Raw genomic sequence first — 55,353 nt, forward strand, 5'->3', positions numbered from 1 at the left:
AAAAGGAACAAACACTCGATCTGGCATGGATACATATACTAAACTATCATCTAAAACATTCTTAATTTTGTATACAATTGAAAGCGCTAGGGCATACTGAAGCTATAAGTGGAGGTGTCACAATGAGCAAAAAAGAGCGAGAAGCAATTTGTTTGATTTGTGAAGAGAAAAAAACAAAGGGAATTTATTTATATCATCAGTTTTTATGCCGAGATTGTGAACGGAAGTTAATTTCTACATCAACCTCGGATCCTAGTTATGCTGATTATGTAAGAAAGCTTAAAAATCTTCATACGCCGCCTTTGTATTCATAGACCATTAGATGGTCTTTTTTTATGGGCAATCGGGGATTGGGCCTGTTTTTTGGAACTTAGTTTGGACATCAACCGTAATAAATAATAAGATAAACAGAGAGCCTGATTATTCATAGGAGTCGATGAACATGAAATCAATTTTTTACACATTTGTATGGGCCGTTCTCTCTACTCTTTTTTCGCTGGTGATTTTAACTGTCAGTATTGGTGTTTTCCATCATCATGTTGGATTGTCGATACTGTATGCGATGATTGGGTGGGGTGTGATGTTTGCAGGAAGCCGATGGGCTGCCTTCCAGTTGTTTTTGAAGAAACACGGACTGTCTCGCAGTGATTATGTATATATTAAGCAGCACTTAAAAGAAGCTGGGCAAAAGCTGGTTCGTTTGAAGAAAGCTTTATTTGCTGTGAAGAACGTACAGACGATCAAGCATAATTATGAAATTCTTCGGCTTGCACGACGTATCTATACGATAACAAAAAAGGAACCGAACCGGTTTTATGATGCACAGCGGTTTTATTTTGAGAGTTTGGATTCTGTTGTTGAATTAACTGAGAAATATGCACTGCTGTATAATCAGCCGAATCGTAGCCATGAGCTTGAAATGACATTAAGCCAAACTCGAGTCACGCTGACTGAACTGCAAAAGCAATTAACGAATGATTTACAGCAAGTTTTAGGAAGAGATATAGAAGCACTTCATATTGAACTTGAAGTGGCCGATAAAATGATTAAAAAATAGATATGAAAGGAGTCAAACTCGATGCAACCAGAAGATCCAGTCATACCACCAGCCCCATCTACTACAGATCTTCCGTTTCGGGTGTTTGATACCTTATCTGATGAGGAAAAGCAGGAGGCGCTACAGCGAGCTGAGAAGATCCCTGACCATCCACAAAAACTGCTTTTCTATGGCACACGTGTGCAGGAACAATTGTTAGAACAATCAAAACAAATGATGCAATATGTGGAGAAAAAAGATATTGACCAAATCGGAGACGTTCTAGAAGCTTTTTTACAGCAACTGCATTTAGTGGAGCCAGAGGATTTATTGCCAAAGAAGCGAGGCTTTTTTTTAAGGTTGTTTCAGCGAGAAAAGCGTTCAACTCAGGAGATCATATCTCGTTTTAAACAAGCAGAAGCACAGATAGAAAGATTGTCAGCAAGGCTTCGTTACGCAAGAGGCGTGCTAATTTCGGACCATAAGTTATTGGAGCGTTTATTTGAAAAAAATCAATCATACTTTCAAGAGATGACGTTACAGGTTGCAGCAGTTGAAGCAAAATTGACGCTGTTAGAGCAACATGCCCTAACAGAATCACAGTCACATGATCGGACATTAGAGGAACAATTGATGAATCGGGAAGTCGATGAAGAAGAATATATGGAGAGATTAAAAGAACGTAAGTATGATTTGTTGTTGAGCCGTCAAATCGCACTGCAATGTAATGCCCAAATTCGAATGATTCAGCAAACAAACCATACATTAGCCAATCATATTCAATCAACTGTTTCCGCATCAATTCCTTTATGGATCAACCAAATGTCGATTGCGTTCAATCATATTCAGCAGCGAGCCAATACAGCGCTTGAACAGCGTATCCAGCAAACATATGAACAGGTATCGAAGCAGCAAGGACAGCTGCTTGAAGATGCATCCTTAACGCCTATAGATACGTTGAAAAAGGTTCAGCGCCAATTGGCCGAAACATTGCAGGAAACGTTGCAGGTAAAAGAACATGGGAGCCAAGAACGAGCTCAATTAAAAAGTAGTATGTATGAGGCAGAGCAGAAGCTGGTGAATCATAAACCAATAAAGGAATGAGAATCCATCTTTCAGTTCACTTGTTTGAACGTTATAATAGATATAAGATATCGTTTAAGTGAAAAGGGTCGATTTGTTTGAAAACACCTTTATATACAGCATTATCACAACATGCGGAAAAGAAGCCCTATTCTTTTCACGTTCCGGGACATCACAATGGAGATGTCTTTTTTGATGAGGCACGGTCCTATTATGCATCCATTCTTCAGCTGGATGTGACAGAACTTGAAGGTCTAGATGATCTTCACCATCCGACTGGGGTGATTCAAGAGGCAGAGGATTTATTGGCAAAGCTATATGGAGCTAAACAAAGTTTTTTCCTTGTGAATGGCACAACTGTTGGCAATTTGGCAATGGTGATGTCTGCGTGTCAGGCTGGGGAGGGCATTTTCGTTCAGCGAAATTGTCATAAGTCTGTGTTCCATGCGATTGAGCTTGCGGGAGCGACGCCTATTATGTTAGAAACTGAGAGTGATCCGTACTTGCACGTCCCAACCCATGTGACGGAGGAAACAGTCAAACAAGCTATGGAGACACATCCTAACTGTCGGGCAATCGTTTTGACATATCCGAACTACTACGGACATGCAGCTGATTTATCAGGGCTCATTCAAATGTGTCATGAAGCTGGCATCATTGTATTAGTTGATGAGGCGCATGGTGCTCATTTTGTATTAGGCGGTGCCTTTCCTCCATCTGCCCTTTCCTATGGAGCAGACGTGGTGGTACAATCAGCACATAAAACCCTTCCGGCAATGACGATGGGGTCTTATCTCCATCTGCAAGGAGAACGAATGGATGTGAAGCGGATAAAGACGTTATTAACGATGCTTCAAAGCAGTTCACCTTCCTATCCAATTATGGCTTCGTTAGATGTGGCGAGAGCTTATGTGGAGGAGTTGAAGGGAAAAGGGTTAATGGACGAAATCATGAGAGACTTGGCAAAGCTGAAAGCACAGTTCAATATGATCTCCAATCTCGAAGTGGTTGAGTCTGACTCTTTACCTATGGATCCATTAAAATGTGTCATTCGTTCAACAAAAGGGCTGACAGGCTATGAACTCAAAAAGGTGCTTGAGTCGGTGGAGGTTCACCCAGAACTTGCGGATGAACATCAAGTCTTACTCGTTTTTGGTCTAGGACAGAAAAAGGACGTTCCTTTTACAGCTATAGAGCAGGCTCTTCAGCAAAGTGATTCATTGCTTGTAAAAAAAGAGCCTCAAACGGGAACGCTCTTCTTAGAGCACGATCAGCAGAAGCGAGATGTAGAAGCTGTTCCATTCGAAAAAGCAGCTGGCCGGATTAGTGCAGAATCGGTCATTCCCTATCCGCCTGGCATTCCTTTGATGATTAAAGGAGAACCGATTGAATCAGATCAAATTGCGACGTTAAGCCGTTTGCTTGGGCATCAAGTTCATGTGCAAGCAAGTCAGGTGATTCACCAGAGAAAATTATATGTTTATATAGAAGAGGAGACACTATGAGCGGTATGTTTATTACGTTTGAAGGGCCTGAGGGTGCTGGAAAAACGACAGTGATTCGAAAAGTGTACGAAGAAATGGAACGTCAAGGCTATGCAGTGATGGCGACACGTGAGCCCGGAGGCATTGACATTGCAGAGCAAATTCGTGAAGTGATTTTAAATGAAAAAAATACAAAAATGGACGCAAAAACAGAGGCACTGCTTTATGCAGCAGCTAGAAGGCAGCATTTGGCTGAAAAAGTAGAACCGGCATTGAAGCGGGGGGAAACTGTTTTATGTGATCGTTTTGTCGACAGCTCCCTTGCTTATCAGGGCTATGCGAGAGGGCTTGGGATTGAAGAAGTCAAATCCATTAATGATTTCGCCATTGATGGCACGATGCCACAAATGACCATTTACTTTTCCATTACACCAGAGGAAGGTCTAAAGCGAATTGATGCCAATCAAGGAAGAGAAAAAAATCGATTAGACATGGAAACACTGAATTTTCATCAAATGGTCAGAGAAGGATATGAGCTTCTGATTGCGCAATCACCAGAACGATTCCGTGTAGTAGATGCGTCTCAGCCTGTTCAGGATGTCTTTAATGAAGTGTTTCAGCTGATTCAGGACACATTAAAGAAAAATCAAATATGACCTCATTCCCAATCGTTGTTATAATATAGAGGAAGACATCGGCATGTCACCTGTGCCTAAAATGAAGGAGGCCATTCAAATGAAATTAATTGTTGCCGTTGTACAGGATCAAGATAGCAGCAAGTTATTGAAAATATTGACTGAACATCAATTCGGCGTGACAAAATTAGCTTCGACTGGTGGATTTCTAAAGTCTGGGAATACGACTTTTATCATTGGTTGCGATGATGTCCGAGTGGATAAAGCGTTACAGCTAATCAAGGAAAATTGCCGTAAACGTGATCAAATGATCGCGCCTGTATCACCAATGGGTGGAAATGCAGATTCATATGTACCATACCCTGTTGAGGTTGAAGTTGGTGGAGCTACCGTCTTTATTCTGCCAGTTGAACAATTTCATCAATTTTAAGGATGGGTTGCTGTGAAAATTAATCAAGATATGCGGCTGCTTTTAGAAAAGCGTGAACTTCAAGCGATGAAAGGAAGCCAAACTTCAGCATCGTTTAAATCATCGATGGAGACACAAAGCGGTAAAATGCGTTTAGAGCAGCTGACAGTCATGCTGAGCGATATCGAAGTCTTCGGCAAGAAACTGACAAAGTCACGAAACCTTAAAGATTTGGCTAGGTTTAAAGGACTTGTGAAACGCTTTGTAAAAGAAACAGTCGATAATGGATTAAATATAGAGACATCAAGGAGCTTTGACATTTATGGCAACACGCGAACACTCGCTTTAGTCAAAGCATTAGATGAAAAGCTGATTGAGTTAACAGAGGATATGATGAATCAAGAGAAACCCTCGATTGATTTGCTTGAACGTATTGGAGAAATAAAAGGTTTATTGATTAACCTTTACACATAGAGAGTGATAACATGGCAATTAGCTGGGATGACATGAATGAGTTGCAGCCGCGCGTCATGCGGCTGATTTTTAATAGTATTGATAAAGACCGACTGGCTCATGCTTATTTATTTGAAGGAAAAAAAGGGACAGGAAAGCTAGATGCTGCGATGCTTTTAGCGAAGAGCTTTTTTTGTTTGGAAGCAGGAGTGAAACCATGCGAGTCCTGTCAAAACTGCAAAAGAATCCAGTCTGGCAACCATCCAGATTTACATCTAGTGCAGCCTGACGGTCAATCAATTAAGAAAGCGCAAGTGCAGGCTTTGCAGGAGGAATTTACAAAAGCAGGCGTAGAATCGCATCGGAAAATGTATATCATTCTCCATGCGGACAAAATGACGGTCAATGCTGCGAACAGTTTATTAAAGTTCCTAGAGGAGCCCAACCGGGAAACGATGGCAGTTTTAATCACTGAACAATCGCATAAAATGCTGGATACGATTATTTCAAGATGTCAGATGCTTAGCTTTCAGCCGCTGCAGCCGCAATCTTTGGAGCAGCAGCTTTTACAAGAAGGCGTGTCTCAGGACCTCGCAAGGCTTTTGTCGAATTTAACCAATAATTTAGCAGAAGCACTCGAATTAAGTCGAAATGATCAGTTTGCAGAGTCTAGAGCGAAAGTGATAAAATTGTATGAAGTCTTACACCAGCGAAAAGAACATGCATTTTTTTATATACAAGATCAATGGATGCCTTTTTTCAAAGAGAAAGACCTTCAAGAAACTGGTCTTGATATGCTTTTATTTATATATCGTGATGTATTGTCGATTCAAATAGGAAATGAAGATAAAGTCATTTATCAAGACTTATTCCAGACAATGAAGCAGCACGCGCTGCATTCCACACAGCAGATGGTGACGAATCAGATCCTTGCTGTATTAGAAGCGAAAAAGAGACTTCAATCCAACGTGAATGCCCAAGGGCTAATGGAGCAATTGGTGTTGATGTTGCAGGAGGGATAAGCTTGTACAACGTAATTGGTGTTCGCTTTAAAAAAGCGGGCAAAATCTATTATTTCGATCCTAATGGATTTCATATAGAAAATGATAGTTGTGTCATTGTAGAAACAGTCAGAGGTGTTGAGTACGGGCAAGTGGTCATCGCCAATAAAAAAGTAGATGAACACGATGTGGTTCTCCCTTTGCGTAAGGTGATTCGCGTCGCAGACGAACGAGACCGGCTCATCGTTGAGGAGAACAAAGAAGCAGCGATGGCAGCCTTTGACACATGTCTTCAGAAAGTAAGTGAACACGGCCTGGAAATGAAGCTGGTCGATGTCGAATTTACATTCGACCGCAACAAGGTCATCTTCTATTTTACAGCGGATGGCAGAGTAGATTTTCGTGAGCTGGTCAAGGATCTTGCATCTATTTTTAAGACAAGAATTGAACTTCGTCAAATCGGTGTAAGAGACGAGGCAAAAATGCTAGGCGGCATTGGTCCGTGTGGACGTATGCTTTGCTGTTCAACTTTCTTAGGAGATTTTGAACCTGTGTCCATTAAAATGGCAAAAGATCAAAACCTCTCGTTAAACCCTACCAAAATTTCAGGGCTTTGCGGCCGTTTAATGTGCTGCTTGAAATATGAGAATGATGAGTACGAAACAGCAAAAGAACAATTACCGGACATCGGTGAAACGATTCAGACGTCTAATGGCTCTGCAAAGGTAGTAGGGCTTAATATTTTAGAACGAATTTTGCAAGTTGAATTAACCGGGCAAGAAAAAGTGATAGAATATACTTGGGAAGAATTATTACAAGAAGGCGTTGTATCTGCACAAACAACTGAGTAACGAGGTGTGCCACCTTGGATAAAAAGGAACTATTTGATACGGTGATTAATTTAGAAGAACAAATCGGTTCTCTTTATCGCCAGCTAGGTGATTTGAAAAATCATATTGGTGAAGTGATTGAAGAAAATCATCAGCTGCAGATGGAGAATCAGCACTTGCGTGAACGTCTGGATCAATCCGATCGAGATAAATCGTCTGAGGCAGAGCATGATTCTGCCCAGAAGCCAAGTCATTCTGATATAGGAGAAGGTCATGATAACCTCGCTCGTTTATATCAGGAGGGCTTCCATATTTGTAATGTACATTATGGGAGCATTCGGAAAGAGGGAGACTGTTTGTTCTGTCTGTCATTTTTAAATAAAAAATGAGAAAAGGCTTCCGCTGAATCGGGAGCCTTTTTCACAGGAAAAGAAAGGATACATCATGGTTTCGTTAAGAGAAGATGAACGTTTAGACTACTTGCTTGCAGAAGATATGAAAATTATTCAAAGTAAAACGGTGTTCGCCTTTTCATTGGATGCAGTGTTATTAGCAAAATTTGCGTATGTGCCGATTCAAAAAGGGGAGATTATTGATCTTTGTACGGGAAATGGCATCGTTCCATTGCTGCTTTCGACGAGATCTAAAGCCTCTATTACAGGGGTTGAAATTCAAGAACGCCTGTTTGATATGGCAAAGAGAAGTGTGGCGCATAATCAACTGGAGCAGCAGATTGAGCTCATCCATGGTGATTTAAATGATATGCCTAAACGGTACGGAAACCACAAAGTAGACGTGATTACTTGTAATCCGCCATATTTTAAGACTCCTTCTAAGGATGAAATCAATGAAAATGAGTATTTGGCGATCGCACGTCATGAGATTCACTGCACATTAGAAGATGTCATTCGTGTTTCTTCCACTTTGCTAAAGCAAGGAGGCAAACTGGCAATGGTTCACCGCCCTGGACGGCTGCTTGAGATAATTGAAATGATGAAGAAATACCGAATTGAGCCAAAACGAATTCAATTTGTATATCCGAAACAAGGAAAAGAAGCGAATACCATTTTAGTGGAAGGGATGAAAGATGGAAAGCCGGATTTGAAAATCCTCCCGCCGCTTTTTGTTTATGGAGAAGACCAAGAGTATACAAAAGAAATCAGGACGATACTGTATGGAGAAGCATAGTCATTATTTCTATGTATTGAAATGTGCAGATGGCAGTTTGTACGCAGGGTATACAAATGACTTACAAAAAAGGCTGACTGCCCATAATAGTGGGAAGGGTGCAAAGTATACGAGAGCTAGACGGCCAGTGGAACTCTATTACCACGAATGCTTTTTAACCAAAAGAGAAGCCATGCAACAGGAATATCGTTTCAAAACGTGGACACGTCGAAAAAAGGACATGTATATAGAAGAAAAGCGAATCAAAAAGGAGGCGGCACATGAAAAAGACACAGAAAAGCTTTGATGGTCAATCAGAAATGGGTATTCTTTATCTCGTACCAACCCCGATTGGAAACTTAGAAGATATGACATTTCGAGCGATACAAACGTTAAAAGATGTAGACTATATTGCCGCAGAAGATACGAGACAAACGAAAAAGCTTTGTCATGTCTATGAAATTGATACCCCATTAACGAGTTATCATGAACATAACAAAGATAGCAGTGGTCACAAGTTAATCGAATGGTTAAAAGAAGGAAAAAACATTGCACTCGTGAGCGATGCCGGTTTACCGACGATCTCTGATCCAGGAGCCGAAGTGGTTCGAGACTTTACGAACATCGGAGGCTATGTCATTCCGTTACCTGGTGCAAACGCAGCACTTACGGCGCTCATTGCGTCAGGAATTGCACCACAGCCATTTTTCTTTTACGGTTTTCTTGATCGTCAAAAAAAGGAAAAGAAAAAACAGCTGGAAGCATTGAAGAAACGCCAAGAAACAATTATTTTCTATGAAGCGCCCCATCGGTTAAAGGAAACGCTGACTGTGATGAAAGAAGTGTGGGGGAACCGGAATATTGCCATTACGAGAGAACTGACAAAGAAATTTGAAGAGTTTATTCGTGGAGATTTAGAATACGCGCTGACTTGGGTGACAGAACAACAAATCCGTGGTGAGTTCTGTCTCGTCGTACAAGGAAATGATCAGGATGAAGAAGAACTGAATGAAGAAGCTTGGTGGAATTCTTTATCTGAAAAAGAGCATGTGATCCATTACATAGAGGAAGGGTTAACGTCAAAAGAGGCTATTAAACGTACTGCGGTCGAACGTGGTGTGCCAAAGCGGACGATCTATGATGCGTATCATATTGAACAATAAAGAAAGGTTCTTGCAAACGGTGCAAGAACCTTTTTATATAAAACTTATTTTTGTGATTGAAGTTGGTTTTGGATTTCGTTAATGATTTGCTCTGCACCTTCACGGCTAAGAACTAATTTACCATTAGCAAGTTTAAGGTTATCGTCTGATACTTCACCTGTTACTTGGCAAGTCATGTTTGGTTTATATTTTTTTAGGATAATTTTTTCATCATCAACATAAATTTCCAAAGCGTCTTTTTCTGCGATTCCTAACGTACGGCGAAGCTCGATTGGAATCACCACGCGTCCTAATTCGTCAACTTTACGTACAATACCTGTAGATTTCATCTTCATTCTCCTCCCAAAAAGTTCTTATTCTTAATATAATATTATCTTCGTCATTATTCGACAAATTCCTTACATTCCTAGCATAACAAGGTTTCCATAAATCGTCAATCATTTTGTTTACTATTGTTTGTAAAATATGACTCTTAAAGTCAAAGGACCTTGAAACTACCGGTGTATAAGGATTTTTCAGAATTTATCTATAAAAATATGAAAAATGAAGATAACAGATTAACAAGACTTTTGCCCTAATTTAGACAATTGTAAATCTGGAAATAGATTTCATACGACAATATTCGACAAAATGTCGAGCGGTTTGTCGTTTTTTTCGAAAAACTCATCTTTTTCGTTCATTTCAATCTGTTCTATGTATATATGCTTGATCTTAAAGGCTAAGATGGTATCATAGAGAAAGCACAAGTGCAAAACATAATGAAATGATCTGACACATTTTAATGAAGTATGATGACCGCTCTCGTCCATTGGGCGGGAGTTTTTGACATTTACACACAAGCAGGAGGTTCCGACATGCCGGAAAAGAAAAAAACGTTTTATCTGACTACACCAATTTACTATCCGAGCGGAAAATTACATATTGGACATGCTTATACGACAGTGGCAGGGGATGCCATGGCTCGTTATAAACGTCTGCAAGGCTATGATGTGATGTATTTAACGGGTACTGATGAGCACGGACAAAAAATTCAGCAAAAAGCTGAAGAACAAAATATTACACCGATTGAGTATTTAGATCCGGTCGTTGCTGACATTAAATCATTATGGAAGAAACTCGACATTTCAAACGATGATTTCATTCGTACAACGGAAAAAAGACATACGAAAATCATTGAACAAGTCTTTCAAAAGCTGCTTGATCAAGGAGATATTTATTTAGATCAATATGAGGGCTGGTACAGTATTCCTGATGAAACATTCTATACGGAAACACAGCTTGTTGATGTTGAGCGAAATGAGAAAGGGGAAGTCATTGGAGGGAAAAGCCCAGACAGTGGACACCCTGTTGAATTGATTAAAGAGGAATCATATTTCTTCCGTATGAGTAAGTATGCTGATCGCTTACTAGACTATTACGAAAAGAACCCGTCGTTCATTCAGCCTGAATCAAGAAAGAATGAAATGATTAATAACTTCATTAAACCGGGGTTAGAGGATTTAGCTGTATCAAGAACAACCTTTGATTGGGGCATTAAAGTACCTAATAATCCGAAGCACGTCATCTATGTATGGATTGATGCGTTATTCAACTACTTAACAGCGATTGGCTACGGAACCGATCAAGATGAAAAATATAAAAAATATTGGCCTGCCAACGTACACCTAGTCGGGAAAGAAATTGTACGATTCCATACAATTTACTGGCCAATTATGCTGATGGCACTTGATCTGCCGTTGCCAAAACAAATTTTTGCACATGGCTGGCTGCTCATGAAAGATGGCAAAATGTCTAAATCAAAAGGGAACGTAGTAGATCCTGTTACGTTAATTGATCGCTATGGTCTTGATGCTCTTCGTTATTACCTGCTACGCGAAGTACCATTTGGTGCAGACGGTGTGTTTACACCAGAAGGATTCGTGGAACGTGTAAACTATGACCTTGCCAATGATTTAGGAAACTTGCTTAATCGTACAGTGGCGATGGTGCAAAAATACTTCGACGGTACATTAAGCAGCTATAAGGGACCAGTCAATGAGTTTGATGAAGAACTAAAAGCTGTAGCTGAACAAACGGTGAAAGCCTATGAAGAAGCGATGGAAAACCTCGAATTCTCGGTGGCTCTTTCGAATGTTTGGACATTAATCAGCAGAACGAATAAATATATTGATCAAACAGCTCCTTGGGTATTAGCGAAGGATGAAACAAAACGAAAAGAACTGCATTCTGTGATGTACCATTTAGCAGAATCACTTCGAATCACAGCTGTATTGTTAACACCATTCTTAACAAAAACACCTGAGAAAATCTTCTTCCAGCTTGGAATTGAAGAAGAGAAACTCAAAAGCTGGGAAAGCATTCTTTCTTTCGGTGCGATTCAAAAAGCGACGGTACAAAAAGGTGAGCCATTGTTCCCTCGTTTAGAGGTTGAAGAAGAAGTGGCATACATTAAAGAGAAGATGCAGGGAAGTGCGCCTAAGGTAGAAGAAGAGACAGTTGAAATAGAAGAAACTGAATTACCTGAGCTGGGTGCCGAAATCGCCTTCGATGATTTTTCGAAAGTTGACCTTCGTGTAGCACAAGTATTGGAAGCAGCACCAGTGAAAAAAGCTGACCGTCTCTTAAAGCTTCAGCTTGATTTTGGATTTGAAAAGAGACAAATTGTCTCAGGGATTGCCAAGCACTATCAACCAGAAGAATTGGTAGGGAAGAAGCTCGTCTGCGTAGCGAATCTCACACCAGTTAAACTAAGAGGGGAAATTTCCCAGGGAATGATTTTAACTGGAGAAACTAGTGGTAAATTGCAGGTTCTTGAAGTAGATCAATCTCTAGCAAATGGAACGAAAATTTTATAATTTAACAAAGGTGTTCCACGTGTAACATTTCGTCGAACACCTTTTGTTTTTCAGAAGAATTGTCGAAAGGAGCAATCAACCATGTTATTTGATACACATGCCCACTTAAATGCTGAACAATATAATGAAGACTTAGACCAGGTGATTGAAAGAGCCAAAAGTGAAAAGGTAGAGAAGATTGTGGTGGTCGGGTTTGATCGTCCAACCATTACGAGAGCGATGGAGCTAATTGAAGCATATGATTTTATGTATGCAGCCATCGGCTGGCATCCTGTTGATGCCATTGATATGACAGATGAAGATTTGGCTTGGATCAAAGAATTATCTCAGCATGAAAAGGTTGTTGCCATTGGAGAAATGGGTCTAGATTACTATTGGGACAAGTCGCCAAAAGATGTGCAAAAAGAAGTCTTTAGACGTCAAATTGCTCTTGCAAAAGAAGTGAATCTGCCAATCATCATTCATAACCGTGACGCTACGGAAGATGTAGTGACGATCTTAAAAGAAGAAGGAGCGGCAGAAGTCGGAGGAATTATGCACTGCTTTACTGGCAGCCTCGAAATTGCAAAAGCGTGTATGGAAATGAACTTTTATATCTCATTCGGTGGACCTGTGACATTTAAAAATGCGAAAAAACCGAAAGAAGTTGTAAAGGATATTCCAAGTGATCGTCTTCTGATTGAGACAGACTGCCCGTATTTAACTCCAGCGCCATTTAGAGGGAAACGAAATGAGCCGAGCTATGTGAAATATATCGCAGAACAAATTGCTGAATTGCGTGAAATGAGCTTTGAAGAGCTTGCTGCATTGACAACAGAAAATGCGAAAAAAGTTTTCCGTATAAACTGACAGTATATGATGTCAATCCTTGTTTAAGCTTGTCCAATTGTGAAACATAACGAAAAAGTTCTACACGTTTGCGCCTCCTCATAGGATAAGTTGTCGATAAGTCTTTCTTCCCTTCCTTCCAAAAATCTCCCATAATAGGTTTACAATCGAGCATTTTTGTACAGTGGGTGGAAGGGTTGACAGGTTTTGAGATACTCTATATAATCTCTCCGAGGAGAAGGAGGCGTTTTTCATCGTACAAAAAATGAAAAATCTGTTTTCTGTCAAGCTAGGAAAAGGCAAGGTTTTATTTCTAGTCGCTTGCTTGCTTTTAGCTGGAACTGGGACGGCTTACGGTGCGCATGAGCTCACCAAGCAGTCTATTACCATTTCAATCAATGGCAAAGAGAAGACAATTCGTACACATGAAGAGACAGTAGCACAGCTGCTTTCAGACCTTGGAATAAGGACCAGGGCGGAGGATCATATCTCTCCAAGTCTAAATACAAAGATTCAAGACAACATGAACATTGTGTATGATGCGGCTATACCGGTTCATCTCACCCTAGATGGGAAAGAGAAAACGATATGGACAACAGATCAGACGGTTGGAGCATTATTGAAGAATGAGAAGATAGATATTGGGAAGCACGATCAAGTAACTCCAGGAAAGAATGACAAGATTAAAAAGAATATGGATCTTGTGGTTCAGCAGGCCTTCCAGGTCAGCTTAAACGATGGAGGAAAGGATAAGAAAGTGTGGACCACTTCGACTACGGTCGCTGACTTTTTAAAGCAACAAGAGCTGAAGCTCAAGAAGCACGATAAGATCAAACCTGCGTTACATAGTCACCTTTCTAAAAAAAGCGCAGATGTGAAGATCACTCGGGTGGAAAAAGTCACCGATGTAGTGGAAGAGAAAATTGCTTTTGATACCAAACATAAAAAGGATCGATCTCTTGAAAAAGGAAAAGAGAAGGTGCTTGAAAAAGGTGAAGAAGGCAAATTGAAGAAGCACTATGCCATTGTGAAAGAAAACGGCAAAGTGGTGTCTAAAGAATTAATTAAAGAGGTCACTGCAAAAGACAGTAAGGATCGTTTAGTGGCCGTTGGTACACAAGTGTCCAAGAAAGAACCTAAAGCGTCCCCTGCGGTTTCAAGAAGTAATGAATCGTCAGGAAAAGAGTTCTATGTGACGTCCACAGCCTATACAGCGGGCTGTGCTGGATGTACGGGCAGAACGTCTACAGGATTTAATTTAAAAGCAAACCCGGGTGCAAAGGTCATAGCAGTTGATCCGAGTGTCATTCCGCTGGGCTCTAAAGTGTATGTGGAAGGCTATGGGTATGCCGTTGCATCAGACACTGGATCTGCTATAAAAGGGAATAAAATTGATGTGTTCGTCCCAAGTAAGTCGGCAGCTTATCAATGGGGAAATAAACGAGTGAAAATTAGAGTGCTCAAATAAACACATCAAATCATTTATATGAACAGAGGGCTTTGCGCACCCTCTGTTTTTTTGGTTATAATAGAAGCACTGTTTTCTAATTAATTAGACGCAAAAACAGCATGGAAGGTTTCATTTTTTGACAAAAAAATGTAGATTGTTTTTGCAAGCGGAGGAATACATGAAAATCAAAGAAATCATTGTGGTGGAGGGTCGTGACGACACTGCTAGAGTAAAGATGGCCGTTGATGCAGATACGATTGAAACGAATGGATCTGCCATTGGCGATACAGTCATTCAACAAGTGCGTCTTGCTCAGGAGACGAGGGGGGTTATCATTTTAACTGATCCTGATTTCCCTGGGGAAAAGATCCGTAAAACCATCGCAGAGGCTGTCCCTGGCTGTAAGCACGCCTTTTTACCAAAACACCTTGCGAAAGCGAAGCGGGACAAAGGAATTGGTGTCGAGCATGCTTCCTTGGATAGTATTCGAGAATGCCTTGCACATGTCCATGAGGAAATGGAAGAATCAGAAAGCGAGATTACGTTAGACGATTTATTTGACGCAGGCCTTATCGGAGGCGAAGCTTCAAAACGCCGCCGCGAACGATTAGGTGTGCTTTTAAATATAGGATATACAAATGCGAAGCAGCTGCAAAAGCGTCTTCACATGTTCCAAATAACGAAAGAGGATTTTATTGCGGCCTTAAAGACCGTTATGCAGGAGGAAGCCGATGAATAAAGATATTGCGACGCCCATCAGAACGAAGGAAATACTGAAGAAGTACGGTTTCTCTTTTAAAAAGAGCTTAGGGCAAAACTTTTTAATTGATACGAATATTTTAGATCGCATTGTCGATCATGCAGAGATTACGGATGAGACCGGTGTGATTGAAATTGGCCCTGGTATCGGTGCGTTGACTGAACAGCTCGCTAAACGGGCAAAGAAAGTCACGGCTTTTGAAATCGACCAGCGCCTATTGCCGATTTTAAACGATACGCTTTCTCCATATGATAATGTCACCATTATTCATCAAGACGTATTGAAGGCAGATGTAAGAAAGGTGATTGAAGAACAGTTTGCTGACTGTAAAGAAGTAATGGTCGTAGCAAACCTTCCTTACTATGTGACGACACCAATTATTATGAAATTGCTTGAAGAAAACCTTCCATTGAAAGGGATTGTCGTCATGCTTCAAAAAGAAGTAGCAGATCGCATGGCTGCTGTTCCTTCATCAAAAGAATACAACTCTTTGTCGATTGCAGTGCAATTTTATACAGAAGCGAAGACGGTCATGGTTGTGCCGAAAACGGTTTTCGTCCCACAACCAAATGTGGATTCAGCGGTAATCAAACTAACTGTTCGTGAAACGCCTGCGGTCTCAGTAGACAATGATACGTTTTTCTTTCAACTGATTCGTGCGAGTTTTGGCCAGCGCCGGAAGACATTGATGAATAATTTGATGAACAATCTGCCAGATGGCAAGAAACATAAAGCGATCATTGAAGAAGCCCTTGTAACAGCTGAGGTTGATGGGAAACGCCGTGGTGAATCATTATCAATCGATGAATTTGCCCGTTTGTCCAATGTTTTACACAAAGCCCTTTCATAAGGGCTTTTCAGCGTGTAGACAAACCCTCGCATTCGGTGTCAGTCCTGCGCGCTGGTACTCACGAATGTCAAATTCGCTCCGTGCCAATGCTCGTTCTTCCTAGACTGCAAAGGTTTTCTATCACGCTGAAAAGAAGAAAAAGCCCTTTCATAAGGGCTTTTTTCTTTTGGTTTTCACCACTTCACCTGTTCAGGCATAGGCTAGAAAGAACAACACACCTGAAAGAAGAACAAATGTAGCGTAAGACGATACCAACAGGATAAGAGCCTGATTGTGGAGTGAAAAGCATGCAATTTCAAATAGGAGATATGGTGACGAGGGCATCCTATCAGATGGATATTATGTTTCGTATCATTCGAATTGATGAGACAGACCAGCACGAAGCCACCGCCATTTTGCATGGGAATGAAGTGAGGCTGATCGCCGATGCGAAGATGTCAGATTTGGTCTTGATTCAAAAAGAGGAGCAACTGACAAGAGAGAAGGACGATGAACGGAAAATTAACGAATCGCTCGACTTACTCAGGCAAGATTATCAGCTGCTTCGTGAAAAACAAGAGTATTATACGTCTGGACAATATCAGCATCAGGAGCAGTATTTTCATATGCCCGGAAAGGTTCTGCATTTAGATGGAGATGCTTCATACTTAAAGAAATGCTTAGATGTATATGAAAGAATCGGTGTACCTGTGTATGGTGTGCATTGCCACGAGAAGAAAATGCCAAGCATGATTGATTCATTAATTGATCAATATCGGCCTGATATTTTGGTCATCACAGGACATGATGCGTATTCTAAACAAAAGGGCGGTGTACACGATATCGGTGCATATCGTCATTCTCGTCATTTCGTTGAAACGGTTCAAAAGGCAAGAAGGAAGGTTCCGCATTTAGATCAACTCGTAATCTTTGCAGGTGCCTGCCAATCTCATTTTGAATCATTAATTCAAGCAGGTGCTAATTTTGCAAGCTCACCCTCACGTGTCAACATTCATGCACTTGACCCCGTCTATATTGTTGCCAAGATCAGCTTCACTCCATTTGTAGATCGAATCAACGTGTGGGATGTGCTCCGAAATACACTGACGAGAGAAAAAGGTCTCGGAGGGATTGAAACAAGGGGTGTTTTAAGGGTAGGTATGCCATATAAAAGAGACCATGAATCGACATAACCCGACTGATTTCAGTCTGGTTTTTTTTATGCTCAAAAAGAAATTTCATATGAATACATAATTCACCGGAATTTGAGAAAAATAGGGAGGAGAAAAGGTAGAAGTTTGTCAAAATTATTTTGTTGACAATGGCTCGTGTTGGTTGATATAATTTAATTTTTATTTGACAAAAATGGGCCGTTGTTGTATAATTATCTCAGTGAGGTGGATGCAATGGCGAAGACTTTGTCCGACATCAAAAGATCGCTTGATGGTAACTTAGGTAAACGTTTGACGTTAAAGGCTAACGGAGGCCGCCGAAAAACAATTGAGCGTTCGGGCATTTTAGCTGAAACGTACCCTTCTGTTTTTGTGATTCAATTAGATCAAGATGAGAATTCGTTTGAAAGAGTTTCTTACAGTTATGCAGATATACTGACTGAGACGGTCGAATTAACGTTCGATGATACCGCTAGCTCAGTCGCCTATTAATGGGCAGTGAACTTTTTGTTTACTGCTTTTTGTTTTGCCTTTTTTTCTGTATGGGAGGCTGTCCATTATTTGAAAGGGGTAAAAGGCAGGAATCGATGCAAAATAAGAAAGCCACAAAGGAGTGGCGATGATTCGAATTCTCGACCAAAGGGGCTGTTTCGTTTGGGTAGACGCCGAGGCATTATGTCAGATGAGTTCAAATACGAGCTGGCGAAGGATCTTGGATTTTATGATACCGTCAAAAATGGAGGCTGGGGAGAGATTCGTGCGCGTGACGCAGGAAATATGGTCAAACGTGCCATTGAATTAGCTCAACAGCACATGGCTCAAGAAGAGAATCAACGATAAAGAAATGATCAGGGATACCTCGGGTGTCTCTGGTCTTTTTTGCTTGAAAAAGTGAGTGTGCTGGGGGCAAAAGCCAATATTCATCAGATCCATCAAATGTGATACAATATTGATACTTATGTTTAGATGGAGAAGTAGGTGAAATGTTTGCGTATTTTAGAAAAAGCACCGGCAAAAATTAATCTCTCACTTGATGTTCATGGAAAAAGACCGGATGGATATCACGAAGTGGAGATGGTGATGACAACAATAGATCTTGCAGATCGACTAGAGCTGACGGAGCTGGACAAAGACGAAATCCGTGTATCATCTCATAATCGTTTTGTGCCAGATGATCAACGGAATTTGGCTTATCAGGCAGCTAAATTATTAAAAACAAGATTCGGTATTCAAAAAGGCGTATCGATTGTCATCACAAAAGCAATTCCCGTCGCAGCAGGTTTAGCTGGAGGCAGCAGTGATGCCGCAGCAGCGCTTCGCGGCTTAAACCGTTTGTGGAAGTTAAATCTCACGTTAGATGAACTAGCTGAGCTTGGAGCGGAGATTGGCTCAGATGTCTCTTTTTGTGTACACGGAGGGACAGCGCTAGCGACAGGACGTGGAGAGAAACTAAAGCACATTGCGACACCGCCGCATTGCTGGGTGATTTTAGCGAAGCCGGTGATTGGGGTATCTACAGCTGAGGTCTACAGACAATATGACGCAAGCAAAGTAGAACACCCAAATGTACAGCGTATGATTGAAGCAATTGAAGCGAAAGATTATAAAGAGATGTGCGGCTCACTCGGTAACGTGTTGGAATCTGTGACATTAAAAATGTATCCGGAAGTCGATATGATTAAGAGACAGATGAAGCGTTTCGGAGCAGATGCTGTATTAATGAGCGGCAGCGGGCCAACTGTATTTGGCTTGATTCAATATGAATCTAAGGTACAAAGAATATATAACGGACTGAGAGGATTTTGTGATCAGGTTTACGCTGTCCGCATGATCGGCGAACAAAATACCCTTGATTAAATCCGTATATTAAGTTATATTATTCATAAATTATTCGGGTTCTGGGGGTAAGTTCATGAAGTTTCGTCGAAGCGGCAGATTGGTGGACTTAACAAATTATTTGTTAACCCACCCGCACGTACTAGTACCTTTAACTTTTTTTGCAGAGCGATATCAATCTGCAAAGTCCTCTATTAGTGAAGACTTAACGATTATCAAACAGACCTTCGAACAGCAGGGAATAGGAACTTTACTTACTGTACCTGGCGCTGCTGGCGGAGTGAAATATATTCCAAAGATTCATTTAAAAGAAGCAGATGAAGTGGTCAACGATATCGGAGAGGCATTATCAACTCCTGAACGTGTGCTTCCTGGCGGCTATTTATATTTAACTGATGTTTTAGGCAATCCATCGATTCTTGCGAAAATCGGTAAGCTTTTTGCGACCATTTTTTCGGATCGACCGATTGATGTTGTCATGACTGTTGCGACGAAAGGTATTCCGATTGCCTATTCTGTTGCAGGTTATTTAAATGTGCCTGTTGTGATCGTTAGAAAAGATAATAAGGTAACTGAAGGATCAACTGTGAGTATTAATTATGCATCAGGTTCTTCTAACCGAATTCAAACCATGTCACTTGCAAAGCGGAGCTTAGATAAAGGATCCAATGTGTTGATTATTGATGACTTTATGAAAGCAGGCGGAACCATTAATGGCATGATGAATCTTCTAGAGGAATTTAATGCAAATGTTGCAGGGATCGGTGTTTTATTAGAAGATGAAGGCGTAGATGAACGTCTTGTCGATGAATATGTATCACTTTTAAAGCTTTCAACCATTGATATGAAGCAGAAAATCATTGAGATTAATGAAGGTAATTTCCACGAGTTTTTTCATTCGAAAGCTTAAGCTTTGATCAAACATGTATTTGAATGGGAGAGATTGATATGACAAAAGTTGTTCAAACCAAAAACGCGCCAGCAGCCATTGGACCTTACTCTCAAGGGATTATCGTCAATAACATGTTTTACAGCTCAGGGCAGATTCCATTAACGCCAGCTGGAGATTTTGTGAATGGAGATATTAAAGAACAAACACATCAAGTGTTTCATAATCTTAAAGCCGTCCTTGAAGCAGCGGGTGCTTCCTTTGAAACAGTCGTGAAAGCAACGGTTTTCATTAAAGATATGGAACAATTCGCTGAAGTGAATGAAGTGTACGGTGAATACTTCCATACACATAAGCCAGCTCGTTCGTGTGTAGAAGTAGCCAGACTTCCAAAAGATGCACTTGTAGAAATTGAAGTTGTGGCATTAGTGAAATAAACAGGCCATCTCTTTGGAGGCCGTTTGGTTTCATTATATGTATGAAAAGGCATCGTCATGATGTCTTTTTTCACGCAACCGATGTAAGCGTCGTCATTAAAATGACAAAAAATGTATAAATATCCCGATATTTCAAAAAAGTTTAAAAAAAGAGCAGGAGAATCACCACAATCGTTGAATACCTAATTAATGCTTTTATATTGGGAAAAGGTGGTGAACTACTGTGGAAGTTACTGACGTAAGATTACGCCGCGTGAATACCGATGGTCGCATGAGGGCGATTGCATCCATCACGCTGGACCACGAATTTGTTGTTCATGATATTCGTGTGATTGATGGAAACAATGGCTTGTTTGTTGCAATGCCTAGCAAACGTACGCCTGATGGAGAGTTTCGCGACATTGCACATCCAATTAATTCAAGCACTAGGGGTAAAATCCAAGATGCTGTTTTAAATGAGTATCATCGCTTAGGCGAAGAGGAAGAGACAATTGAATATGAAGAAGCTGGAGCTTCTTAAAGATATGTGAACCTAAAAAGACAGCTTTAAGAGAAAATGAATGTTTTCTTTTAAATGCTGTCTTTTTTGCGTTTTTCCTCATGATTCTTTTAGGTTTCAACCATTAGAAAATTAATGTACTTCCTCTTGTATCCTTGAAATCAGTCCTTATTTAGGATATATTTTTCTATGGATAATAGGGATATTGGAGGCCAATCAATGGATAAGCGGTTCGCAGTGATTTTAGCAGCGGGAAAAGGAACAAGAATGAAGTCAAAGTTATACAAAGTACTTCATCCAGTTTGCGGAAAGCCAATGGTCGAGCATGTGGCAGATCAAGCGTTAAAGCTATCTTTAGCCAAGCTTGTTACGATTGTCGGTCATGGAGCAGAGGACGTCAAGAAGCAGCTTGGGGACAGAAGTGAATATGCACTTCAAGAAGAACAGCTGGGAACAGCACATGCCGTCAAACAAGCTAAATCGTTCCTCGCGCAGGAAAAGGGAACAACCATTGTCATTTGTGGAGATACACCATTATTGACAGCGGAAACAATGGAAGCCATGTTAAGTGAGCATCAAAAACAACAAGCGAAAGTGACGATTTTGACAGCACACGCGGATGATCCAACAGGTTATGGACGTATTCTTCGTGATGAAACAGGTGCTGTAGTAAAAATCGTCGAGCATAAAGATGCAAGTGTTGCTGAACGTCAAGTGAATGAAATTAATACTGGAACCTATTGCTTTTCAAATGAAGATCTCTTCCGTGTGATTGAGCAAGTGTCAAATGAAAATGCACAAGGTGAATACTATTTGCCAGATGTCATTGAAATTCTAAAGAATGAAGGACAGACGGTTGCAGCGTATCAAACACCGCATTTTGAAGAAACACTTGGAGTCAATGATCGTATCGCTCTATCACAAGCAGAGCAATTCATGAAGCGACGTATTAATCATCAGCATATGAAGAATGGTGTAACCTTGATTGATCCTGAGAACACGTATATCTCGCCAGATGCAGTCATTGGTGAAGATACAATGATTTATCCTGGGACGGTCATCAAAGGGAATGTAAAGATTGGTGCAGATGCCACAATCGGTCCGAACACTGAAATTGTTGATAGCGTAATTGGAAATCGGACAGTCATTAAGCAGTCTGTTGTCTGCGATAGTGAAGTTGGGGTAGATGTGACAATTGGACCGTTTGCTCATATTCGCCCGTTGTCGAAAATTGGCGATGAAGTGAAGATCGGAAATTTTGTCGAAATCAAGAAAACAGTTTTCGGTGACCGAAGCAAAGCATCTCATCTAAGCTATATTGGAGATGCAGAGGTCGGAACGGATGTAAACCTTGGTTGTGGATCCATTACAGTTAATTATGATGGGAAGAACAAATTCTTAACGAAGATTGAAGATGGCGCATTTATTGGCTGCAATTCAAATCTCGTTGCACCAGTCACTGTCGGAAAAGGGGCATATGTTGCAGCCGGTTCAACGGTTACAGAAGATGTACCGCAGGATGCATTGTCTATTGCTAGAGCAAGACAAGTCAATAAAGAAGATTATGTGAAAAATATTCATAAAAAATAATCCAAATACCCGGAGGTTTACCATGTCTAATCGTTATGCTGATGCGAATTTAAAGATATTCTCTTTGAATTCAAACCCTGAACTTGCCAAAGAAATTGCCGATCGTATCGGAGTTGATGTAGGAAAGAGCTCTGTTAAACGTTTTAGTGACGGTGAAGTCCAAATCAATATTGAAGAAAGTATCCGCGGCTGTGATTGTTATGTTATTCAATCTACTAGTGCGCCAGTCAATGAGCACATTATGGAGCTACTCATTATGGTAGATGCACTAAAACGCGCTTCTGCGAAAACGGTCAATATTGTCATCCCTTATTACGGATATGCACGTCAAGATCGTAAGGCAAAACCTCGTGAGCCAATCACGGCGAAGCTTTTTGCGAACTTACTTGAAACAGCAGGTGCTACACGTGTCATTGCACTTGACCTTCATGCGCCGCAAATCCAAGGTTTCTTTGATATTCCAATCGATAACTTAATGGCTGTGCCAATTTTAACAAACTATTTTGAACAGAAAAACTTGAATGATATCGTTGTTGTGTCTCCTGACCACGGTGGTGTTACGCGTGCGCGCAAAATGGCGGACCGCCTGAAAGCACCAATCGCCATTATCGACAAACGTCGTCCGAAGCCGAACGTGGCTGAAGTGATGAACATCATTGGGAACATTGAAGGCAAAACGGCGATTCTCATCGATGATATCATTGATACAGCTGGTACGATTACACTTGCTGCAAATGCACTTGTGGAAAATGGAGCGGCTGAAGTCTATGCTTGTTGTACTCACCCAGTATTGTCTGGACCAGCAGTAGAACGTATTACAAACTCTAAAATTAAAGAATTAGTTGTGACAAACAGTATTCACTTAACAGATGACAAGAAAGTTGGAAAATTCATTCCGCTTTCAGTTGGGCCTTTGCTTGCAGAAGCCATCATCCGTGTACATGAAGAAGAATCTGTGAGCTACCTTTTCAGCTAATTTTCTGATTGGAAAAGGCCCTAGGCATCAGCTTGGGGTCTTTTTGCTGTGATAAATGAAAGCCAAACATGTTTAAAATGATTCAGTTATGGGTATTTATGAAAGTAGTGACAAAAAAGAAATAGGATGGTGCTGAATATGGCAACTTTAAAAGCAAATAAAAGAACTGATTTCAAACGTTCCACACTGCAAAAAATCCGTCATTCAGGACACGTTCCTGGTGTCATATACGGAAAAAATACAGACAACCTTGCTGTTTCATTAGACAGTATTGATTTATTAAAGACATTACGTGATGAAGGAAAAAACACAATCATCACATTAGACGTTGGCGGTGAAACAAAATCTGTGATGGTGACAGAACTGCAAACAGATCCGTTGAAAAATGAGCTTGTCCACGCTGATTTCCAAGTGGTCGACTTACAGCGAGAAATTGACGCAGATGTACCTGTACAACTCATTGGCGAATCCAAAGGTGTAAAGGATGGCGGTGTGCTTCAGCAGCCACTATTTGAGCTATCCATTACAGCGAAACCAAAGGATATCCCGCAAAATATTGAAGCTGATATTACAAACTTAGAAGTAAATGACGTACTAACAGTTGGTGATCTGTCTGTTCAGTCTACGTATCAAATTAATAATGATCCAGAAGAAGTTGTTGCTTCGATCTTACCGCCTCAGCAATCAGAGGTTCCAGAGCCAGATAGTGAAGAGGAAACGCAAGAGCCTGAAGCCATTAAAGAAAAAGATGACAGCGAAGAATAACTGGTCAATTAGAGACGTAACCCTCCCGCGGTTACGTCTTTTGTGCTAGAATGAAAAGAATTCATACGTTTTGCATGAGGCAATCACATTGGCTCATTTTTTAGGCGTGTGCATGTGCGACAAAGGAGGTTATTGGTTTCATGATTGCGTTCGTTGGATTGGGTAATCCAGGAAAAGAATATGAAAAAACAAGACATAACGTCGGGTTTATGACAATAGATGAACTATCAAAAAAATGGGACATCCCATTAAATCAATCAAAATTCCATGGACAATATGGAACTGGGTTTGTTTCGGGGCAAAAGGTTCTACTTGTGAAGCCTCTTACATATATGAACTTATCGGGGGAATGTGTGCGTCCGCTGATGGATTACTATGATATTCCCCTTGAACATTTGAAGGTCATCTATGATGATCTTGATTTGCCAACGGGCCGGATTCGTTTGCGTACTAAAGGAAGTGCAGGCGGACATAACGGAATCAAATCGTTGATTCAGCATTTAGGTTCACCTGAGTTTGACCGATTCCGTATCGGCATTGGCCGTCCACAAAACGGCATGAAGGTCGTCGATTACGTACTAGGACGCTTCTCAGAGGAAGAACAGCCTGATATCTCATCTGCTATTCAAGCATCTGTTGAAGCTTGTGAAGCGGCTTTAACAAAGCCTTTTTTAGAAGTGATGAATGATTTTAACAAGAAGGTATAAGAATGATAAGCAAAGCACATACTGATCATAAAATCTCAGCATGGGAGGATCACGTATGGCTTTGCACTATTACTGCCGGCACTGTGGTGTAAAGGTTGGCAGTCTAGATGAATCCGCTGTCCAAAGTGAAGCACTTGGATTTCATCACTTAACAAATGAGGAAAGAAACGATATGATTTCTTATAGGGAAAATGGTGATTTACATGTACAAACCATTTGTGAGGATTGCCAAGAGGCGCTCGAAAGAAATCCTGATTACCATCAGTATCATACCTTTATTCAATAAAAAGCTTTGGTGTAGATAATAGACCAAAGCGTTTTTCTGTTTTAAACAAGCAGGGAGGAGGAGCCAAATGAAAAATATACAATCATTTATCAAACAAAGTGATGATTTTCAGTCCATTTTCAATGGGCTAAAGGAAGGTTTAAAAGAACAACTGCTCGCCGGACTATCAGGCTCCGTCAGATCTTTATTTACAGCCGCCATATCAGACGAATTAAAGCGGCCGATGTTTATTGTGACACACAACTTATATCAAGCGCAGAAGGTCACAGATGATCTAGCAAGTGTGATGCCAGATCGTTCGGTCCTTCTTTATCCTGTCAATGAACTCATTGCATCTGAAATTGCTGTGGCAAGCCCGGAGCTTAGAGCGCAGCGTCTTGATGTATTGAATCGTCTCGCGAATGGAGAAAATCCGATTGTCGTGACCCCAGCAGCTGCAGTGCGTAGAATGCTTCCTCCTGTTGAGCTCTGGAAGGAGAGTCAGATCCATTTAAAGGTTGGTGAAGAAATTGATTTGGAGGCGTTTTCAAAACAACTCGTGCAAATCGGTTATGACCGGACGTCCATGGTCGCTGCGCCCGGAGACTTTAGTGTGCGCGGAGGAATCATTGACATTTATGCGTTAACGGAAGACCACCCGATCCGTATTGAGCTGTTTGATACAGAAGTGGATTCTATTCGGTCCTTCCACTCTGACACGCAGCGTTCATTGGAAACACTTCAAGAAATCAAGATTGGCCCGGCGAAAGAGCTGATTGTAAGAGGGCCTGAACGAGTGAGAGCGATTGAACAGCTTGACGAAGGTCTTGCCAGTAGCTTAAAGAAATTCAACTCGGATAAACAAAAAGAACTGCTCCATCAGAATATTTCTGCTGATCGTGAGAAGCTGCTAGAAGGTATTGTGACACAAGAAATGACGAAGTATCTGTCCTATTTCTATGAAAAGCCTGCTAGTTTGCTAGATTATACATCGCAGGATACGATTATCATTCTAGATGAAATCAGCAGAATTCAGGAGATGGAAGAACAGCTTGAACAGGAAGAAGCAGATTGGACAATTAGTCTGCTGGAAGAAGGGAATATTCTGCATGATCTAGCCCTTTCCTTCCCATTTCAAGAGCTGTTCAATCAGCAATCGAGATCGATTCTGTACTATTCCTTATTTTTGAGACATGTTCAGCAGACCAATCCGCAAAATATCGTCAATGTATCTAGTAAGCAAATGCAGAATTTCCACGGGCAAATGAATGTGCTTGCAAGTGAAATTGAACGCTACAAAAAGCAGAATTATACGGTTGTCTTTTTAGGTGCGGATGAAGAGCGGACAGAGAAGCTGTCATCTGTCTTGCATGATTATGACATTGAAGCAGCTCTTGCTAAACCTGATGCTGAGCTTGTCAGCGGGCAAGTATATATTTTACAAGGTGAGCTGCAAACCGGTTTTGAACTGCCTTTATCCAAGCTTGCTGTCATTACAGAGGGTGAACTTTTCAAGAAACGTGTGAAGAAGCAGGCACGTAAGCAAAAGCTGACGAACGCAGAGCGAATCAAAAGCTATTCAGAGCTGCAAGTGGGCGATTATGTGGTGCACATTAACCACGGGATCGGTAAGTATTTAGGAATTGAAACGCTTGAAATTGGCGGCATTCATAAAGATTATTTAAATATTCATTATCAAGGAAGCGACAAGCTTTATGTCCCTGTTGAACAAATTGATCAGGTGCAGAAGTATGTAGGGTCAGAAGGAAAAGAACCAAAGCTATACAAACTAGGCGGCAGCGACTGGAAACGTGTGAAGAAAAAAGTAGAATCATCTGTGCAGGACATTGCAGATGATCTGATTAAGCTGTACGCAGAACGTGAAGCAAGCAAAGGGTATGCCTTCTCGCCTGACCATGAGATGCAGCGCCAGTTTGAATCTGCATTCCCTTACCAAGAAACAGACGATCAAATTCGCTCGATTCATGAAATCAAGCAAGACATGGAGCGGGAGCGCCCGATGGATCGTCTGCTTTGTGGAGATGTGGGCTATGGAAAAACAGAGGTGGCGATTCGAGCGGCCTTCAAAGCCATTGCTGACGGGAAACAGGTGGCACTGCTTGTACCAACAACGATCTTAGCGCAGCAGCATTTTGACACGATTATGGACAGATTCCAAGACTATCCTGTTAAAATCGCTCAGCTTAGCCGCTTCCGTACACGAAAAGAAACAACAGAAACCTTAAAAGGGCTGAAAAACGGAACGATTGATATGGTCATCGGTACGCATCGTCTTCTTTCAAAAGACATTGTGTACAAGGATTTAGGACTGTTAATTATCGATGAAGAGCAGCGCTTCGGTGTAACGCATAAAGAGAAAATTAAGCAAATGAAAGCCAATATTGATGTGCTGACGTTAACGGCAACGCCAATTCCTCGTACGCTTCATATGTCGATGCTTGGCGTACGTGACTTATCTGTTATTGAAACGCCACCTGAGAACCGTTTCCCAGTTCAAACCTATGTTGTCGAGTACAATGGTGCGTTAGTTAGAGAAGCTATTGAGCGAGAATTGGCAAGAGGCGGTCAAGTGTACTTCCTTTATAACCGAGTGGAGGATATTGAACGAAAAGCAGATGAAATCTCGATGCTTGTTCCAGACGCAAAAGTAAGCTACGCACACGGGAAAATGAGTGAGAACGAGCTGGAATCCGTGATGATTAATTTCCTAGAAGGTGAATCGGATGTACTCGTTAGTACAACCATTATCGAAACGGGCGTAGACATACCAAATGTGAACACGCTCATTGTTCATGATGCTGATAAAATGGGGCTTTCGCAGCTGTACCAGTTAAGAGGACGAGTTGGGCGCTCGAATCGTGTGGCCTATGCTTATTTCACTTATCGAAAAGATAAAGTGCTTTCTGAAGTAGCTGAGAAAAGACTTCAAGCCATTAAAGAATTCACTGAGCTTGGGTCAGGCTTTAAAATTGCGATGCGTGATTTAACGATTCGAGGAGCAGGGAACTTACTTGGTGCACAGCAGCATGGATTTATTGATTCTGTTGGATTCGATCTTTACTCTCAAATGCTGAAAGAAGCCATTGAAGAAAGAAGAGGCGATACGACTGCTCAAGAAAAATTTGAGCCGGAAATTGACCTCCAAATTGACGCCTACATTCCAGATAGCTATATTTCTGACGGCAAGCAAAAAATCGAGATGTATAAACAGTTTAGAGCGATTGGATCTATAGAAGAGCGGAAAGAGCTTCAAGATGAAATGATTGACCGATTCGGAGAATATCCGCAAGAAGTGGCTGATTTGTTCACGATTGCGACGATGAAGGTGTACGCTGTGCAGGAACGTGTCGAGTTGATCAAGATGGAGAAAGGCATTGTTAGACTCACTCTCGATGAAAAAGCAAGCAGCGACATCGATGGTCAAAAATTATTTGAGCTTGGCAGTCAATATGGACGTGATATCGGTCTTGGCATGGAAGGCAGCAAGCTGATTATTTCTGTCCAAACAAAAGGCAAGAAAACGGAGGAGTGGCTTGAAGTCGTTCTTCGTATGCTTCGAGGTCTTCAAGATGTGAAAAAAGAAACCATTCCATCTTCATAAAATTTTGTTGGTCTCTCGTGTATATTACGTTTGATGTGACAGATACTAAACTCAGGGTCAAGTGGTGAATGTTGCATAAAGTGGACGCTTTTGTTCCATTCACCCAACACATCATCAAACGAAAGAGAGGCAGCAGTGAATGAAAGCAACTGGAATTGTACGCCGCATCGATGATCTAGGTAGAGTGGTTATACCGAAGGAGATTCGCAGAACATTGCGCATCCGGGAAGGAGATCCACTTGAGATTTTTGTCGACCGCGATGGAGAAGTCATTTTGAAGAAGTATTCACCGATTAGTGAGCTAGGAGACTTTGCGAAGGAATATGCTGATGCTTTATTCGACAGTTTGGGTCATTCTATCCTCATCTGTGATCGTGATACGTATATTGCTGTATCCGGCAGTTCAAAAAAAGAGTACTTAAACAAATCCATTAGTGATTTACTTGAACGAACAATGGATCAGCGTAATTCTGTATTAGAGGACAGCAAGAAAGAAATTCAGCTTGTGGATGGTATTGATGATGATGTATCAGCTTATACCATTGCACCTATTGTTGCAAACGGAGATCCAATTGGCGCCGTCGTCTTATTTTCTAAAGAGCGTTCAATGGGAGAAGTGGAGCATAAAGCGGCAGAAACGGCAGCTGGCTTCTTAGCCCGTCAAATGGAACATTAGGTCTAATAATTCTATATCATCTTGATAAAAAAAGAATGCCGATGAAATCATCTGATTTTGTCGGCGTTTTTTATATGGAATGAAACAAAATAATGAATGTATCGTCTACTCCTTAGAAAGAAACGGCTCGCCAGTCACGTATGATATAATGAGTGCGTTTAAATGCAGGTATATTTTTTGATTGAACATAAAGGAGTCATCCATGAAAAATGCTGTGAATCAGCCGCATTGGCTTTTCCAAGGTGCGGTGATTTTAACCATCGCAGGCTTGTTATCAAAGGTACTGAGTGCCGTATATCGTGTCCCTTTTCAAAATATCGTAGGAGACACAGGTTTTTATATTTATCAGCAGGTCTATCCCTTTCTTGGCATTGCGATCATGCTCGGCACCACTGGTTTTCCTGTGATGGTGTCCAAGCTCCTGAGCGAGCATGGTGAGGAGAATCGCCGAATCATTACAAAGGTATCCTTGGTGTATATCACTTTGCTGAGCTTGTTCTTATTTCTTTGTTTATACATAGGAGCAGGCACAATTGCGAATCTCATGGCGGACAGTCAATTAATGCTTCTCATCCAGATGAGTTCGTTTGTGTTTCTATTTCTGCCGCTTACCGTGATGCTGAGGGGTGTTTTTCAGAGTGATGGGCTGATGCTCCCCACTGCGGTCTCTCAATTGGCTGAGCAGCTCATTAGAGTAGGCGTCCTGCTTGTTTTATCTTTCTATTTTGTGAGACATGGCTATTCACTTTATGAAACAGGAGCGGGTGCGGTGTTCTCTTCTATAGCTGGAAGTGCGGCTTCACTCCTTTTGCTTCTTTTCCTTTGGCTGACCTATCGGAAGCGGTTGTCAGCGAGCAAGACATTAAAACAGGCTACACTGCGGAAAAAAGATGTGCTGAAGAGTTTGGTGCTGTATACATTGACGATTTGTGTGAGTGGATTGCTGATCCTATGGATGCAAATGATCGATGCTTTTCACCTGTATGCGCTACTGCGCAGTGAGGGACTGAGTGAAGCAGCTGCAAAGGCGGCAAAAGGCGTATATGACCGAGGTCAGCCGTTCCTGCAGCTCGGGACGGTGTTTGCAATTAGTATTGGGACGTCTCTTGTTCCGTTTTTGTCGTCGGCCTTAAGAAAAGGGCAGCATGAAGCAATTCGTGAAAAAGTACGTACATCGTTTAAGGCAACATCGGTGCTGGGGATTGGTTCAGCTGTCGGGCTTATATGTATTTTATCGTCTGTGAACATTATGCTTTTTCGTAATGACTTAGGGACAGATGCGCTGCAAATATTTTGCATATCCATTGCCTTCACATCAATGGCGATTACGCAAACCGCTTTACTTCAGGGTCTGGGACATACCGTGTACCCAGCTGTTGTGGTCCTGATCAGTGTACTGGTGAAATGGGGGCTGACGCTGGTTCTTGTCCCGTTATTCGGCATTTATGGAGCCGCATGGTCGACTGTTTGTGGGTTTCTCGCCGCCGCTGCGCTCAATGCGGTGTATTTGAAGCATAAAGGGTGGATTTCAATAAGAGAGCTATTCCCAGTGAAAATTCTTTTATCAGCAGCATTCATGGCCGTCGTTTTAATTGGATATCAGGCATTGTTTTCTTGGGTCATTCCCTTTGAGAAACGTCCGTTTTCTGTTTTAGAGAGCCTGACTTCAGTTTTTATTGGTGGTTTCGCCTTTTTATATAGTATTCTTAAGCTAGACGTATTTACGGAAGAGGAATGGAGACTCATTCCATTAGGAGAAAAGATTTTATATTTTAAACAGATGAGAGGGAATCGAAATGGCAGGTAAGATTACAGTCGTTGGTCTTGGGGCAGGCGACATGGATCAGCTGACGCTCGGTGTATATAAGCAGCTGAAGCAGGCGAAAGAAGTATACATGAGAACGCAGGATCATCCACTCACCGCAGAATTGATGCAGGAGGTCCCGTCTCTGACCTTTTTTGATGAGATATATGAAAAGCATGATCAGTTTGATGCAGTGTATGAGGAAATCACAGACATTCTCTTCCGAGAGGCTGATGAGAAAGATATTGTTTATGCAGTACCAGGTCACCCGTTTGTAGCGGAAAAGACAGTGCAGCTTCTTGTTTCACAACAGAAGGAGCGCGGGGTTGAGGTGTACGTGGCTGGTGGACAAAGCTTTTTGGATGCGACGTTTAATTCCTTACAGATTGACCCAATTGAAGGGCTGCAATTCGTTGACGCAGGGGATATGAGAGCGGATGATCTAAAGTTGACCCAGCATGTGCTGATCTGTCAAGTATATGATCAGATGACAGCCTCGAATGTGAAGCTGACCCTCATGGAAAAGCTACCTGACGATTATGAAGTCTTTATCGTAACGGCAGCTGGAAGCAGTCAGGAACAGATTACAGGTGTTCCTTTATTTGAACTTGATCGAGATGTGTCGATAAATAACTTAACGAGTGTTTATGTGCCTCCAATCCAAGATGAAAAGCTACTCTATCAACAATTTGACACTTTCCGTGAAGTCATTCGTACATTAAGAGGTCCTGGCGGCTGTCCTTGGGATCAAAAACAAACGAATGAGTCGCTCAAACCATATTTAATTGAAGAATGTTATGAGCTGCTGGAAGCCATAGATGAAGACGATCCAGATCATATGGTTGAAGAACTCGGAGATGTCCTGCTTCAAGTTTTACTCCATGCCCAAATTGGTGAAGATGATGGTTATTTCTCAATGGATGACGTCATCCAGCATGTCACAGAAAAAATGATTCGACGACATCCGCATGTGTTTGGTGATACCGATGTGTCTGAAGCATCAGATGTCGTCGCCAACTGGGAAAAAATCAAGCAGCAGGAAAAACCGGAGCGTGCAGCATCTATTTTGCAATCCATTCCAACGACTCTTCCAGCTTTAACAAAAGCCTATAAGCTCCAAAAGAAAGCAGCAAAAGTGGGCTTCGATTGGACAGACGTGGAGGATATTTGGAACAAATACGAAGAGGAAAAGCAGGAATTCCTTGTGGAAGTGGCAGAGAAAACGGATGAAGGTGCAACAAAGCAGATGAAGGATGAATTTGGGGATCTTTTATTTGTTCTCGTCAACATCGGCAGATTTTATCATCTAGAGCCTGAAACCGCCCTCTCTTCTGCAAACACAAAATTCATGCGGCGCTTTCAGCATATTGAACAAAAAGCAAAGGACATAGGGCGTTCACTAGAGGATTTGACCCTAGAAGAAATGGACGATCTGTGGAACGATGCCAAACGCATAGAAAGAGGTGAACATACATGAGACTAGATAAATTCTTAAAAGTGTCTCGTTTAATCAAAAGAAGAACATTGGCAAAAGAAGTAGCCGATCAAGGGAGAATCTCCATTAATGGCACGCAGGCGAAAGCCAGCTCTGACGTGAAAGAAGGGGACGAGCTTCAAATTCGCTTTGGCCAAAAGCTTGTGACTGTTCAAGTCAACGAGTTAAAAGACACAACGAAAAAAGAAGAAGCTGCTGGCATGTATACCGTGCTAAAAGAAGAGAAAACAGCAGAATAGGGCTTGTTCTAAATGTCCCGCCTGTCACATACAATGCAGTAACAATGCAAGTATGAGATATGGGGGATGTATAAATGAATCAATATTATAATCAACCTCAAGGCACGAAGTTGTCATCAGAAGCCGAGCATCATGTCACAATGCGCAACAGAAAGCATTTAGATATTACCGGGGTCAAACAAGTCGAGAGCTTTGATAATGAAGAATTTCTGCTTGAGACTGTCATGGGAGTCCTCGCCATTCGCGGAGAAAATCTGCAAATGAAAAACTTAGATGTAGAAAAGGGCGTTGTGTCTATTAAAGGGCGTGTCTTTGACTTAATCTATGTAGATGAGCAGCACGGGGAGAAAGCTAAAGGATTTTTTAGCAAGCTGTTTAAATGACACTGACGGTCCAGTTTTATACGATGCTTTCGATGGCGGCGATGGGCATCTGGCTGGGCGCATCGCTGGATACGTACAAGCTGTTTGTGAATCGGGAAAAAACAGCAAAATGGCTGTTGGTCATTCACGACCTCCTTTTTTGGGTGGTGCAGGGTCTCTTATTCTTTTATGTCCTGCTGCTGACCAATGAGGGAGAATTCAGGCTTTATATTTTTCTAGCTGTTGCTCTAGGTTTCTCGATGTACCAGGCATTGATGAAACAGCTGTATATGAACATCCTCAAGTTTGTAATGAGGTGTATTTATCAGACTGTTCTCGTCCTGAAAAGGCTGATCATGTCGATGGTTTTCCAGCCTATTCGCTGGATCGTTGGTTTGATCATAAGTGCTCTTCTGTTCTTGTTCCACTCGCTCTTACGCCTTGTTCGTTTTGCGTTTCGACTCGTGTGGAAGGTGCTGTATATTGTTTGTTATCCGCTTATTTGGTTACTCAATGTAACCATTATTCATCGAATTCCCGAAAAATGGCGAACATCAATGAGGTTGTTTTTCTCAAAAGGAGCAGGAATTTTACAAGGGATCAAGAAATTATCTCGTACCATGAAAACGAAATGGAAACAATTCTGGACAAAGTAAGAGAGGAGGCCTTCATCCTTGAACGAGAGAAAAAGAAATATCGCACAAATTCAAAATGATTATCAAAAACAAATGGAACAGCAAGCGCAGCGCCTAAAACGCAAACGCCGGGGACTCCTTAGAAGGCTTACCGTGTTTGGAGTCATTGTGCTCATGTTTGCTGTTTTGGTAACAAGTGCCCTCTGGTCGCAATCGTCTGCATTGAAAGAAAAAGAAGAGAAGAAGGTTGCGCTTGAAAAAGAATTGAAGCAATTACAAACAAAGCAGGAAGATATTTCTGATGAAATCAAAAAGCTGAAAAGCAAAGAATACGTACTCGAACTGGCACGACGGGACTATTATATGTCTAAAAAAGGCGAAAAAATCTTTGATGTGGGCAATAAGAGCGATTAGCCTTGTTGACACTTAAAATTCAGTTTATGTATAATTGAACAAATGAGATTTTTTTATAAGTCTAAGGAGGAGCACTTTTTTTATGTCGATTGAAGTTGGCAGCAAGTTACAAGGGAAAGTTACGGGCATTACAAATTTTGGAGCTTTTGTGGAGTTGCCAGGCGGTTCAACTGGTCTCGTTCATATCAGTGAGGTAGCCGATAACTATGTAAAAGATATTAATGAGCATTTAAAAGTCGGTGAACAAGTTGAAGTGAAAGTGATTAACGTTGAAAAAGACGGTAAAATCGGCTTGTCCATTAAAAAAGCAAAAGATCGTCCTCAACAACAACAATCAAGACCGAGCAGAAATGATTTCCGTCCGAAGGAATCGTTTGAGCAAAAAATGAACAAATTCTTAAAAGATAGCGAAGATCGCTTAACATCTTTAAAACGTAACACGGAATCAAAACGTGGGGGGCGCGGAGCAAGAAGAGGTTAACTTGTTGCTGCTTTCTATATATTTTTCACAACAAAGCATCTGCTGTTTAGCGGGTGCTTTTTTTAATACAAATTCAACGTTTTTTGTGCATTTGCCATTTAATTTAAAACTTTCTATTGACGGACAAGCGAATCCTTTGTATTATAGTTCTTGTGCTTCTTAGCGCATTTTACATTATGGCGGTGTAGCTCAGCTGGCTAGAGCGTACGGTTCATACCCGTGAGGTCGGGGGTTCGATCCCCTCCGCCGCTATCCTTTTAAAAAGAACAATAAGCAAGGCCCGTTGGTCAAGCGGTTAAGACACCGCCCTTTCACGGCGGTAACACGGGTTCGAATCCCGTACGGGTCATCTTCAAAACAGCTTTCTATAGGAAGCTGTTTTTTTGTGCTTTCGTAAAATTCTGATGAAAGACATCGACTTTCAAGAAAGTATGCCTCTTTGGCAAATAAAGCGTCGAACGTTTTATGGAAACGACAACTTCTTTTGACAAAATTTCTTTTTCACCTTCGCTATAATGACAAGCAACGAATATCAGGTGGGGGATGAAAAGATGGAAAAACTAGAAAGAAGAACTGATTTAACGGGAGCCGGGTTTGAAAGAATCAGTGCAGGGTTAAAAAAGATGAAAAACCTGTTTCTTCATCATACGCATTCTCTTTTTTTCTATAAAGGGTTTATTTATGTTGTTCTGGGCTTTTTATTAGGACGAGCCTTTATCTTATCTGAAATTATGCCGTTTGCATTGCCTTTCTTTGGGTCCATGCTGCTCATTAAAAGGGATAAAGCGATGCTTGCTTGTCTTGCTTTACTCGCTGGGGCGATGACGATATCACCTCAAAATGCATTATTCGTGTTTGCGTCATTGATCGTGTTCCTTCTCATGTCAAAGGTCGTTTCATTCATCATCAAAGACCCGGTGAAAACATTACCGGTTGTGATTGTGCTCTCAATGCTGATGACCAGGGGAACTTTTGTATACCTCGAGCAGGGTGCGGTTCAAAGCTATGACTATGTGATGGCAGGGGTTGAAGCTGGACTTGCCTTCATTTTGACACTGATTTTTCTTCAAAGTTTGCCGATTTTTACAGTCAGGAAAATCAAACACTCCTTAAAGGTTGAAGAAATTATTTGCTTTATGATATTAATCGCTTCAGTTTTAACAGGTCTGGCTGGGATCACATTTCAAGGAATGCAGGCAGAGCATATTTTGTCACGATATGTAGTGCTGAGCTTTGCCTTTATTGGAGGAGCGAGTATTGGTTGTACCGTGGGTGTTGTAACTGGATTAATTCTTGGTCTCGCCAACATTGGCAACCTTTATCAGATGAGTCTGCTTGCCTTTTCGGGCTTATTAGGCGGATTACTAAAAGAGGGGAAAAAAGCAGGAGCCGCCATCGGCTTGATTGTGGGTTCTTTACTAATCTCCCTCTACGGTGAAGGGTCAGCAGGGCTAATGACAACGCTATATGAATCACTCATCGCAGTTGCACTGTTTTTGCTCACACCACAGTCAGTAACGTCCAAGGTGGCAAAATATATTCCTGGTACGGTAGAGCATGTACAGGAACAGCAGCAATATGCCAGAAAAGTACGAGACGTGACAGCAAAAAAAGTAGATCAATTCTCTAATGTATTTCATGCGCTGTCTGAGAGTTTTGCGACATTTTACGAATCCATTCCTGAGGAGAAGAAGCAGGAAGAGGATGTAGATCTTTTTTTAAGTACGATCACAGAACGTTCCTGTCAAACGTGCTATAAGAAAAATAAATGCTGGGTGCAGAACTTTGATACAACCTATGAACTCATGAAACAAGTTATGCGTGAATCTGATGAAAAAACGTACGAGCATAACCGGAAGTTGAAAAAGAAATTCAGTCAGCACTGCTCAAAATCAAAGCATGTAGAAGAATTGATTGAAGAGGAGATAGCTTACTATAAAGCAAATCAGACCTTAAAGAAAAAGGTCCAAGACAGCAGGCGCCTTGTGGCCGAACAACTGATGGGTGTCTCACAAGTCATGGAGGATTTTTCCCGGGAAATAAAACGAGAAAGAGAGCAGCATTTTATTCAGGAAGAGCAGATGATAGAAGCACTTCAGAACTTTGGAATTGAAATTCAGCAAGTTGAAATTTATAGCTTAGAACAGGGAAATGTTGATATAGAGATGAGAATTCCCTATTGCCAAGGTCATGGGGAATGCGAAAAAATCATCGCTCCAATGCTCTCGGATATTTTAGAAGAACAAGTTTTAGTCAAAGCAGAGCAGTGTGCGGAGCATCCAACAGGTTATTGTCATGTTGTATTCGGTTCTGCAAAATCGTATCGAGTGTCTACAGGTGTAGCACACGCAGCGAAAGGCGGAGGATTAGTATCTGGAGACAGCTACAGCATGATGGAGCTGGGTGCAGGTAAATATGCCGCAGCTATTAGTGATGGGATGGGAAATGGAGCAAGAGCCCATTTTGAAAGCAATGAAACGATCAAGCTGTTAGAAAAAATCTTGGCGTCTGGTATTGATGAAAAAGTAGCGATTAAAACGATTAATAGCATTTTATCTCTACGGACAACAGATGAAGTCTATTCCACATTAGACTTATCCATCATTGATTTACAGGATGCGAGCTGTAAGTTCCTCAAGATTGGCTCCACCCCAAGTTTTATTAAACGTGGTGATCAAGTGATGAAGGTACAGGCCAGCAACTTGCCTATTGGCATTATTGATGAATTTGAAGTAGAAGTGGTGAGTGAACAGATGAAGGCAGGAGATCTCCTTATCATGATGAGCGACGGTATCTTTGAAGGACCAAAGCATATCGAAAATCATGATTTATGGGTCAAACGAAAAATGAAGAGCTTTAAAACAGAAGATCCGCAAGAGATTGCTGATTTATTAATGGAGGAGGTCATTCGCACAAGAGCAGGTCAAATCGATGACGATATGACGGTTGTCGTCATTAGGCTCGACCACAATACACCAAAATGGGCATCCATTCCGACCGGTACATTCTATCTCCAGAAACAAGAGATTTCTTGAAATATCGTATAATATGAATTTCTTCTGGCGATGATGGGGATATAAGCATTCAGTTACAATCCCAGGAGGAATGAAGATGCGAAAAGGTCACGTAAACCAAATCTTACTGATTACAGATGGCTGCTCAAATCATGGGGAAGACCCACTTGCGATTGCCGCATTGGCAAAGGAGCAAGGGATCACAGTCAATGTCATTGGCATTATGGAAGAGAACAGACACGATCATGAAGCGATGAAAGAAGTAGAGGGGATTGCTCTAGCAGGCGGAGGCATTCATCAGGTTGTCTACGTTCAGCAATTGTCTCAAACCGTACAAATGGTGACAAAAAAGGCGATGACGCAAACATTACAAGGTGTTGTGAATAAAGAATTGCAGCAAATTCTTGGCAAAGATACTGAAATTGAAGAGCTTCCCCCAGATAAGCGTGGAGAAGTGATGGAAGTTGTGGACGAGCTCGGTGAGACGGTTCATCTTCAAGTGCTTGTGCTTGTGGATACGAGTGCAAGTATGAAACCGAAGCTGCCAACCGTCAAAGAAGCACTCATCGATCTCTCTATCAGTCTAAATTCGAGAATTGGTGAAAATCAGTTTGGGATGTGTGTATTTCCCGGGAAAAACTCAGATGCAGAAATTGTGTTGAACTGGACGCCTCGGTTCGATTCGTTATCATCGATTTTCCCGAAGCTGACAACAGGAGGAATTACACCGACTGGACCAGCAATTCGAGAAGCACTCCAGCATTTCAAATCAGTTCGTTCACGAAAAGGGCTGCTTGAAGCGAAGGAAGAACATGATGAATTCGGCTTCTAACATCCCATTAGGTACAATGATAAAAGGAAAATGGCATCACCAACATTACCGCATTGTAAAAGAGCTGGGAAAAGGGGCGAACGGTGTGGTTTATCTGGCCGAATCGCCAAAGGGACAAGTGGCCCTTAAAGTGAGTGATGACAGTATGCTCATTGCATCTGAAGTCAATGTATTAAAATCCTTTTCAAAGGCTCCTGTGAAAACCATGGGGCCTTCTTTTTATGATATGGATGATGCTCTTTATCCTGGAATGTCAGAGAAACGGTCGTTTTATGTCATGGAGTATGTCAGAGGGCCATTGCTGCTTGAATTTGTGAAACAAAAAGGCGATGAATGGATCGTCGTTCTCATGATTCAACTGTTGTCTAACCTTGCTCACTTACATAAGGAAGGCTGGATCTTCGGTGACTTGAAGCCTGATAATCTCATCGTTTCAGGCCCCCCAGCTACGATTCGATGTATTGATGTTGGAGGAACAACGAAGGCAGGAAGGGCGATTAAGGAATACACCGAGTTTTTTGACCGCGGCTATTGGGGCTTCGGTACAAGAAAAGCAGAACCTTCTTATGATTTATTTGCTTTAAGTATGGTCATGGTGAACTGTGCCTATAAAAAAGAATTTAAAAAAGGGGCAGAACCAGAAAAGCAGCTTTATCGAGCGATTGAAGGACATCCTTTATTAAAGCGATATGAGAGGGTGTTAAAAGCGGCTCTCCAAGGCAAATATCAATCAGCGTCAGACATGAAAAGCGCGATGCTGAAAGAAGGACAATTGCTTGCTTCAAGAAAATCACGACAGAAGAAGCCATCAAAGCAAAATAGGCAAAAGCCAGCTGTTCCCCAACATCAACAGGCCGCACCTTCACGATCAAGAGTTGCTGCTGCGAAAAGAACATCAGTACGCAAAAAATCAGGCGGTCTTTTTGAAACCATTCTCATCTTATGCAGTGTGCTCGCTCTTTACTGTGCCTATGTGGTTTTATTCCTATTATAGAGCTGTAAAAAAGCAGGCTTCTTCTTTGCTTGGAGCTAATGAAAGTGATAGGATATGTATATCTTTAAATTACCTGCTCTTTGTGAGGAGGAAGTTGTGAATAGAATTGAATCTTTTTTGAAAAAACATGATGTTTTCCTTGAAAATACGACAGTCATTGTCGGGGTTTCTGGCGGACCAGATTCTATGCTCTTGCTGCATGAACTAAACAAACGTCGAAAAGGTTCTTTTCAGCTGATTGCAGCCCATGTAGATCACATGTTCAGAGGAGAAGAATCCTTTGCTGATTTGGCATTTGTTGAAGCGTACTGTAAAGAGCATGAGATCCTTTTTGAATCGGCTCGTATACAGGTCACCCAATATGCAAAAGAAAACCGTTTAAACAAACAGGCAGCTGCAAGAGAGTGCAGATATGCTTTCTTTCGTCAATTGATGGAACAGTACAACGCTCAATTTATAGCGCTTGCACATCATGGAGACGATCAAGTAGAAACAATGGTGATGAGGCTGACAAGAGGGACTGTTGGAATAGGACTCGCAGGTATGCAAGCAAAGCGCCCTTTTCAAGAAGGGTGGCTGATTCGTCCGCTGATTGGATATTCTAAGGATGATGTACTCACTGCTTGCGAAAAAGAACAAGTTCCTTATGTCATTGATCAAAGCAATCACACCGATGACTACTTGAGAAACCGGATCAGAAGACACGTTCTTCCCGTGTTAAAAGAAGAGGCACCTCATGTGCATGAAAGCTTTCAGTTTGTAAGTGACATGCTGACTGAGGATGAGCAGTACTTGCAGGCATTAACAAAGGATCAAATGCATCAAGTCATTACGAATCAAACGCCTAAGCAAATTGAGATCAAAACGAAGCCTTTGCTTGACCTGCCTTTGCCTTTACAAAGAAGAGGCATTCAACTAATATTAAACTATCTTTATGAAAACACTCAATCAGCGTTTTCAAACCAGCATATTCTAGGGACTTTGGACTGGTTATCTCATACTGATCAACCGTCTGGATCATTAGATTTGCCAAAAGGTTTACAAGCTGTCAAATCTTATGATCACTGTATGTTTACCTTTGAACGATCGCTTGTCATAGATCAGTCATATACTCATCATTTAAAAGGTGAGCTTGGCGAGGAACTCTTTCTCCCGAATGGACAGTCTATCTTAGTATCAAATCATGTTCCGAAGGATGCACGGAACGGAAACCATTTTTTCTTGCTTCAAAAAGATCATGTTCGTCTTCCTTTGATCATTCGCTCACGAAAAAACGGTGATCGAATCAAACTTAAAGGGATGAATGGATCAAAAAAGGTGAAAGATATATTTATTGATAAAAAAGTGCCTCTTGCAGAAAGAGACAGCTGGCCGATCGTCACTGACTCGGATCATCAAATCATCTGGATCCCAGGTCTGAAAAAATCTGTTTTTGAAGAAATTGATATGACAAACAGCGATCTCATTGTATTACAATATAGACAGCACGAAAATTTGTAGGGGGCAAGCAAAAGCATGAAACAAGATATTGAAAAGATTTTGATCTCAGAAGAAGAGATCCAGCTAAAAGTGAAGGAACTGGGTGCAACATTAACCAGCGATTATGATGGTAAATTTCCCCTGGCTATTGGTGTTTTGAAAGGGGCTCTTCCATTCATGGCAGACCTGATCAAACACATTGATACATATTTAGAGCTTGATTTTATGGATGTATCTAGCTACGGAAAGTCTACCGTATCTTCTGGAGAAGTGAAGATCATCAAAGATCTAGATACTTCTGTTGAAGGAAGAGATATTCTAATTATGGAAGATATCATCGACAGTGGGTTAACTTTGAGTTATCTGGTAGAGCTTTTCCGATACCGTAAAGCAAACTCCATTAAAATTGTGACATTGCTTGATAAACCAAGCGGCCGCAAAGCAGACATCAAAGCAGATTATGTTGGGTTTGAAGTACCAGATGCATTTGTTGTTGGCTATGGATTGGATTTTGCCGAACGTTACCGAAACCTCCCGTATATTGGAGTGTTAAAACCATCTGTTTACGAAGGCTAATGAGCACACGTTTACATGAGGTTATTGGTTGTGTTGGAATGATTTTCTATGATACTATTGAACATAGTTGTGCTTACTGTGGGAGGAGGTAAGGAATGAATCGGGTTTTTCGTAATACGATTTTTTATATACTTATTTTATTACTTGTGATAGGGGTTGTCAGTTGGTTAGGATCCCCTAATCAAAAGCCTGAGAACATGTCTTACAGCAAATTTTCGCAAAATTTAAGTGCGGGAAAAGTGGAGAGTATCTCCATCCAGCCTGTAAGAGGGGTTTATGAAATTCGTGGTCAATTAGATGGCGCGAAGAAAGATGAATACTTCATTACCCACGTTCCAGACGGTCAAGGAGTTGACCAAATTTACAGTGCACTGAAGAATACAGATGTAAAAGTAGAACCAGCACCTGAAACAAATGGATGGCTGCAAGTTCTGACAACCATCATTCCATTCATCATCATCTTTATCCTGTTCTTCTTCTTATTGAACCAAGCTCAAGGCGGTGGAAGCCGTGTCATGAACTTTGGTAAGAGTAAGGCGAAGCTTTACACAGAAGAGAAGAAACGTGTGAAATTTAAAGATGTTGCCGGTGCGGATGAAGAAAAACAAGAGCTCGTAGAAGTGGTTGAATTCTTAAAAGATCCACGTAAATTTGCGGAGCTTGGCGCAAGAATCCCTAAAGGGGTTTTACTAGTAGGACCTCCAGGTACAGGTAAAACATTGCTTGCGAGAGCATCTGCAGGAGAAGCAGGCGTTCCTTTCTTCAGCATCAGTGGTTCTGACTTCGTCGAGATGTTCGTCGGTGTCGGTGCATCACGTGTACGTGATTTGTTTGAAAATGCGAAAAAGAACGCACCTTGCTTAATCTTTATTGATGAGATTGATGCAGTGGGTCGTCAGCGTGGAGCAGGTCTTGGCGGTGGTCATGATGAGCGTGAACAAACGCTTAACCAGCTTCTTGTTGAAATGGATGGTTTTAGTGCCAACGAAGGGATTATCATCATTGCTGCAACGAACCGTGCAGATATCCTAGATCCTGCATTGCTGCGTCCGGGACGTTTTGACCGTCAAATTACGGTTGACCGCCCAGATGTCATTGGCCGTGAAGAAGTACTGAAGGTTCATGCGAAAAACAAACCGCTTGATGATACAGTCAACCTGAAAGCCATTGCAAGCAGAACACCAGGGTTCTCTGGGGCAGATCTTGAGAACTTACTAAACGAAGCAGCACTTGTTGCTGCCCGTCAAAACAAAAAGAAAATTGATATGCGTGATATCGACGAAGCAACTGACCGTGTCATTGCTGGACCGGCTAAGAAAAGCCGTGTCATTTCGAAGAAAGAACGCAATATCGTGGCGTACCATGAAGCAGGTCATACCGTCATTGGACTTGTCCTTGACGAAGCTGACATGGTGCATAAAGTAACGATCGTTCCTCGTGGTCAGGCAGGCGGATATGCGGTCATGCTTCCAAGAGAAGACCGTTATTTCCAAACGAAGCCAGAGCTTCTTGATAAAATCGTCGGCTTGCTCGGCGGTCGTGTTGCAGAGGAAATTACGTTTGGTGAAGTAAGTACAGGCGCTCACAACGACTTCCAGCGTGCAACAGGCATTGCAAGAAGAATGGTCACAGAGTTCGGTATGTCTGATAAACTTGGTCCACTTCAATTCGGTCAATCACAAGGAGGTCAAGTATTCCTTGGCCGTGATTTCAACAATGAGCCGAATTATAGTGAAGCGATCGCTTACGAAATTGACCAAGAAGTTCAGCGCTTCATCAAAGAAAGCTACGAACGTGCGAAACAAATTCTCACTGAGAATAAAGATAAGCTAGAAATCATCGCACAAGCTCTTCTAGAAGTGGAAACATTAGATGCTGAACAAATCAAATCTCTTTACGAAACTGGAAAGCTTCCAGAGCGTGTATACGCAGATGACGAAGAGAAAAACGATGATGTGAAAGTGAACATCAAGAAAAAAGAAGAAGATGAGGAGATCTAATCTCTTTCTATAAAAAGCTGTCGGGCTCACCGGCAGCTTTTTTTATTTCGATTCATGAATGGATCGGTTTCGAATTGTTTACAAATGGAACTCAATTCGTGTATGGTATGATAGAAAGTCGAAAAATGCTCTTTTTGAGACACTATTCAAAGTGGTGATGAAGTTGTTACTCGTGATAGATGTAGGAAACACAAATACCGTTTTAGGTGTTTATCATAATGGCGATTTGAACTACCATTGGCGGATTGAAACAAGCCGTCATAAAACAGAAGATGAATTTGGTATGGCAATCCGATCCTTATTTGACTATGTAGGGCTAATGTTTGACCAGATAGAAGGGATTATCATTTCCTCTGTTGTTCCGCCAATGATGTTTGCTCTGGAAAGAATGTGCGAAAAGTATTTTCACATTACTCCTCAAATCGTTGGGCCTGGCATGAAGACTGGATTAAACATTATGTGTGACAATCCAAAGGAAGTCGGCGCTGATCGAATTGTGAACGCAGTGGCGGCCATTCACCTGTATGGGGCACCTCTCATTGTGGTAGACTTTGGAACAGCCACAACCTACTGCTATATCAATGAACAAAAACAATACATGGGTGGCGCAATTGCACCGGGTATTACCATCTCAACAGAGGCTTTATATACAAGAGCGGCTAAGCTGCCAAGGATTGAAATTGTTCGTCCGGATCATATCGTAGGGAAAAACACGATTAGTGCGATGCAATCAGGTATCCTGTATGGATATGTTGGTCAAGTCGAGGGAATAGTGAAACGGATGAAGCAGCAAGCCAAACAAACACCGAAAGTCATTGCAACAGGCGGTTTGTCTACATTGATTGGAAATGAATCAGACTGTATTGATATTGTCGATCCGTTCCTCACATTAAAAGGACTCCAATTAATTTATGAACGCAATCGTGTCGGTGTATTATAGGAGGGTTTAATCAAAATGGATTATTTAGTTAAAGCGTTAGCATATGACGGGAAAGTCCGTGCGTATGCTGCGAACACAACAGATACAATCAACGAAGCGCAGAGAAGACACCATACGTGGCCAACTGCTTCAGCTGCAATCGGCAGAACCATGACAGCGACTGTCATGATGGGAGCCATGCTGAAAGGCGAGAATAAATTAACTGTCAAAATTGAAGGCGGTGGGCCGATCGGAGCCATCATTGCGGATGGAAACGCAAAAGGTCAGGTGCGCGGATATGTCTCAAACCCACAAGTTCACTTTGATTTAAATGAACATGGGAAGCTGGACGTTAGACGTGCTGTTGGCACATCTGGAACGTTAAGTGTTGTCAAAGATATCGGACTGAAAGACCACTTTACAGGGCAAACGGAAATTGTCTCAGGTGAAATTGGAGATGACTTTACTTATTACCTCGTCTCTTCTGAACAAGTGCCATCCTCTGTAGGTGTGGGTGTTCTTGTCAATCCAGACAACTCGATCCTTGCAGCAGGCGGTTTCATCATTCAATTACTGCCTGGAACAGAAGATGCAGTCATCGAAAGACTCGAAAAGAGATTATCAACCATTGAACCGATCTCTAAACTGATTGAAAAAGGGATGACTCCTGAAGAGATTTTAGAAGAAGTGCTCGGTGAAAAACCTCAAATTTTAGAAACTGTACCTGTCGAATTTTCTTGTAACTGCTCAAAAGAACGGTTTGCCAACGGTATTATCAGCCTAGGGAAAGCCGAAATTGAGGATATGATTGAACAAGATGGACAAGCAGAAGCTCAATGCCATTTTTGTAACGAAACGTATGTATTTACAAAAGAAGAGCTAGAAGAGCTACGTGAAGAAATAACCCGCTAAGCTCTAAGCAGCGGGTTTTCTTTTTAGAATGGAAAGGAGACGAAAGATGAGACTGAAAGCAAGAGTGGTATGGACATTTATCCTCGTTCTGCTCATGATTAATGCCGTTGTCATTGCATATGTATTAACAAAGTCACAAATGTCGCAAGCTTCTTCAAATGGGAAGAGCGGTGAAGAAATTGCTTCTATTGGGAAAGAGAAAGTCACACGTCAAGAATGGTTAAAGAAAATGGAAGACCGCTACGGAAAGGCAACACTTGAACAAATGATCAATCAGAAGGTAGTCAATCAGCTTGCGAAAGAAAACAAGCTGGAGGTATCTTCAAAAGAGATCAATCGTGAGCTGCTGATGCTGAAAGCGGTATCTAATAATTTCTACGAAGACGGTCATACAAGTGAAAAGGAATGGAAAGAGCAGATTCGTTATCAAATTTTATTAGAACAGCTTCTAACGAGAGATGCGGTCGTTTCTGAAAAAGAAGCCAAATCCTTTTATGAAAAAAACAAAGACTTGTATCAATATGATGACTCATACCGAATTCGCCACATTGTTGTGAAAACAAAAGACGAGGCACAAAGTGTATTAAAAGATTTAAAGGGCGGATCTAGTTTCGAAGCTGTAGCAGCTGAACGATCCACCGATCGATATACCTCTCCTTACGGCGGAGATCTTGGATTTGTCACAGAAGAGCAAGAAAGCATTCCAGCCCTATACATACAAGAAGCCCAAAAGCTTCAGCCAGATGAATGGTCGAAAGAGCCGATCGAGATCAAAAATGGTTATGCCATCATACAATTAAAAGAAAAATTAAATGGCCGCTCCTTCTCTTATGAAGAAGTCAAAGATCAGATCAAAAGGCAGATCGCCATGGAAGATCTGGGTGAAAAGGCGAATGTCAAAACCCTGTGGAAAGAAGCAAAAGTCACATGGTTTTACGATGGAGAGCAGGACTAAAAGCATTGACAAAATTTTTCGAAATTGATAATTTAATATTAATACAATAAAATTACTCGGAGATAGAGGTGTTAGTGATGGCTCGTATTGCAAATTCAGTTTTTGAACTAATAGGAAATACACCAGTCGTTAAATTAAACCGTTTAGTAGATGAAGACAGTGCGGATGTCTACTTGAAACTTGAATATATGAACCCAGGCAGCAGTGTAAAAGATCGTATTGCGTTAGCGATGATCGAAGATGCTGAAGCAAAAGGTACATTAAAAGCTGGTGACACACTCATTGAGCCAACAAGCGGAAACACAGGAATTGGTCTTGCGATGGTCGCGGCTGCAAAAGGAATCAATGCGATTTTAGTTATGCCGGATACAATGAGTCAGGAGCGCCGCAACCTTTTACGCGCTTACGGTGCAGAGCTTGTATTAACACCGGGTGCAGAAGGAATGAAAGGTGCCATCAAAAAAGCAGAAGAATTAGCAGAAGAGCACGGATACTTCATGCCTCAGCAGTTCAGCAATGAAGCCAACGCTGAGATTCACCGCCGCACAACAGGGAAAGAGATTCTTGAACAGTTTGACGGCGATCTTGATGCATTTATTGCAGGAGTTGGTACGGGCGGTACGATTACAGGTGCTGGTGAAGTCCTGAAAGAAGCCATCCCATCTATTCAGCTTTATGCGGTAGAACCAACAGATTCTCCTGTACTATCAGGCGGCAAACCAGGTCCGCATAAAATTCAAGGCATTGGAGCAGGGTTTGTTCCGTCTATCTTAAACACAGAAGTATATGACGGCATTATCCAAGTGAAAAACGAAGATGCATTTGAACTTGCAAGAAAGGCAGCGAAAGAAGAAGGAATCCTTGGTGGTATATCTTCAGGAGCAGCCATTTATGCAGCGCTTCAAACAGCGAAGAAGCTTGGTAAAGGGAAAAAGGTTCTAGCGATTATTCCAAGTAACGGTGAACGTTACCTTAGTACGCCGCTTTATCAATTTGATTAAACAATACACCCCAGCATTTGCTGGGGTTTTTTCATGAATTCTGAAGATGGAAAGCAAATACTATTTTCTAATTAAAATGGATTGCATTACAATAAGATTAATGAAAATAAAAAGGATGATTACATGACACAACGTAGGCCGATGGGCATCAAAATTCCTTTTACGAAAGATGCATTCTTGAAACGATACGAACAATTAACGGCTCATGAATCACATCACGTCCTTCTTGAAAGTGCACGTGGCGGAGAATACAGTATTGCCGGCATTCATCCGATCGCTAAAGCGAAAGGGAAGGACGGGATGACCACCATCCATTATCAGAATGAGGTGTTTTTCAAAGAGGGAGATCCTTTCAGGGCATTTGCTGATTGGTTTCAAACCCTTCAAACCAAAACGAACGACGAATATCCTGACTTTCAAGGTGGAGCGATTGGATTTTTAAGCTATGATTATGCGAGATATATCGAGCATTTTAAAATGCTGTCCATCGATGATTTGAAGACGCCCGACTTGTATTTCCTCGTATTCAATGATGTCGCTGTCTTTGATCATAAAGAAGACGTCCTCTGGCTGATGACTCATACAGAAGGAGACGAACCTGTCAGTGAAGTTCATCAAAGACTCGAAGAATTAAAGCAAAGCTGGACAAGCACATCAGAAGAGTCAGCACATTCACCTGTCAACGTGTCTTCTTCGGAATGTGTACCTGCTGCACCTTTTACTGAAGAAGCTTTCGAGGAAGCTGTAGAAACGATTAAACAATATATCGCGAACGGTGACGTGTTCCAAGTGAACCTATCGATTAGACAAGATGAACAGCTTCATACCCACCCATATCATTTATACAAAACATTACGTCGCGTGAATCCATCTCCATATATGTCATATCTGCACACGCCAGATTTCCAGATTGTCTGTGGATCTCCAGAGCTGCTTATTAAGAAAAAAGGCATTCAGCTCGAAACAAGACCGATCGCTGGCACAAGATCAAGAGGCAAGGATGATGTGGAAGATCAAGCGCTGGCAAAAGAACTCATTGAAGATGAAAAAGAACGCGCAGAACATGTGATGCTCGTTGATCTTGAGCGGAATGATCTTGGACGAGTGTCTACTTATGGCTCAGTCAAGGTGAACGAGTTTATGGCCATTGAGAAATATTCACACGTGATGCACATTGTATCAAATGTCCAAGGGGAGCTGCGTGATGATTGTGATGCGGTTGATGTCATGAGAGCTGTATTCCCAGGCGGCACAATTACAGGTGCGCCAAAAGTGAGAACAATGGAAATCATAGAAGAACTTGAGCCAACAAGACGTGGGCTTTATACTGGATCTATAGGCTGGTTTGGATTCAATCAAGATATGCATTTTAATATCGTCATTCGTACGGCTTATTGTACAGGGGGCAGAGCCTTCATGCAGTCAGGTGCAGGCATTGTCATCGATTCTGTACCAAAGCACGAATACAAAGAATCAATTAAAAAAGCCTATGCAGTGAAAAAAGCATTACAGTTGAGCAAAGAAGAGACTATTTTGAGTTAGAGGTGAGCAGAGTATGATTTTAATGATTGATAATTACGATTCATTTACGTACAACCTGGTCCAGTATTTAGGTGAGCTTGGGGAAGAACTGATTGTAAAACGAAACGATCAAGTCACCATTCAAGAAATCGAAGAGCTCAAGCCAGACTTTCTGATGATTTCTCCAGGACCTTGCAGTCCGAATGAAGCAGGAATTAGTATGGAAGCGATCAAACATTTTGCTGGGAAGATTCCGATCTTCGGTGTCTGTTTAGGTCATCAATCCATTGCACAAGTATTTGGTGGAGATGTCATTCGTGCGGAGCGGTTAATGCATGGGAAAACATCAGAGATTGAACATGACGGCAAAGGTGTCTTCACGGGACTACAAAATCCGCTCGTCGCAACAAGATATCATTCATTAATTGTTAAAGACGAGACGCTACCGGAGTGCTTTGTCAGAACAGCGAGCACAAAGGAAGGTGAACTCATGGCCATTCGCCATAAAGAACTTCCGATTGAAAGTGTTCAATTCCATCCAGAATCGATTATGACGTCCTTCGGTAAGGAAATGCTCAAAAATTTTATTGAAACCTATCGTAAAAAGGGGAATGAAGTAAACGCATGATCATTTACCTGAACGGTCAGTATATAGAGGAGAAAGATGCGACTCTTTCTCCTTTTGATCATGGTTTTCTATATGGCATCGGTGTATTCGAAACATTTACCTCTCTAGCAGGACAAGTCTTCTTGTTAGACTGGCATCTTGAAAGGCTCAATCAATCATTGCGTGACCTTTGCATCGAATCCACAATAGAGAAACCATTTGTACTCGACATCATTCATACATTATTCAAACAAAATCAAATAACGGGCGGTCATGCGAGGATCCGCTTCAATGTTTCTGCGGGCAGAGGCAATGGATTTTCTGCAGACCCTTATGAGGAGCCTGTTGTTTTTGTGATGATCTCCCCATTCCGGCCTGAATCAATAGTAGATGAAAAACAGGGAATCATTCTTGATACAAGAAGAAACACACCGGAAGGTCCAAGACGGCTCAAGTCGCATCATTACATGAACAACCTGCTGGCGAAAAGAGAAGTAGGGAACGATCCGTCGGTAGAAGGGATCTTTTTAACAAAAGAAGACGATGTGGCAGAAGGAATTACGTCAAATCTATTTTGGCGAAAAAAAGATGTGATCTATACACCTTCACTTGATACCGGTATTTTAAACGGGGTTACCCGTCGATATTGTATCGAAACGCTGCAAGCTTCGGGGATCCCACTAATAGAAGGAAGATATCCACTTTCACACTTGCTCTCAGCTGATGAGGCGTGGATGACCAATTCGGTTCAGGGAATTGTGCCTTTTAAAAATATCGGAGACACCGTCCTGCAAAACCACAACCGAACGATTTCGACCAAGCTGAGAACAGAATATACAAAAGCACGTCTAGACTATAAAGAGTAGGTGGACACAATGACACAACAATTGATAAAACAGCCTAAAATCATACAAGCCAAGCACCATACCCTTAGTTATGAAGAAAAGACATTGGTCATGGGCATTTTAAATGTCACACCGGACTCTTTTTCAGATGGAGGAAAATTTAATCAAATGGATAAAGCGCTGGCTCATGCAGCGCAGCTCATAGAAGATGGGGCGCATATTATTGATATTGGCGGTGAATCGACTCGGCCGGGAGCGGCACTTGTCTCAGAGCAAGAGGAGCTTTCAAGGGTCATTCCTGTCATTGAGAAGATCACAAAAGAATTGGACATACCTATTTCTATTGATACGTATAAAGCCCATGTCGCAGATGAGGCAGTGAAAGCGGGAGCCTCAATCATTAATGATGTATGGGGGGCGAAAGCTGATCCTCAAATGGCGCATGTGGCAGCGAAGCACAACGTGCCAATTATCTTAATGCACAATCGACCAGAGCGGAATTACACCCATCTGATTTCAGATATGATTGCAGATCTGAAAGAAAGTGTTCAAATTGTAAAACAAGCGGGTGTCCGTGATGACATGATTATATTAGACCCTGGTGTAGGATTTGCGAAAAATAAAACTGACAACCTCATGGTCATGAATGAACTTGAACATTTTTGCCACCTTGGATATCCGCTGCTTCTAGCAACATCCCGCAAACGATTCATCGGTGCAGTTTTAGACCTGCCGCCTGAAGAACGTACTGAAGGAACGGGTGCGACGGTCTGTCTTGGGATTCAAAAGGGCAGCGCGATGGTCCGAGTGCACGATGTAAAAGAAATCGCAAGAATGGCAAAAATGATGGATGCCATGCTGAATAAAGGAGGCGCTTATCATCGATAAAGTATATGTAAACGGAATGGAATTTTACGGCTATCACGGTGTATTTGCAGAAGAGAATAAACTAGGCCAGCGCTTTCGTGTGGACCTAACAGCTTCACTTGATCTAAGTAAGGCAGGACAAACGGATGACCTAAATGAGACCATCAACTATGCTGAGCTCTACAACATCTGCAAAAATATTGTAGAAGGAGACCCAGTGAACCTCGTTGAAACGCTGACAGAAAGAATTGCAAATCAAGTGTTAAAGGACTTTTCGACAGTTCAAGAATGTACAGTAAAAGTAATCAAACCAGATCCGCCAATTCCAGGACACTATCAGTCCGTTGCCATTGAAATGACGAGATCACGCGCATGAACAATACAGCATATATCGCTTTAGGCTCAAACATAGGAAAAAAGGAAACATACTTAAAAGAAGCTGTCAAAAAACTTCACGAACATCCAGGTGTTCAAGTTGAATCCATTTCATCTATATATGAGACAACACCTGTAGGCTACGAGAATCAGGATGACTTCTTGAACATGGCTGTGAAGATTTCCACCTCGCTTCGTCCTGAAGAACTTCTATCACTGACTCAGAACATTGAGCAGGAGTTAGGCAGAACAAGAGAAGTGAGGTGGGGTCCACGGACAGCTGACCTTGACATTTTACTTTATAATCGTGAAAATATTGAAACAGAACAACTTGTAGTGCCGCATCCTAGAATGTACGAACGTTTATTCGTTCTTGTTCCGATGAGTGAGATTTGCCCAGAAATCGGCGAAGCCCAGATAAACGCCGTAACAGACCAAGAAGGTGTAAGCATATGGAAAAAGACATGTGGGGTAGAAGAATTCGTGCATACCGAAAGCTAAAAGGGTATACTCAGGAAGGGTTCGCCAAAAGACTGGGCATCTCTGTCTCTGTCTTAGGGGAAATTGAGCGAGGCAATCGATTACCAACAAACCAAATGGTTGGTCAAATAGCAGATGCTTTAAATATAACGGTGGAAGAACTTTCACCAATACTTGAAGAGGAAAGGAGGGGACTAGATGTTTAAAATCGGAGATATCGAAATTAAAAACAAAGTAGTGCTCGCACCAATGGCTGGTGTGTGTAACTCTGCTTTCAGACTCACGGTGAAAGAGTTTGGAGCGGGCTTAGTCTGCGCTGAAATGGTCAGTGACAAAGCGATCTTGATTAATAATGCCAGAACGATGGGCATGCTGTACATTGATGAACGTGAAAAACCGTTGAGCCTTCAGATATTTGGGGGAGAAAAGGACACGCTCGTGGAAGCGGCCAAGTTTGTAGACCAGAATACAACGGCGGACATTATTGATATCAACATGGGCTGTCCTGTGCCGAAGATTACGAAATGTGATGCAGGAGCGAAATGGCTACTTGATCCAAACAAGATTTATGAAATGGTCTCTGCTGTTGTAGATGCTGTAGATAAACCTGTTACGGTGAAAATGAGAATGGGCTGGGACGAAGACCATATCTTCGCTATCGACAATGCCCGTGCTGTTGAACGAGCAGGTGGACAAGCAGTTGCGCTTCACGGACGGACACGTGTGCAGATGTACGAAGGAACAGCGAATTGGGATATTATAAAAGAGGTCAAACAATCTGTATCCATTCCAGTCATCGGCAATGGAGATGTCAAAACCCCTCAGGATGCAAAACGTATGCTTGATGAAACGGGTGCAGATGCTGTCATGATCGGAAGAGCCGCACTAGGAAACCCGTGGATGATTTACCGGACGGTTCATTATTTAGAAACGGGTGAACTAAAAGAAGAGCCTAATGTGCGTGAGAAAATGTCTGTGTGCAAACTTCATTTAGACAGACTCATAGACCTGAAAGGCGAGCATGTGGCTGTCAGAGAGATGAGAAAACATGCAGCATGGTACTTAAAAGGTGTCCGAGGCAATGCAGATGTAAGAAACCAAATCAATCAAAGTGAAACGAGAGCGGAGCTTGTAAAAGTTCTAGATGACTTTACGATCGAAGCCGAGGCAAAAGAGCTTCAAAGAATAAAAGTAGGATAAGACTATCTTTCTTTTTGTGGCTCACTGCTAGTGCACGTACTGGCAGTTTTTCTGCTTTTCTCTGCAAAATACATTATTGGAGTGATATAAATGAGTAATGAAGGGCTTAATAACGAAGAATTAAATGATCAATTCCAAGTAAGACGTGACAAAATGAATAAAATGAGAGAAGAGGGTATCGATCCATTCGGTGAACGATATGACCGTTCTCATCAATCTGCACAAATTATTGCTGAATATGACGAGTTTTCAAAAGAAGACTTAGAAGAAAAAGCAGCTCAAGTAACAATTGCTGGCCGTATGATGACAAAGCGTGGAAAAGGGAAGGCTGGCTTTGCACACATTCAAGACTTAGAAGGACAAATTCAAATCTATGTACGTAAAGATAGTGTAGGAGAAGAAGCTTACGAATTATTCAAAAGCTCGGACCTAGGCGATATTATCGGTGTGACGGGAACCGTATTTAAAACGAATGTAGGAGAACTTTCAATTAAAGCGACTAGCTTTGAGGTTCTGACAAAAGCACTTCGCCCGCTCCCTGATAAATATCACGGACTAAAAGATGTAGAACAACGCTATCGTCAGCGTTACCTTGACTTGATTGTCAATCCAGAAAGTAAGCAGACGTTCATCATGCGAAGCAAAATCATTCAATCAATGAGAAGATACTTAGATTCAAAAGGATACCTAGAAGTTGAAACACCAACAATGCATAGCATCCCTGGTGGTGCATCAGCTCGTCCTTTCATTACTCATCACAATGCACTTGATATGCCGCTTTATATGCGTATTGCGATCGAGCTGCATTTAAAACGTCTGATTGTCGGTGGTCTAGAGAAAGTATACGAGATTGGCCGCGTATTCCGTAATGAAGGAGTCTCAACTCGTCATAACCCGGAATTTACTATGATTGAGCTGTATGAAGCATATGCAGACTATAAAGATATCATGAACCTAACGGAAAACTTGATTGCTCATATTGCCCAAGAGGTACTAGGAACAACAACGATTCAATATGGAGAAGATGAAATTGATCTAAAACCTGAATGGAAGAGACTCCATATGGTTGAAGCAGTCAAACAAGCGACAGGTGTAGACTTCTGGCAAGAGATGTCTGTAGAAGAAGCAAAACAGCATGCTGCTGATCACGGTGTTGAAATCACAAAAAACATGACAGTAGGTCATATTATCAATGAGTTCTTCGAGCAAAAAGTAGAAGAAACACTGGTTCAGCCTACTTTTATTTACGGGCACCCAGTCGAGATTTCTCCATTAGCTAAGAAAAATCCTGAAGACCCGCGCTTCACGGACCGCTTTGAGCTATTCATCGTGCGTCGCGAGCATGCAAATGCATTCACCGAGCTGAATGATCCAATCGACCAAAGAGAACGTTTTGAAGCTCAATTAAAAGAACGTGAAGAAGGAAATGACGAAGCGCATCTCATGGATGACGATTTTGTTGAAGCATTAGAATATGGCATGCCGCCAACAGGCGGACTAGGAATCGGTATCGACCGATTAATCATGCTACTAACAAATTCTCCATCAATCAGAGATGTACTGCTTTTCCCGCAAATGAGAAACCGTTAATACATCAACAAAAGCGCCATTTGATCTGTGGCGCTTTTTATTTTTCATAAAATGAAACTTTTTTTAAAAAAACTATTGCAAGAAAAGAATCCAGATGGTATATTATTATTCGTTGCCGCAAAACAGCAACGAGGTTGAAAAAAGAAAATGAAAAAAGTTCTTGACTTCAACCGAAGAAAAATGTTAAGATATTAAAGTCGCTTACGAGCGATAACGAAGATGATCTTTGAAAACTAAACAAGACAAAACGTACCTGTTAATTCGAGTTTTTATAAAAAAATCCTATGATACATCATAGGTAGTCAGTCAAACTGGCGAAAAACAAAACTTCGGTTTTGA

General features: G+C 41.6%; 58 protein-coding genes, 2 tRNA genes and 1 pseudogene. 60 read left to right on the forward strand and 1 reads right to left on the reverse strand.

All coding sequences use genetic code 11. The annotated features are described in order from the left end of the window. Positions 1-122 precede the first annotated feature (122 nt). From ACNO7B_RS00115 to rsmI, 13 genes are all read left to right on the forward strand, one after another. On the forward strand, positions 123-314 hold the full coding sequence (locus ACNO7B_RS00115; RefSeq protein WP_017359334.1) for a sigma factor G inhibitor Gin: 192 nt from the start codon (positions 123-125) through the stop codon (positions 312-314). Positions 315-442: 128 nt separating this feature from the next. Continuing rightward, entirely contained in the window at positions 443-1,057 is a 615-nt protein-coding gene (locus ACNO7B_RS00120) for a 5-bromo-4-chloroindolyl phosphate hydrolysis family protein (RefSeq protein WP_017359333.1), read from the forward strand. Between the two features lie 21 nt (positions 1,058-1,078). Then, complete coding sequence (locus ACNO7B_RS00125) at positions 1,079-2,140, forward strand: toxic anion resistance protein (protein ID WP_410685592.1); 1,062 nt, start codon at positions 1,079-1,081, stop codon at positions 2,138-2,140. Positions 2,141-2,217: 77 nt separating this feature from the next. Then, entirely contained in the window at positions 2,218-3,624 is a 1,407-nt protein-coding gene (locus ACNO7B_RS00130; protein ID WP_417901023.1) for an aminotransferase class I/II-fold pyridoxal phosphate-dependent enzyme, read from the forward strand. Next, on the forward strand, positions 3,621-4,259 hold the full coding sequence (gene tmk, locus ACNO7B_RS00135) for a dTMP kinase (protein ID WP_007496237.1): 639 nt from the start codon (positions 3,621-3,623) through the stop codon (positions 4,257-4,259). The genes ACNO7B_RS00130 and tmk overlap by 4 nt, the downstream gene beginning before the upstream one ends. Positions 4,260-4,338: 79 nt before the next feature. Next, a complete protein-coding gene (locus tag ACNO7B_RS00140; RefSeq protein WP_012008640.1) occupies positions 4,339-4,668 on the forward strand; it encodes a cyclic-di-AMP receptor in 330 nt (109 codons plus the stop codon). Positions 4,669-4,680: 12 nt separating this feature from the next. Further along, positions 4,681-5,121, forward strand: a complete 441-nt coding sequence (locus ACNO7B_RS00145; RefSeq protein WP_008341898.1) for a YaaR family protein — start codon at positions 4,681-4,683, stop codon at positions 5,119-5,121. An 11-nt stretch (positions 5,122-5,132) separates the two neighbouring features. Continuing rightward, positions 5,133-6,122, forward strand: coding sequence for a DNA polymerase III subunit delta' (gene holB / locus ACNO7B_RS00150; RefSeq protein ID WP_007496231.1), 990 nt, complete (start codon positions 5,133-5,135; stop codon positions 6,120-6,122). A 2-nt stretch (positions 6,123-6,124) separates the two neighbouring features. After that, complete coding sequence (locus tag ACNO7B_RS00155; protein WP_007496230.1) at positions 6,125-6,952, forward strand: PSP1 domain-containing protein; 828 nt, start codon at positions 6,125-6,127, stop codon at positions 6,950-6,952. A 14-nt stretch (positions 6,953-6,966) separates the two neighbouring features. Next, entirely contained in the window at positions 6,967-7,320 is a 354-nt protein-coding gene (gene yabA, locus ACNO7B_RS00160; protein ID WP_007496228.1) for a DNA replication initiation control protein YabA, read from the forward strand. Positions 7,321-7,375: 55 nt separating this feature from the next. Then, positions 7,376-8,119 carry a tRNA1(Val) (adenine(37)-N6)-methyltransferase gene (locus ACNO7B_RS00165; protein WP_039962495.1) on the forward strand — a complete coding sequence of 248 codons (744 nt, stop codon included), beginning with the start codon at positions 7,376-7,378 and terminating at the stop codon, positions 8,117-8,119. Continuing rightward, positions 8,106-8,405 carry a GIY-YIG nuclease family protein gene (locus ACNO7B_RS00170; protein WP_019744059.1) on the forward strand — a complete coding sequence of 100 codons (300 nt, stop codon included), beginning with the start codon at positions 8,106-8,108 and terminating at the stop codon, positions 8,403-8,405. Before ACNO7B_RS00165 ends, ACNO7B_RS00170 begins: the two co-directional genes overlap by 14 nt. After that, positions 8,380-9,261, forward strand: coding sequence for a 16S rRNA (cytidine(1402)-2'-O)-methyltransferase (rsmI, locus tag ACNO7B_RS00175; protein WP_008341890.1), 882 nt, complete (start codon positions 8,380-8,382; stop codon positions 9,259-9,261). Before ACNO7B_RS00170 ends, rsmI begins: the two co-directional genes overlap by 26 nt. 44 nt (positions 9,262-9,305) lie before the next feature. Here rsmI and ACNO7B_RS00180 read toward each other — a convergent pair whose 3' ends face one another. After that, complete coding sequence (locus ACNO7B_RS00180) at positions 9,306-9,596, reverse strand: AbrB/MazE/SpoVT family DNA-binding domain-containing protein (RefSeq protein WP_087975202.1); 291 nt, start codon at positions 9,594-9,596, stop codon at positions 9,306-9,308. 519 nt (positions 9,597-10,115) lie between these two features. On the opposite strand from ACNO7B_RS00180, the gene metG reads away from it, so the two are divergent. From metG to lysS, 47 genes and pseudogenes are all read left to right on the forward strand, one after another. Further along, positions 10,116-12,116 (forward strand): methionine--tRNA ligase, encoded by a 2,001-nt coding sequence (gene metG / locus ACNO7B_RS00185; protein WP_035704074.1) that lies wholly within the window; start codon positions 10,116-10,118, stop codon positions 12,114-12,116. Between the two features lie 81 nt (positions 12,117-12,197). Further along, complete coding sequence (locus ACNO7B_RS00190; RefSeq protein WP_417901024.1) at positions 12,198-12,965, forward strand: TatD family hydrolase; 768 nt, start codon at positions 12,198-12,200, stop codon at positions 12,963-12,965. A gap of 244 nt (positions 12,966-13,209) precedes the next feature. Continuing rightward, on the forward strand, positions 13,210-14,412 hold the full coding sequence (locus ACNO7B_RS00195) for a G5 and 3D domain-containing protein (RefSeq protein ID WP_007496219.1): 1,203 nt from the start codon (positions 13,210-13,212) through the stop codon (positions 14,410-14,412). Positions 14,413-14,572: 160 nt separating this feature from the next. Beyond that, complete coding sequence (rnmV, locus tag ACNO7B_RS00200; protein ID WP_008341876.1) at positions 14,573-15,133, forward strand: ribonuclease M5; 561 nt, start codon at positions 14,573-14,575, stop codon at positions 15,131-15,133. Next, positions 15,126-16,004 carry a 16S rRNA (adenine(1518)-N(6)/adenine(1519)-N(6))-dimethyltransferase RsmA gene (gene rsmA, locus ACNO7B_RS00205; RefSeq protein WP_008341873.1) on the forward strand — a complete coding sequence of 293 codons (879 nt, stop codon included), beginning with the start codon at positions 15,126-15,128 and terminating at the stop codon, positions 16,002-16,004. Before rnmV ends, rsmA begins: the two co-directional genes overlap by 8 nt. Before the next feature lie 287 nt (positions 16,005-16,291). Then, the gene (yabG, locus tag ACNO7B_RS00210) at positions 16,292-17,176 is read left to right on the forward strand and encodes a sporulation peptidase YabG (protein WP_007496216.1); all 885 of its coding nucleotides are present in this window, start codon (positions 16,292-16,294) and stop codon (positions 17,174-17,176) included. A gap of 213 nt (positions 17,177-17,389) precedes the next feature. Further along, positions 17,390-17,647 (forward strand): biofilm formation stimulator Veg, encoded by a 258-nt coding sequence (gene veg / locus ACNO7B_RS00215; RefSeq protein ID WP_003217979.1) that lies wholly within the window; start codon positions 17,390-17,392, stop codon positions 17,645-17,647. A 162-nt stretch (positions 17,648-17,809) separates the two neighbouring features. Further along, positions 17,810-17,995, forward strand: a complete 186-nt coding sequence (locus ACNO7B_RS00220) for a small, acid-soluble spore protein, alpha/beta type (RefSeq protein WP_017366434.1) — start codon at positions 17,810-17,812, stop codon at positions 17,993-17,995. Between the two features lie 147 nt (positions 17,996-18,142). Next, on the forward strand, positions 18,143-19,012 hold the full coding sequence (gene ispE, locus ACNO7B_RS00225; RefSeq protein ID WP_017359321.1) for a 4-(cytidine 5'-diphospho)-2-C-methyl-D-erythritol kinase: 870 nt from the start codon (positions 18,143-18,145) through the stop codon (positions 19,010-19,012). A gap of 55 nt (positions 19,013-19,067) precedes the next feature. Then, positions 19,068-19,901 carry a pur operon repressor gene (gene purR / locus ACNO7B_RS00230; protein ID WP_007496210.1) on the forward strand — a complete coding sequence of 278 codons (834 nt, stop codon included), beginning with the start codon at positions 19,068-19,070 and terminating at the stop codon, positions 19,899-19,901. A gap of 38 nt (positions 19,902-19,939) precedes the next feature. Further along, a complete protein-coding gene (ridA, locus tag ACNO7B_RS00235) occupies positions 19,940-20,317 on the forward strand; it encodes a 2-iminobutanoate/2-iminopropanoate deaminase (protein ID WP_008341860.1) in 378 nt (125 codons plus the stop codon). Between the two features lie 223 nt (positions 20,318-20,540). Further along, positions 20,541-20,837: a septation regulator SpoVG gene (spoVG, locus tag ACNO7B_RS00240; protein WP_008357439.1), complete on the forward strand. Its 297-nt coding sequence runs from the start codon at positions 20,541-20,543 to the stop codon at positions 20,835-20,837. Positions 20,838-21,035: 198 nt separating this feature from the next. Continuing rightward, the gene (glmU, locus tag ACNO7B_RS00245) at positions 21,036-22,406 is read left to right on the forward strand and encodes a bifunctional UDP-N-acetylglucosamine diphosphorylase/glucosamine-1-phosphate N-acetyltransferase GlmU (protein ID WP_138824863.1); all 1,371 of its coding nucleotides are present in this window, start codon (positions 21,036-21,038) and stop codon (positions 22,404-22,406) included. Between the two features lie 22 nt (positions 22,407-22,428). Continuing rightward, the gene (locus tag ACNO7B_RS00250) at positions 22,429-23,382 is read left to right on the forward strand and encodes a ribose-phosphate diphosphokinase (protein WP_003217907.1); all 954 of its coding nucleotides are present in this window, start codon (positions 22,429-22,431) and stop codon (positions 23,380-23,382) included. Positions 23,383-23,520: 138 nt separating this feature from the next. Continuing rightward, positions 23,521-24,147, forward strand: a complete 627-nt coding sequence (locus ACNO7B_RS00255; RefSeq protein ID WP_008341853.1) for a 50S ribosomal protein L25/general stress protein Ctc — start codon at positions 23,521-23,523, stop codon at positions 24,145-24,147. 140 nt (positions 24,148-24,287) lie between these two features. Next, a complete protein-coding gene (pth, locus tag ACNO7B_RS00260; protein ID WP_007496201.1) occupies positions 24,288-24,854 on the forward strand; it encodes an aminoacyl-tRNA hydrolase in 567 nt (188 codons plus the stop codon). A gap of 55 nt (positions 24,855-24,909) precedes the next feature. After that, positions 24,910-25,140, forward strand: a complete 231-nt coding sequence (locus tag ACNO7B_RS00265; protein WP_003217967.1) for an anti-sigma-F factor Fin family protein — start codon at positions 24,910-24,912, stop codon at positions 25,138-25,140. A 67-nt stretch (positions 25,141-25,207) separates the two neighbouring features. Further along, entirely contained in the window at positions 25,208-28,741 is a 3,534-nt protein-coding gene (gene mfd / locus ACNO7B_RS00270; RefSeq protein ID WP_417901025.1) for a transcription-repair coupling factor, read from the forward strand. 139 nt (positions 28,742-28,880) lie between these two features. After that, positions 28,881-29,417, forward strand: coding sequence for a stage V sporulation protein T (gene spoVT, locus ACNO7B_RS00275; RefSeq protein WP_007496196.1), 537 nt, complete (start codon positions 28,881-28,883; stop codon positions 29,415-29,417). A 202-nt stretch (positions 29,418-29,619) separates the two neighbouring features. After that, positions 29,620-31,224, forward strand: a complete 1,605-nt coding sequence (locus tag ACNO7B_RS00280; protein ID WP_216099588.1) for a putative polysaccharide biosynthesis protein — start codon at positions 29,620-29,622, stop codon at positions 31,222-31,224. Next, complete coding sequence (gene mazG / locus ACNO7B_RS00285; RefSeq protein WP_417901026.1) at positions 31,214-32,698, forward strand: nucleoside triphosphate pyrophosphohydrolase; 1,485 nt, start codon at positions 31,214-31,216, stop codon at positions 32,696-32,698. Before ACNO7B_RS00280 ends, mazG begins: the two co-directional genes overlap by 11 nt. Then, positions 32,695-32,955 (forward strand): RNA-binding S4 domain-containing protein, encoded by a 261-nt coding sequence (locus tag ACNO7B_RS00290; protein ID WP_008341839.1) that lies wholly within the window; start codon positions 32,695-32,697, stop codon positions 32,953-32,955. The genes mazG and ACNO7B_RS00290 overlap by 4 nt, the downstream gene beginning before the upstream one ends. A 74-nt stretch (positions 32,956-33,029) precedes the next feature. Beyond that, positions 33,030-33,338, forward strand: coding sequence for a sporulation protein YabP (gene yabP / locus ACNO7B_RS00295; protein ID WP_007496190.1), 309 nt, complete (start codon positions 33,030-33,032; stop codon positions 33,336-33,338). Then, positions 33,335-33,973 (forward strand): spore cortex biosynthesis protein YabQ, encoded by a 639-nt coding sequence (gene yabQ, locus ACNO7B_RS00300; RefSeq protein WP_017359315.1) that lies wholly within the window; start codon positions 33,335-33,337, stop codon positions 33,971-33,973. The genes yabP and yabQ overlap by 4 nt, the downstream gene beginning before the upstream one ends. Positions 33,974-33,991: 18 nt before the next feature. Continuing rightward, complete coding sequence (locus ACNO7B_RS00305) at positions 33,992-34,366, forward strand: FtsB family cell division protein (RefSeq protein WP_007496186.1); 375 nt, start codon at positions 33,992-33,994, stop codon at positions 34,364-34,366. An 82-nt stretch (positions 34,367-34,448) separates the two neighbouring features. Further along, positions 34,449-34,847 (forward strand): S1 domain-containing RNA-binding protein, encoded by a 399-nt coding sequence (locus ACNO7B_RS00310; protein ID WP_003217901.1) that lies wholly within the window; start codon positions 34,449-34,451, stop codon positions 34,845-34,847. A gap of 178 nt (positions 34,848-35,025) precedes the next feature. Further along, positions 35,026-35,099: transfer RNA gene (locus tag ACNO7B_RS00315), tRNA-Met, on the forward strand. A gap of 25 nt (positions 35,100-35,124) precedes the next feature. After that, positions 35,125-35,196, forward strand: a tRNA-Glu gene (locus tag ACNO7B_RS00320). A gap of 202 nt (positions 35,197-35,398) precedes the next feature. Further along, a complete protein-coding gene (spoIIE, locus tag ACNO7B_RS00325) occupies positions 35,399-37,882 on the forward strand; it encodes a stage II sporulation protein E (protein WP_417901027.1) in 2,484 nt (827 codons plus the stop codon). A 76-nt stretch (positions 37,883-37,958) separates the two neighbouring features. Continuing rightward, positions 37,959-38,693, forward strand: a complete 735-nt coding sequence (locus tag ACNO7B_RS00330; RefSeq protein WP_008341829.1) for a vWA domain-containing protein — start codon at positions 37,959-37,961, stop codon at positions 38,691-38,693. Continuing rightward, the gene (locus tag ACNO7B_RS00335) at positions 38,677-39,687 is read left to right on the forward strand and encodes a protein kinase domain-containing protein (protein WP_417901028.1); all 1,011 of its coding nucleotides are present in this window, start codon (positions 38,677-38,679) and stop codon (positions 39,685-39,687) included. Before ACNO7B_RS00330 ends, ACNO7B_RS00335 begins: the two co-directional genes overlap by 17 nt. A 96-nt stretch (positions 39,688-39,783) precedes the next feature. Beyond that, a pseudogene (gene tilS / locus ACNO7B_RS00340) lies at positions 39,784-41,206 on the forward strand (tRNA lysidine(34) synthetase TilS). After that, positions 41,203-41,742, forward strand: coding sequence for a hypoxanthine phosphoribosyltransferase (gene hpt / locus ACNO7B_RS00345; protein WP_007496175.1), 540 nt, complete (start codon positions 41,203-41,205; stop codon positions 41,740-41,742). Before tilS ends, hpt begins: the two are co-directional and overlap by 4 nt. Positions 41,743-41,837: 95 nt before the next feature. Beyond that, positions 41,838-43,742, forward strand: coding sequence for an ATP-dependent zinc metalloprotease FtsH (gene ftsH, locus ACNO7B_RS00350; protein ID WP_035704054.1), 1,905 nt, complete (start codon positions 41,838-41,840; stop codon positions 43,740-43,742). Between the two features lie 163 nt (positions 43,743-43,905). Further along, entirely contained in the window at positions 43,906-44,682 is a 777-nt protein-coding gene (locus ACNO7B_RS00355; RefSeq protein WP_008341820.1) for a type III pantothenate kinase, read from the forward strand. A gap of 15 nt (positions 44,683-44,697) precedes the next feature. Continuing rightward, on the forward strand, positions 44,698-45,573 hold the full coding sequence (hslO, locus tag ACNO7B_RS00360; RefSeq protein ID WP_007496169.1) for an Hsp33 family molecular chaperone HslO: 876 nt from the start codon (positions 44,698-44,700) through the stop codon (positions 45,571-45,573). 46 nt (positions 45,574-45,619) lie between these two features. Further along, a complete protein-coding gene (locus tag ACNO7B_RS00365) occupies positions 45,620-46,528 on the forward strand; it encodes a peptidyl-prolyl cis-trans isomerase (protein ID WP_417901029.1) in 909 nt (302 codons plus the stop codon). Positions 46,529-46,605: 77 nt separating this feature from the next. After that, positions 46,606-47,529: a cysteine synthase A gene (cysK, locus tag ACNO7B_RS00370; RefSeq protein ID WP_008341814.1), complete on the forward strand. Its 924-nt coding sequence runs from the start codon at positions 46,606-46,608 to the stop codon at positions 47,527-47,529. A 123-nt stretch (positions 47,530-47,652) separates the two neighbouring features. After that, positions 47,653-49,071, forward strand: coding sequence for an anthranilate synthase component I family protein (locus ACNO7B_RS00375; protein WP_417901030.1), 1,419 nt, complete (start codon positions 47,653-47,655; stop codon positions 49,069-49,071). Positions 49,072-49,084: 13 nt separating this feature from the next. Then, on the forward strand, positions 49,085-49,678 hold the full coding sequence (gene pabA / locus ACNO7B_RS00380) for an aminodeoxychorismate/anthranilate synthase component II (protein WP_417901031.1): 594 nt from the start codon (positions 49,085-49,087) through the stop codon (positions 49,676-49,678). Then, positions 49,675-50,523 (forward strand): aminodeoxychorismate lyase, encoded by an 849-nt coding sequence (gene pabC / locus ACNO7B_RS00385; RefSeq protein ID WP_035704048.1) that lies wholly within the window; start codon positions 49,675-49,677, stop codon positions 50,521-50,523. The genes pabA and pabC overlap by 4 nt, the downstream gene beginning before the upstream one ends. Positions 50,524-50,532: 9 nt before the next feature. Further along, on the forward strand, positions 50,533-51,390 hold the full coding sequence (gene folP, locus ACNO7B_RS00390) for a dihydropteroate synthase (protein ID WP_035391541.1): 858 nt from the start codon (positions 50,533-50,535) through the stop codon (positions 51,388-51,390). After that, positions 51,383-51,745: a dihydroneopterin aldolase gene (gene folB / locus ACNO7B_RS00395; RefSeq protein WP_035704045.1), complete on the forward strand. Its 363-nt coding sequence runs from the start codon at positions 51,383-51,385 to the stop codon at positions 51,743-51,745. Before folP ends, folB begins: the two co-directional genes overlap by 8 nt. Further along, positions 51,742-52,245 carry a 2-amino-4-hydroxy-6-hydroxymethyldihydropteridine diphosphokinase gene (gene folK, locus ACNO7B_RS00400; protein ID WP_007496156.1) on the forward strand — a complete coding sequence of 168 codons (504 nt, stop codon included), beginning with the start codon at positions 51,742-51,744 and terminating at the stop codon, positions 52,243-52,245. The genes folB and folK overlap by 4 nt, the downstream gene beginning before the upstream one ends. Then, complete coding sequence (locus tag ACNO7B_RS00405) at positions 52,197-52,430, forward strand: helix-turn-helix domain-containing protein (RefSeq protein WP_017366448.1); 234 nt, start codon at positions 52,197-52,199, stop codon at positions 52,428-52,430. The genes folK and ACNO7B_RS00405 overlap by 49 nt, the downstream gene beginning before the upstream one ends. Beyond that, the gene (dusB, locus tag ACNO7B_RS00410) at positions 52,423-53,424 is read left to right on the forward strand and encodes a tRNA dihydrouridine synthase DusB (RefSeq protein WP_035391540.1); all 1,002 of its coding nucleotides are present in this window, start codon (positions 52,423-52,425) and stop codon (positions 53,422-53,424) included. Before ACNO7B_RS00405 ends, dusB begins: the two co-directional genes overlap by 8 nt. A gap of 90 nt (positions 53,425-53,514) precedes the next feature. Continuing rightward, the gene (lysS, locus tag ACNO7B_RS00415; RefSeq protein WP_017366450.1) at positions 53,515-55,014 is read left to right on the forward strand and encodes a lysine--tRNA ligase; all 1,500 of its coding nucleotides are present in this window, start codon (positions 53,515-53,517) and stop codon (positions 55,012-55,014) included. The last annotated feature ends 339 nt before the right edge of the window (positions 55,015-55,353 follow it).

Origin of the sequence: Bacillus sp. AK25 (assembly GCF_048270685.1) — a bacterium.
Lineage (GTDB): Bacteria > Bacillota > Bacilli > Bacillales > Bacillaceae > Bacillus > Bacillus altitudinis.

Coding starts and splice junctions, on each gene's coding strand:
- ACNO7B_RS00115 (WP_017359334.1), top strand. CDS start 123: ATGAGCAAAAAAGAGCGAGAAGCAATTTGTTTGATTTGTGAAGAGAAA.
- ACNO7B_RS00120 (WP_017359333.1), top strand. CDS start 443: ATGAAATCAATTTTTTACACATTTGTATGGGCCGTTCTCTCTACTCTT.
- ACNO7B_RS00125 (WP_410685592.1), top strand. CDS start 1,079: ATGCAACCAGAAGATCCAGTCATACCACCAGCCCCATCTACTACAGAT.
- tmk (WP_007496237.1), top strand. CDS start 3,621: ATGAGCGGTATGTTTATTACGTTTGAAGGGCCTGAGGGTGCTGGAAAA.
- ACNO7B_RS00140 (WP_012008640.1), top strand. CDS start 4,339: ATGAAATTAATTGTTGCCGTTGTACAGGATCAAGATAGCAGCAAGTTA.
- holB (WP_007496231.1), top strand. CDS start 5,133: ATGGCAATTAGCTGGGATGACATGAATGAGTTGCAGCCGCGCGTCATG.
- ACNO7B_RS00165 (WP_039962495.1), top strand. CDS start 7,376: ATGGTTTCGTTAAGAGAAGATGAACGTTTAGACTACTTGCTTGCAGAA.
- ACNO7B_RS00170 (WP_019744059.1), top strand. CDS start 8,106: ATGGAGAAGCATAGTCATTATTTCTATGTATTGAAATGTGCAGATGGC.
- rsmI (WP_008341890.1), top strand. CDS start 8,380: ATGAAAAAGACACAGAAAAGCTTTGATGGTCAATCAGAAATGGGTATT.
- ACNO7B_RS00180 (WP_087975202.1), bottom strand. CDS start 9,596: ATGAAGATGAAATCTACAGGTATTGTACGTAAAGTTGACGAATTAGGA.
- metG (WP_035704074.1), top strand. CDS start 10,116: ATGCCGGAAAAGAAAAAAACGTTTTATCTGACTACACCAATTTACTAT.
- ACNO7B_RS00190 (WP_417901024.1), top strand. CDS start 12,198: ATGTTATTTGATACACATGCCCACTTAAATGCTGAACAATATAATGAA.
- ACNO7B_RS00195 (WP_007496219.1), top strand. CDS start 13,210: ATGAAAAATCTGTTTTCTGTCAAGCTAGGAAAAGGCAAGGTTTTATTT.
- rnmV (WP_008341876.1), top strand. CDS start 14,573: ATGAAAATCAAAGAAATCATTGTGGTGGAGGGTCGTGACGACACTGCT.
- rsmA (WP_008341873.1), top strand. CDS start 15,126: ATGAATAAAGATATTGCGACGCCCATCAGAACGAAGGAAATACTGAAG.
- yabG (WP_007496216.1), top strand. CDS start 16,292: ATGCAATTTCAAATAGGAGATATGGTGACGAGGGCATCCTATCAGATG.
- veg (WP_003217979.1), top strand. CDS start 17,390: ATGGCGAAGACTTTGTCCGACATCAAAAGATCGCTTGATGGTAACTTA.
- purR (WP_007496210.1), top strand. CDS start 19,068: ATGAAGTTTCGTCGAAGCGGCAGATTGGTGGACTTAACAAATTATTTG.
- ridA (WP_008341860.1), top strand. CDS start 19,940: ATGACAAAAGTTGTTCAAACCAAAAACGCGCCAGCAGCCATTGGACCT.
- glmU (WP_138824863.1), top strand. CDS start 21,036: ATGGATAAGCGGTTCGCAGTGATTTTAGCAGCGGGAAAAGGAACAAGA.
- ACNO7B_RS00250 (WP_003217907.1), top strand. CDS start 22,429: ATGTCTAATCGTTATGCTGATGCGAATTTAAAGATATTCTCTTTGAAT.
- ACNO7B_RS00255 (WP_008341853.1), top strand. CDS start 23,521: ATGGCAACTTTAAAAGCAAATAAAAGAACTGATTTCAAACGTTCCACA.
- pth (WP_007496201.1), top strand. CDS start 24,288: ATGATTGCGTTCGTTGGATTGGGTAATCCAGGAAAAGAATATGAAAAA.
- ACNO7B_RS00265 (WP_003217967.1), top strand. CDS start 24,910: ATGGCTTTGCACTATTACTGCCGGCACTGTGGTGTAAAGGTTGGCAGT.
- mfd (WP_417901025.1), top strand. CDS start 25,208: ATGAAAAATATACAATCATTTATCAAACAAAGTGATGATTTTCAGTCC.
- spoVT (WP_007496196.1), top strand. CDS start 28,881: ATGAAAGCAACTGGAATTGTACGCCGCATCGATGATCTAGGTAGAGTG.
- ACNO7B_RS00280 (WP_216099588.1), top strand. CDS start 29,620: ATGAAAAATGCTGTGAATCAGCCGCATTGGCTTTTCCAAGGTGCGGTG.
- mazG (WP_417901026.1), top strand. CDS start 31,214: ATGGCAGGTAAGATTACAGTCGTTGGTCTTGGGGCAGGCGACATGGAT.
- ACNO7B_RS00290 (WP_008341839.1), top strand. CDS start 32,695: ATGAGACTAGATAAATTCTTAAAAGTGTCTCGTTTAATCAAAAGAAGA.
- yabP (WP_007496190.1), top strand. CDS start 33,030: ATGAATCAATATTATAATCAACCTCAAGGCACGAAGTTGTCATCAGAA.
- yabQ (WP_017359315.1), top strand. CDS start 33,335: ATGACACTGACGGTCCAGTTTTATACGATGCTTTCGATGGCGGCGATG.
- ACNO7B_RS00310 (WP_003217901.1), top strand. CDS start 34,449: ATGTCGATTGAAGTTGGCAGCAAGTTACAAGGGAAAGTTACGGGCATT.
- spoIIE (WP_417901027.1), top strand. CDS start 35,399: ATGGAAAAACTAGAAAGAAGAACTGATTTAACGGGAGCCGGGTTTGAA.
- ACNO7B_RS00330 (WP_008341829.1), top strand. CDS start 37,959: ATGCGAAAAGGTCACGTAAACCAAATCTTACTGATTACAGATGGCTGC.
- ACNO7B_RS00335 (WP_417901028.1), top strand. CDS start 38,677: ATGAATTCGGCTTCTAACATCCCATTAGGTACAATGATAAAAGGAAAA.
- hpt (WP_007496175.1), top strand. CDS start 41,203: ATGAAACAAGATATTGAAAAGATTTTGATCTCAGAAGAAGAGATCCAG.
- ftsH (WP_035704054.1), top strand. CDS start 41,838: ATGAATCGGGTTTTTCGTAATACGATTTTTTATATACTTATTTTATTA.
- hslO (WP_007496169.1), top strand. CDS start 44,698: ATGGATTATTTAGTTAAAGCGTTAGCATATGACGGGAAAGTCCGTGCG.
- ACNO7B_RS00365 (WP_417901029.1), top strand. CDS start 45,620: ATGAGACTGAAAGCAAGAGTGGTATGGACATTTATCCTCGTTCTGCTC.
- cysK (WP_008341814.1), top strand. CDS start 46,606: ATGGCTCGTATTGCAAATTCAGTTTTTGAACTAATAGGAAATACACCA.
- ACNO7B_RS00375 (WP_417901030.1), top strand. CDS start 47,653: ATGACACAACGTAGGCCGATGGGCATCAAAATTCCTTTTACGAAAGAT.
- pabA (WP_417901031.1), top strand. CDS start 49,085: ATGATTTTAATGATTGATAATTACGATTCATTTACGTACAACCTGGTC.
- pabC (WP_035704048.1), top strand. CDS start 49,675: ATGATCATTTACCTGAACGGTCAGTATATAGAGGAGAAAGATGCGACT.
- folP (WP_035391541.1), top strand. CDS start 50,533: ATGACACAACAATTGATAAAACAGCCTAAAATCATACAAGCCAAGCAC.
- folK (WP_007496156.1), top strand. CDS start 51,742: ATGAACAATACAGCATATATCGCTTTAGGCTCAAACATAGGAAAAAAG.
- ACNO7B_RS00405 (WP_017366448.1), top strand. CDS start 52,197: ATGGAAAAAGACATGTGGGGTAGAAGAATTCGTGCATACCGAAAGCTA.
- dusB (WP_035391540.1), top strand. CDS start 52,423: ATGTTTAAAATCGGAGATATCGAAATTAAAAACAAAGTAGTGCTCGCA.
- lysS (WP_017366450.1), top strand. CDS start 53,515: ATGAGTAATGAAGGGCTTAATAACGAAGAATTAAATGATCAATTCCAA.